The organism is Winogradskyella ouciana (assembly GCF_009709615.1).
In the GTDB taxonomy this organism is placed as follows: Bacteria; Bacteroidota; Bacteroidia; order Flavobacteriales; family Flavobacteriaceae; genus Winogradskyella; species Winogradskyella ouciana.
The window spans coordinates 230,685-288,355 of sequence record NZ_WJYA01000006.1; the positions used below are offsets into that span (position 1 = coordinate 230,685).

The 57,671-nt window shown below is 34.6% G+C and carries 59 protein-coding genes and 1 riboswitch (1 of these 60 only partly in view); of the genes, 29 read left to right on the forward strand and 30 right to left on the reverse strand.

Annotated features, from left to right (window positions below):
* The 5 genes from F1003_RS11020 to F1003_RS11040 form a co-directional block, all read right to left on the reverse strand.
* Positions 1 to 1,247, reverse strand: the 5' portion of a protein-coding gene (locus tag F1003_RS11020) for an AMP-dependent synthetase/ligase (protein WP_155089476.1). 529 nt of this gene lie to the left of the window's left edge; the window shows 1,247 of its 1,776 coding nt (coding positions 1–1,247); it begins with the start codon at positions 1,245 to 1,247; its stop codon lies off the left edge, out of view.
* Positions 1,248 to 1,547: 300 nt separating this feature from the next.
* Complete coding sequence (locus tag F1003_RS11025; RefSeq protein WP_155089477.1) at positions 1,548 to 2,354, reverse strand: helix-turn-helix domain-containing protein; 807 nt, start codon at positions 2,352 to 2,354, stop codon at positions 1,548 to 1,550.
* A gap of 62 nt (positions 2,355 to 2,416) precedes the next feature.
* Positions 2,417 to 6,193, reverse strand: coding sequence for a phosphoribosylformylglycinamidine synthase (gene purL / locus F1003_RS11030; protein ID WP_155089478.1), 3,777 nt, complete (start codon positions 6,191 to 6,193; stop codon positions 2,417 to 2,419).
* A 142-nt stretch (positions 6,194 to 6,335) separates the two neighbouring features.
* Positions 6,336 to 7,412 (reverse strand): endonuclease, encoded by a 1,077-nt coding sequence (locus F1003_RS11035; RefSeq protein ID WP_155089479.1) that lies wholly within the window; start codon positions 7,410 to 7,412, stop codon positions 6,336 to 6,338.
* A gap of 9 nt (positions 7,413 to 7,421) precedes the next feature.
* Positions 7,422 to 8,633, reverse strand: coding sequence for an RsmB/NOP family class I SAM-dependent RNA methyltransferase (locus tag F1003_RS11040; RefSeq protein WP_155089480.1), 1,212 nt, complete (start codon positions 8,631 to 8,633; stop codon positions 7,422 to 7,424).
* 254 nt (positions 8,634 to 8,887) lie between these two features.
* Between F1003_RS11040 and F1003_RS11045 the strand changes: the two genes are divergently transcribed.
* The 4 genes from F1003_RS11045 (at position 8,888) to F1003_RS11060 (ending at position 11,640) form a co-directional block, all read left to right on the forward strand.
* Positions 8,888 to 9,466 (forward strand): RNA polymerase sigma factor, encoded by a 579-nt coding sequence (locus tag F1003_RS11045; RefSeq protein ID WP_155089481.1) that lies wholly within the window; start codon positions 8,888 to 8,890, stop codon positions 9,464 to 9,466.
* 40 nt (positions 9,467 to 9,506) lie between these two features.
* Positions 9,507 to 9,827, forward strand: coding sequence for a hypothetical protein (locus F1003_RS11050; protein WP_155089482.1), 321 nt, complete (start codon positions 9,507 to 9,509; stop codon positions 9,825 to 9,827).
* The gene (locus tag F1003_RS11055) at positions 9,824 to 10,318 is read left to right on the forward strand and encodes a hypothetical protein (protein ID WP_155089483.1); all 495 of its coding nucleotides are present in this window, start codon (positions 9,824 to 9,826) and stop codon (positions 10,316 to 10,318) included. The genes F1003_RS11050 and F1003_RS11055 overlap by 4 nt, the downstream gene beginning before the upstream one ends.
* 248 nt (positions 10,319 to 10,566) lie before the next feature.
* Complete coding sequence (locus F1003_RS11060; RefSeq protein ID WP_155089484.1) at positions 10,567 to 11,640, forward strand: WD40/YVTN/BNR-like repeat-containing protein; 1,074 nt, start codon at positions 10,567 to 10,569, stop codon at positions 11,638 to 11,640.
* Between the two features lie 115 nt (positions 11,641 to 11,755).
* Here F1003_RS11060 and F1003_RS11065 read toward each other — a convergent pair whose 3' ends face one another.
* From F1003_RS11065 to F1003_RS11095, 7 genes are all read right to left on the reverse strand, one after another.
* Positions 11,756 to 12,205, reverse strand: a complete 450-nt coding sequence (locus F1003_RS11065) for a sensor of ECF-type sigma factor (protein ID WP_155089485.1) — start codon at positions 12,203 to 12,205, stop codon at positions 11,756 to 11,758.
* Positions 12,206 to 12,220: 15 nt separating this feature from the next.
* Positions 12,221 to 12,724, reverse strand: coding sequence for a hypothetical protein (locus F1003_RS11070; protein WP_155089486.1), 504 nt, complete (start codon positions 12,722 to 12,724; stop codon positions 12,221 to 12,223).
* Between the two features lie 102 nt (positions 12,725 to 12,826).
* A complete protein-coding gene (locus F1003_RS11075) occupies positions 12,827 to 13,369 on the reverse strand; it encodes an RNA polymerase sigma factor (protein ID WP_155089487.1) in 543 nt (180 codons plus the stop codon).
* Between the two features lie 296 nt (positions 13,370 to 13,665).
* Complete coding sequence (locus F1003_RS11080) at positions 13,666 to 15,492, reverse strand: ABC transporter ATP-binding protein (protein ID WP_155089488.1); 1,827 nt, start codon at positions 15,490 to 15,492, stop codon at positions 13,666 to 13,668.
* 3 nt (positions 15,493 to 15,495) lie between these two features.
* A complete protein-coding gene (locus F1003_RS11085) occupies positions 15,496 to 17,223 on the reverse strand; it encodes a phospho-sugar mutase (protein ID WP_155089489.1) in 1,728 nt (575 codons plus the stop codon).
* Between the two features lie 77 nt (positions 17,224 to 17,300).
* A complete protein-coding gene (locus F1003_RS11090) occupies positions 17,301 to 18,251 on the reverse strand; it encodes a glycosyltransferase family 2 protein (RefSeq protein WP_155089490.1) in 951 nt (316 codons plus the stop codon).
* Between the two features lie 53 nt (positions 18,252 to 18,304).
* Complete coding sequence (locus F1003_RS11095) at positions 18,305 to 18,820, reverse strand: DUF4199 domain-containing protein (RefSeq protein WP_155089491.1); 516 nt, start codon at positions 18,818 to 18,820, stop codon at positions 18,305 to 18,307.
* Between the two features lie 160 nt (positions 18,821 to 18,980).
* Between F1003_RS11095 and F1003_RS11100 the strand changes: the two genes are divergently transcribed.
* From F1003_RS11100 to F1003_RS11115, 4 genes are all read left to right on the forward strand, one after another.
* Complete coding sequence (locus F1003_RS11100; protein WP_155089492.1) at positions 18,981 to 19,232, forward strand: type B 50S ribosomal protein L31; 252 nt, start codon at positions 18,981 to 18,983, stop codon at positions 19,230 to 19,232.
* A gap of 145 nt (positions 19,233 to 19,377) precedes the next feature.
* Positions 19,378 to 20,553, forward strand: a complete 1,176-nt coding sequence (locus tag F1003_RS11105; protein ID WP_155089494.1) for a GlmU family protein — start codon at positions 19,378 to 19,380, stop codon at positions 20,551 to 20,553.
* A gap of 5 nt (positions 20,554 to 20,558) precedes the next feature.
* Positions 20,559 to 21,464, forward strand: a complete 906-nt coding sequence (locus tag F1003_RS11110; RefSeq protein ID WP_155089495.1) for a TolB family protein — start codon at positions 20,559 to 20,561, stop codon at positions 21,462 to 21,464.
* A 49-nt stretch (positions 21,465 to 21,513) separates the two neighbouring features.
* Complete coding sequence (locus F1003_RS11115) at positions 21,514 to 22,227, forward strand: lysoplasmalogenase family protein (RefSeq protein ID WP_155089496.1); 714 nt, start codon at positions 21,514 to 21,516, stop codon at positions 22,225 to 22,227.
* A 12-nt stretch (positions 22,228 to 22,239) separates the two neighbouring features.
* Here the strand turns inward: F1003_RS11115 and F1003_RS11120 are convergent, their stop codons facing one another.
* Entirely contained in the window at positions 22,240 to 23,838 is a 1,599-nt protein-coding gene (locus F1003_RS11120; RefSeq protein WP_155089497.1) for an ABC transporter substrate-binding protein, read from the reverse strand.
* A gap of 117 nt (positions 23,839 to 23,955) precedes the next feature.
* Between F1003_RS11120 and mtaB the strand changes: the two genes are divergently transcribed.
* Positions 23,956 to 25,284: a tRNA (N(6)-L-threonylcarbamoyladenosine(37)-C(2))-methylthiotransferase MtaB gene (gene mtaB / locus F1003_RS11125; protein ID WP_155089498.1), complete on the forward strand. Its 1,329-nt coding sequence runs from the start codon at positions 23,956 to 23,958 to the stop codon at positions 25,282 to 25,284.
* Between the two features lie 56 nt (positions 25,285 to 25,340).
* Here the strand turns inward: mtaB and F1003_RS11130 are convergent, their stop codons facing one another.
* Positions 25,341 to 25,637, reverse strand: a complete 297-nt coding sequence (locus F1003_RS11130) for an N-acetyltransferase (protein ID WP_155089499.1) — start codon at positions 25,635 to 25,637, stop codon at positions 25,341 to 25,343.
* A 210-nt stretch (positions 25,638 to 25,847) separates the two neighbouring features.
* Here F1003_RS11130 and F1003_RS11135 point away from each other — a divergent pair, with 210 nt between their 5' ends.
* Genes F1003_RS11135 through cls form a run of 3 tightly spaced genes read left to right on the forward strand, consistent with a single transcriptional unit; the run spans position 25,848 to position 28,916 of the window.
* The gene (locus F1003_RS11135; RefSeq protein WP_155089633.1) at positions 25,848 to 26,480 is read left to right on the forward strand and encodes an alpha/beta fold hydrolase; all 633 of its coding nucleotides are present in this window, start codon (positions 25,848 to 25,850) and stop codon (positions 26,478 to 26,480) included.
* A gap of 48 nt (positions 26,481 to 26,528) precedes the next feature.
* Positions 26,529 to 27,464, forward strand: a complete 936-nt coding sequence (locus F1003_RS11140) for a lytic transglycosylase domain-containing protein (RefSeq protein WP_155089500.1) — start codon at positions 26,529 to 26,531, stop codon at positions 27,462 to 27,464.
* A gap of 3 nt (positions 27,465 to 27,467) precedes the next feature.
* Complete coding sequence (gene cls, locus F1003_RS11145; RefSeq protein WP_155089501.1) at positions 27,468 to 28,916, forward strand: cardiolipin synthase; 1,449 nt, start codon at positions 27,468 to 27,470, stop codon at positions 28,914 to 28,916.
* Between the two features lie 2 nt (positions 28,917 to 28,918).
* Here cls and F1003_RS11150 read toward each other — a convergent pair whose 3' ends face one another.
* A complete protein-coding gene (locus tag F1003_RS11150) occupies positions 28,919 to 29,497 on the reverse strand; it encodes a tetratricopeptide repeat protein (protein ID WP_155089502.1) in 579 nt (192 codons plus the stop codon).
* Positions 29,498 to 29,655: 158 nt separating this feature from the next.
* Here F1003_RS11150 and rpmH point away from each other — a divergent pair, with 158 nt between their 5' ends.
* The 3 genes from rpmH (at position 29,656) to F1003_RS11165 (ending at position 33,704) form a co-directional block, all read left to right on the forward strand.
* Positions 29,656 to 29,817, forward strand: coding sequence for a 50S ribosomal protein L34 (rpmH, locus tag F1003_RS11155; protein ID WP_155089503.1), 162 nt, complete (start codon positions 29,656 to 29,658; stop codon positions 29,815 to 29,817).
* Positions 29,818 to 29,915: 98 nt separating this feature from the next.
* On the forward strand, positions 29,916 to 32,768 hold the full coding sequence (gene carB, locus F1003_RS11160; RefSeq protein ID WP_155089504.1) for a carbamoyl-phosphate synthase large subunit: 2,853 nt from the start codon (positions 29,916 to 29,918) through the stop codon (positions 32,766 to 32,768).
* Between the two features lie 72 nt (positions 32,769 to 32,840).
* A complete protein-coding gene (locus tag F1003_RS11165) occupies positions 32,841 to 33,704 on the forward strand; it encodes a T9SS type A sorting domain-containing protein (RefSeq protein WP_155089505.1) in 864 nt (287 codons plus the stop codon).
* Between the two features lie 53 nt (positions 33,705 to 33,757).
* On the opposite strand, the gene F1003_RS11170 is transcribed toward F1003_RS11165, so the two are convergent.
* The 8 genes from F1003_RS11170 to F1003_RS11205 form a co-directional block, all read right to left on the reverse strand.
* Positions 33,758 to 34,306 (reverse strand): acyl-CoA thioesterase, encoded by a 549-nt coding sequence (locus F1003_RS11170; protein WP_155089506.1) that lies wholly within the window; start codon positions 34,304 to 34,306, stop codon positions 33,758 to 33,760.
* A complete protein-coding gene (locus F1003_RS11175; protein ID WP_155089507.1) occupies positions 34,299 to 35,015 on the reverse strand; it encodes a DUF3307 domain-containing protein in 717 nt (238 codons plus the stop codon). The genes F1003_RS11170 and F1003_RS11175 overlap by 8 nt, the downstream gene beginning before the upstream one ends.
* Positions 35,012 to 35,623, reverse strand: coding sequence for a SatD family protein (locus F1003_RS11180; protein ID WP_155089509.1), 612 nt, complete (start codon positions 35,621 to 35,623; stop codon positions 35,012 to 35,014). Before F1003_RS11180 ends, F1003_RS11175 begins: the two co-directional genes overlap by 4 nt.
* A 372-nt stretch (positions 35,624 to 35,995) precedes the next feature.
* Complete coding sequence (locus F1003_RS11185) at positions 35,996 to 37,318, reverse strand: DNA recombination protein RmuC (RefSeq protein ID WP_155089511.1); 1,323 nt, start codon at positions 37,316 to 37,318, stop codon at positions 35,996 to 35,998.
* A 73-nt stretch (positions 37,319 to 37,391) separates the two neighbouring features.
* The gene (locus F1003_RS11190) at positions 37,392 to 38,186 is read right to left on the reverse strand and encodes an ABC transporter ATP-binding protein (protein WP_162306962.1); all 795 of its coding nucleotides are present in this window, start codon (positions 38,184 to 38,186) and stop codon (positions 37,392 to 37,394) included.
* 10 nt (positions 38,187 to 38,196) lie between these two features.
* The gene (locus F1003_RS11195; RefSeq protein ID WP_155089514.1) at positions 38,197 to 38,814 is read right to left on the reverse strand and encodes a hypothetical protein; all 618 of its coding nucleotides are present in this window, start codon (positions 38,812 to 38,814) and stop codon (positions 38,197 to 38,199) included.
* Entirely contained in the window at positions 38,815 to 39,837 is a 1,023-nt protein-coding gene (locus F1003_RS11200; protein ID WP_155089515.1) for a FecCD family ABC transporter permease, read from the reverse strand.
* Positions 39,838 to 39,883: 46 nt separating this feature from the next.
* Positions 39,884 to 41,041, reverse strand: a complete 1,158-nt coding sequence (locus F1003_RS11205; protein ID WP_155089516.1) for an ABC transporter substrate-binding protein — start codon at positions 41,039 to 41,041, stop codon at positions 39,884 to 39,886.
* Positions 41,042 to 41,100: 59 nt separating this feature from the next.
* A riboswitch (cobalamin riboswitch) is annotated at positions 41,101 to 41,310 on the forward strand.
* Positions 41,311 to 41,374: 64 nt separating this feature from the next.
* On the opposite strand from F1003_RS11205, the gene F1003_RS11210 reads away from it, so the two are divergent.
* Complete coding sequence (locus F1003_RS11210; protein ID WP_155089517.1) at positions 41,375 to 43,306, forward strand: TonB-dependent receptor plug domain-containing protein; 1,932 nt, start codon at positions 41,375 to 41,377, stop codon at positions 43,304 to 43,306.
* A 34-nt stretch (positions 43,307 to 43,340) separates the two neighbouring features.
* Here the strand turns inward: F1003_RS11210 and F1003_RS11215 are convergent, their stop codons facing one another.
* Entirely contained in the window at positions 43,341 to 44,792 is a 1,452-nt protein-coding gene (locus F1003_RS11215) for a GFO_1087 family putative carboxy terminal peptidase (RefSeq protein ID WP_235898328.1), read from the reverse strand.
* A 153-nt stretch (positions 44,793 to 44,945) separates the two neighbouring features.
* On the opposite strand from F1003_RS11215, the gene F1003_RS11220 reads away from it, so the two are divergent.
* Genes F1003_RS11220 through F1003_RS11235 form a run of 4 tightly spaced genes read left to right on the forward strand, consistent with a single transcriptional unit; the run spans position 44,946 to position 47,086 of the window.
* Positions 44,946 to 45,455, forward strand: coding sequence for a GFO_1088 family ECF-type sigma factor (locus F1003_RS11220; protein ID WP_155089518.1), 510 nt, complete (start codon positions 44,946 to 44,948; stop codon positions 45,453 to 45,455).
* Positions 45,442 to 45,936, forward strand: coding sequence for a PG0215 family putative anti-sigma factor (locus F1003_RS11225; protein ID WP_155089519.1), 495 nt, complete (start codon positions 45,442 to 45,444; stop codon positions 45,934 to 45,936). Before F1003_RS11220 ends, F1003_RS11225 begins: the two co-directional genes overlap by 14 nt.
* A gap of 24 nt (positions 45,937 to 45,960) precedes the next feature.
* Positions 45,961 to 46,533 (forward strand): GFO_1090 family protein, encoded by a 573-nt coding sequence (locus tag F1003_RS11230; RefSeq protein ID WP_155089520.1) that lies wholly within the window; start codon positions 45,961 to 45,963, stop codon positions 46,531 to 46,533.
* A 7-nt stretch (positions 46,534 to 46,540) separates the two neighbouring features.
* Positions 46,541 to 47,086: a GFO_1091 family lipoprotein gene (locus F1003_RS11235; protein ID WP_162306963.1), complete on the forward strand. Its 546-nt coding sequence runs from the start codon at positions 46,541 to 46,543 to the stop codon at positions 47,084 to 47,086.
* 51 nt (positions 47,087 to 47,137) lie between these two features.
* Here the strand turns inward: F1003_RS11235 and F1003_RS11240 are convergent, their stop codons facing one another.
* The 3 genes from F1003_RS11240 to F1003_RS11250 form a co-directional block, all read right to left on the reverse strand.
* On the reverse strand, positions 47,138 to 47,338 hold the full coding sequence (locus tag F1003_RS11240) for a hypothetical protein (protein WP_155089522.1): 201 nt from the start codon (positions 47,336 to 47,338) through the stop codon (positions 47,138 to 47,140).
* The gene (gene purB / locus F1003_RS11245; RefSeq protein ID WP_155089523.1) at positions 47,335 to 48,678 is read right to left on the reverse strand and encodes an adenylosuccinate lyase; all 1,344 of its coding nucleotides are present in this window, start codon (positions 48,676 to 48,678) and stop codon (positions 47,335 to 47,337) included. Before purB ends, F1003_RS11240 begins: the two co-directional genes overlap by 4 nt.
* Positions 48,679 to 48,763: 85 nt before the next feature.
* Complete coding sequence (locus F1003_RS11250) at positions 48,764 to 49,333, reverse strand: HEAT-like fold family protein (RefSeq protein ID WP_155089524.1); 570 nt, start codon at positions 49,331 to 49,333, stop codon at positions 48,764 to 48,766.
* Between the two features lie 190 nt (positions 49,334 to 49,523).
* Here F1003_RS11250 and F1003_RS11255 point away from each other — a divergent pair, with 190 nt between their 5' ends.
* The 5 genes from F1003_RS11255 (at position 49,524) to F1003_RS11275 (ending at position 52,749) form a co-directional block, all read left to right on the forward strand.
* Complete coding sequence (locus F1003_RS11255; protein WP_155089525.1) at positions 49,524 to 49,931, forward strand: hypothetical protein; 408 nt, start codon at positions 49,524 to 49,526, stop codon at positions 49,929 to 49,931.
* Entirely contained in the window at positions 49,928 to 50,617 is a 690-nt protein-coding gene (locus F1003_RS11260) for a helix-hairpin-helix domain-containing protein (RefSeq protein WP_155089526.1), read from the forward strand. The genes F1003_RS11255 and F1003_RS11260 overlap by 4 nt, the downstream gene beginning before the upstream one ends.
* 65 nt (positions 50,618 to 50,682) lie before the next feature.
* Positions 50,683 to 51,918: a glycosyltransferase family 4 protein gene (locus tag F1003_RS11265; protein ID WP_155089527.1), complete on the forward strand. Its 1,236-nt coding sequence runs from the start codon at positions 50,683 to 50,685 to the stop codon at positions 51,916 to 51,918.
* A gap of 187 nt (positions 51,919 to 52,105) precedes the next feature.
* Positions 52,106 to 52,549 carry a hypothetical protein gene (locus F1003_RS11270; protein WP_155089528.1) on the forward strand — a complete coding sequence of 148 codons (444 nt, stop codon included), beginning with the start codon at positions 52,106 to 52,108 and terminating at the stop codon, positions 52,547 to 52,549.
* Entirely contained in the window at positions 52,549 to 52,749 is a 201-nt protein-coding gene (locus F1003_RS11275) for a helix-turn-helix transcriptional regulator (protein WP_155089529.1), read from the forward strand. The genes F1003_RS11270 and F1003_RS11275 overlap by 1 nt, the downstream gene beginning before the upstream one ends.
* A 47-nt stretch (positions 52,750 to 52,796) precedes the next feature.
* Here F1003_RS11275 and F1003_RS11280 read toward each other — a convergent pair whose 3' ends face one another.
* Together F1003_RS11280 and F1003_RS11285 are read right to left on the reverse strand one after the other, a co-directional pair.
* The gene (locus tag F1003_RS11280; protein WP_155089530.1) at positions 52,797 to 53,237 is read right to left on the reverse strand and encodes a hypothetical protein; all 441 of its coding nucleotides are present in this window, start codon (positions 53,235 to 53,237) and stop codon (positions 52,797 to 52,799) included.
* Positions 53,234 to 53,935, reverse strand: a complete 702-nt coding sequence (locus F1003_RS11285; protein WP_155089531.1) for an SIR2 family NAD-dependent protein deacylase — start codon at positions 53,933 to 53,935, stop codon at positions 53,234 to 53,236. The genes F1003_RS11280 and F1003_RS11285 overlap by 4 nt, the downstream gene beginning before the upstream one ends.
* 96 nt (positions 53,936 to 54,031) lie before the next feature.
* Here F1003_RS11285 and F1003_RS11290 point away from each other — a divergent pair, with 96 nt between their 5' ends.
* From F1003_RS11290 to F1003_RS11305, 4 genes are read left to right on the forward strand one after another with little or no spacing between them, the layout of a single operon-like run.
* Complete coding sequence (locus F1003_RS11290; protein ID WP_155089532.1) at positions 54,032 to 55,216, forward strand: hypothetical protein; 1,185 nt, start codon at positions 54,032 to 54,034, stop codon at positions 55,214 to 55,216.
* A 60-nt stretch (positions 55,217 to 55,276) separates the two neighbouring features.
* The gene (locus F1003_RS11295; RefSeq protein WP_155089533.1) at positions 55,277 to 55,933 is read left to right on the forward strand and encodes a TrmH family RNA methyltransferase; all 657 of its coding nucleotides are present in this window, start codon (positions 55,277 to 55,279) and stop codon (positions 55,931 to 55,933) included.
* A gap of 37 nt (positions 55,934 to 55,970) precedes the next feature.
* Positions 55,971 to 56,375 carry a VOC family protein gene (locus F1003_RS11300; protein WP_155089534.1) on the forward strand — a complete coding sequence of 135 codons (405 nt, stop codon included), beginning with the start codon at positions 55,971 to 55,973 and terminating at the stop codon, positions 56,373 to 56,375.
* A gap of 15 nt (positions 56,376 to 56,390) precedes the next feature.
* A complete protein-coding gene (locus F1003_RS11305; RefSeq protein WP_155089535.1) occupies positions 56,391 to 56,753 on the forward strand; it encodes a VOC family protein in 363 nt (120 codons plus the stop codon).
* A gap of 3 nt (positions 56,754 to 56,756) precedes the next feature.
* Here F1003_RS11305 and F1003_RS11310 read toward each other — a convergent pair whose 3' ends face one another.
* Positions 56,757 to 57,560, reverse strand: coding sequence for a carboxypeptidase-like regulatory domain-containing protein (locus F1003_RS11310; RefSeq protein WP_155089536.1), 804 nt, complete (start codon positions 57,558 to 57,560; stop codon positions 56,757 to 56,759).
* Between the last annotated feature and the right edge of the window lie 111 nt (positions 57,561 to 57,671).

Sequence of the window (57,671 nt, forward strand, 5' to 3'; positions counted from 1 at the left end):
CCCATCATAACATTTGGTCCTTTAATTAAGATTTCACCATCCTCAGCAATCTTTACCTCTACATTATCTATTGGTTTACCTACGGTACCTATTTTGTAATGTTTGTCCTTGTACATACCAACGGAAACTACAGGAGAGGTTTCCGTTAAACCGTAGCCTTCCATTACTTGCATGCCAGCTGCGCCAAAAACTCTCGCCAATCTTGGTTGAAGCGCTGCACTGCCAGATACCATTGTGCCTAACTCGCCACCAAGAGCTTCTCGCCATTTACTAAAGATTAATTTATTGGCTATTTTTAGTTTAAACTCATACCAAGCACCATTTTTTCCATAGGGCTCCCATTGCTCACCTAAGCCGACGGCCCAAAAGAACAAACCTTTTTTAATGCCAGAGAGTTCTTCGCCTTTAAGCATTATTTTGTCAAAAACTTTTTCCAATAGTCGTGGGACAACACTCATAAGATTAGGCTTTATCTCTTTAGCATTATCACCAATTTTGTCTAGTGCTTCTGCAAAATAGATTGAAGTTCCTGCATATTGATATACATATATGAGTACGCGCTCAAAAATATGACAGATTGGTAAAAAACTTAAAACTCTGGTTTCACCTGTAGGTGGAAGAGGTACTCTTGGAGTACTATCCAATACGTTACTTGTGATATTCCAGTGAGAAAGCATGACTCCTTTTGGTCGTCCTGTTGTACCAGATGTATAGATAATCGTTGCCAGATCTTCGGGCTTAACGGCATCTTTTCTTGCTTCAACTTCTGGTTGATTAATTTCATCTTTTCCTAATTCAAACAGTTCAGAATAGTGTTTACACCCATTAATGGTATTGAATGAATACACTTCCTTTAACTTAGTTTTGTCTTGGATTTTTCTAACTTTTTCAAGCACTTCTTCGTCTGAAACAAAACAATAAATAGACTCGCTATGATTGAGTACATATTCGTAATCTTCAGCACAAATAGTCGGATAAATAGGAATGTTCTGCGCACCAGTTTGAAGAATCCCTATATCCATAATATTCCATTCTGTTCTGTTAGTTGAGGATATAACAGCTATTTTGTCATTTTTCTGCACACCCATTTTTAAAAGGGCACGACTCACAGCATTTGCTTTTTCTAGGTATTCTTTGGTAGACATCGGTGTCCATTTACCATCATATTTGGTAACCAATGCACTTTTATTGGGTTTATGCTCTAATTGGTAATAGGGAAAATCAAAAAGACGAGTTACTTCTGTCATATATAAAGATACTAGTTAAGGGATATTGCGAAAATATGAAATTTACAGTTATTATTTTAAAGAGTCAAAATTTATAAATAAAGTAGAGCTCTTTTGTTGACAGTGCTTTAAATACTCAATGCAGAAAAATCAAAGGGCCTTAACGAAAGTTAAAGCCCTTTAATATAAATGATACTTTTAACCCTAATTACTAATAAATTGTAAGCATTTCCCTAAGTAATTAACCCTTTATTAGCAAAAAAAAGTATCTCATCAAATGTAAATACAATAAATGACGATTTGATGTAAATTATCGAAATGCTACTTGTTTAAATATTTATTTAAGAATGGATGTTCGGTTTTAAAATAGTCCTTTGGTGACTGCTTCATAAAATGTTTAAAGTCTCTGGTAAAATGAGAACGATCGTAATAATTATACATATAGATTAAATCTTTTAACTTTATAGTATTGCTCTCGTATTTACGCATTAACTTCACAAAACGATATAAGCGTATATATCTGCCAGGAGTTAACCCAACGATGTTCTTAAAATGGGTTTCAAGAGTCTTTTGGCTAAAATCTACGTAAGCTAACAAGTCATAGGTGTTTAGCATACCTTCTTTAGAATGGATATGAGCTATTAACCCGTCAATTATATCTACAACAGAATCATTTTCATTGGGTAGTTTTAAAATGGCTTGCTTTAAATTTTGAACTAATTTGGGTATGTCACTTTCATGTTCTATAAAAATAGTATTGAGCAAATTATGTAGCTCTTTGGAAAAAGAATCTAGAAGCACATGTTTGTTCTTAATTTTTGAAACATCTAATTTTGTTAACTTATATAATGTAGTTGGATGCAACATCATTCCAAAAGAATGCCCTTTTTCTTCAACTAAAAACTGAAATGATTCATAGAATTGACCAGTCACAATTAGTCCACTGAGCTCGGTCTCTTTTTTTTTATAAATAAATCTATGTTGATTTTTAAAAATAAAGGTAATTGCTGTAGAACACACCGGCAAAACGGTAGATTCAAATGGCAGATCGCTATCATCAAAAGTGAGATGGAAAAATTCTTCCACTAAAGAACTTACCCTATCAGTCTTATAATACTTTAGTGTCATACCTACATTGCTTATGTAAGTAAATTACGACAAAAATATTAATAACTAAAATTTAAATGTCCTTATTTATTTTCAATCCATTTCCTAGCATTCACAAAAGCCTCAAGCCAAGGTGAAACTTCATCTTTTCTGTCTTTTGGATAATACGCCCAGTTCCATTGAAAGATGGAGCGTTCTATATGTGGCATTGTGACCAAATGACGACCTGTAGCATCACACATCATTGCAGTGTTAAAATCTGAATGATTAGGATTTGCGGGATAAGCATCATAACCATATTTAGCAACGATATCATACTTGTCTTCTGAGTAAGGCAATTTGAATTTACCTTCACCGTGGGAAATCCACACACCTAAAGTTGAGCCTTCCAGGCTAGAAAGCATTACAGAATTGTTTTTTTGAATTTTCACCGATGTAAATACGCTTTCGTGCTTACCAGAATCGTTGTAGGTTAATTTTCCATGTTCGTCATGATCTGGATTCACAAGATCCAATTCCATCCACAATTGTGCTCCGTTACAAATACCAACAGAAAGTGTGTCCTCTCTTTCGAAGAAATCTTTAATGACTTTGTTTGCCTTTTCATTGTATTTAATCGCTCCAGCCCAACCTTTGGCAGAACCCAATACATCCGAATTACTAAAACCACCAACGGCTCCTAAAAACTGAATGTCTTCAAGCGTTTCCCTTCCCGAAATTAAATCGGTCATATGCACATCCTTAACATCAAAACCAGCTAAGTACATGGCGTTTGCCATTTCGCGTTCTGAATTGCTTCCTTTTTCTCTTAGGATTGCAGCTTTTGGTCGCGTACTGTCATTGCGAGCCTGCCTGTCGGCAGACAGGGAACTTTTTTGTGACGTGGCAATCTCATCACTAAAAACAGATTGCTTCACTTCGTTCGCAATGACGTCTTGAAGTTGCCCTGTAAAATGATCTGGAAAAGTATATTCTAGGGGCTGTTTTTTATAATTGTTGAAACGCTCTTTTGCCAATCCATTAGCCGTTTGCTTTTGGTCGAGTAGGTAAGAGGTCTTGTACCACATATCTCTTAATTTCGAGACGGTCATGTTAAACGATTCATTACCATTAATAATGCCCAAAGCATCACTATTCATTACTTTTCCAATGTTGTGGAACTCAATGTTGGCATCTTTTAAAATGCTTTCTACTGAATTATCCTCAGCTTGAAAAACAATACCTGCATTTTCGGCAAAAAGAACTTTAAATGAATCTTCTTCCTGTAGGCCTGTGAGATTTAGTTCTGCTCCTAAGTTATTATCTGAAAAACAGAGTTCTAACAAGGTTGTGATTAAACCACCTGAAGCTACATCGTGTCCAGCAACAATTTTATCATTCTTAATTAATTTTTGAATCGTATTAAAAACGGTTTTGACGTACTCTGCACTCTTAATATTTGGTGTAGCGGAACCAATCTTATTATTGATTTGAGCGAAAGAACTTCCTCCCAACTTATACGAATCTTGTGATAAATTGATATAGTAAATTGAACCTTTTCCTTTTTGAAAAACGGGTTCTACAACTTTAGTAATATCGTTACAATTAGCAGCGGCAGAAATGATTACTGTACCAGGAGAGATAACATCACCATCAGGATATTTTTGTTTCATCGAAAGTGAATCTTTTCCTGTTGGGACATTGATGCCCAAATCTATTGCAAAATCCGACACAGCTTTTACAGCTTGATACAAACGTGCGTCTTCACCTTCGTTTTTACAAGGCCACATCCAGTTGGCAGATAACGACACACTTTTCAATCCATCCTTTAATGGTGCCCAAATAATGTTAGTCAACGCTTCAGCAATTGAATTTCTGCTACCAGCTTCAGGATTAATTAATCCCGAAATAGGCGAGTGCCCAATTGAAGTCGCAATACCCTCTTTTCCCTTAAAATCCAATGCCATAACTCCGACATTGTTCAAAGGTAATTGTAAAGGGCCAGCACATTGTTGTTTGGCAACTTTACCACCAACACAGCGGTCAACCTTGTTTGTTAACCAATCTTTACAAGCGACAGCTTCGAGTTGCAAAACCTGGTCTAAATAATCGTAAAACTTATCTCTACTGTAAGCAACGTCGGTATATTCTTTTTTTACGGTAGTATCCTTCATTATAGTTTTAGGTGAACTACCAAACATATCCTCTAAATCCAAATCCATAGGTTTGTCTCCTTTGGTTTTAGATTCAAAACAAAAGTGCTTATCGTCGGTAACATCACCAACTGTGTAAAGTGGTGATCTTTCTCGCTCGGCAATTTTGCTTATATGGTCTAAGTTTTTCTCAGCAATCAATAAACCCATACGTTCTTGGGACTCATTACCGATAATTTCTTTGTTAGATAAGGTTGGGTCACCAACAGGGAGTTGATCTAAATCTATGCAACCACCTGTGTCTTCAATAAGTTCAGAAAGACAATTGAGGTGTCCACCAGCTCCGTGATCGTGAATGGAAATGATATCGTTTTTTTCGTTTTCTACCATACCACGCACAACGTTAGCGGCACGTTTTTGCATTTCAGGGTTAGAACGTTGTACAGCATTCAATTCAATACCAGAGGCAAATTCACCAGTATCAGCCGATGATACTGCTGCACCTCCCATACCAATTCGGTAATTATCACCGCCTAAAACAACGATTTTGTCACCTGCTACAGGTGTTTCTTTAATAGCTTGGTCGCGTTTGCCGTAACCAACACCACCAGCCAGCATAATGACTTTGTCATAACCTAGTTTTCTAGCTATTCCGTTGCTTGCCGTCGAAACGTCATTTGATTCATCATGCTCAAAAGTAAGAACTGATCCACAAATCAATGGCTGACCAAACTTGTTACCAAAATCTGAAGCTCCGTTACTGGCTTTAATTAAGATGTCCATTGGAGTTTGGTATAGCCATTTACGCTCAGGAAATGCTTTTTCCCATGGACGCTCTTCATTTAATCTTGAATATGAGGTCATGTAAACCGCTGTTCCTGCTAATGGTAAAGATCCTTTTCCACCAGCCAATCTATCTCTAATTTCTCCACCAGAACCTGTGGCAGCACCATTAAAAGGCTCAACGGTTGTTGGGAAATTATGTGTTTCTGCTTTCAGAGAAATAACAGATTCAAAATCTTTAGTTGCGTAGTAATCTGGTACGTCTGCACGTTGTGGTGCAAATTGCTCAACAACTGGGCCTTTTATAAAAGCGACATTGTCTTTGTATGCCGAAACAATGTCGTTAGGGTTTTGTTTAGAGGTTTCTTTTATAAGTTTGAAAAGAGAGGTTTCTTTTTCTTCTCCATCAATAACAAATGTGCCATTGAATATTTTATGACGACAGTGCTCTGAGTTTACTTGAGAAAACCCAAACACTTCAGAATCCGTTAACGGTCTGCCAATACGTTTTGAAACACCTTCGAGATACGCAACTTCTTCATCACTAAGCGCCAAACCTTCAGCTTCATTATATGCTGAAATATCTTCAATTTGTTTAATATCTTCAGGTTGAATGTCAATCGTGAAGATTTCTTGATTCAATCCTGAAAATTTTTCAGAAATCATAGGGTCGTAACCTTTGAAGTCTTCTGCACAGTTTGTGAACTCTTCAATTCTTAAGATACCATCAATTCCCATATTTTGGGTAATTTCTACAGCATTTGTACTCCACGGAGTAATCATTGCTGCTCTGGGACCAACAAAAAAAGCATCTATTGATGCTTGTTCTATTTTAGGCTGGTCGCCAAATAACCATGTCAGTTTAGAAATGGTTTCCGTTGATAATTCTTTTGTTGCTTGAACAGCAAAAACTTTGCTATTTTGGTTTCCGAAGAAATGAATCATTATGTGCTCTGTTGATTAGAAAATTAAAAGCACAAAGTTAATTCATTTTAAGATAATGTAGGCTATTAATTGATTGACAATACTAAGACTTATTCAACAGGTTTTAAACAAAAAAAAGCAGCTTTAAAAGCTGCTTTTTAATTTATGATTTTATCAACTTTTTACTGACCGTCCTATTTTTTTGAATAAACTTAACAATATACAATCCACTTTTAAGATTACTAATGTTAATATCCATTGATTCATTCACTTTTCTAATGAAAACTCGCTTTCCTAACACATCGTAAATTTCAATTCTGGTTTCAATACTATTTGGTAACTTAATACTAACAGTATGTGAAGCCGGATTAGGAGACAAGCTAAACAATGTGTCTTGCTCGACGTCTTCAACAGAAAGTGTTCCCCAAGTATCTTCTGGTTCTTCATCTCCGCCCCAAATGACTTTAGCTAAATATGGGTTGTCTATAAATGGATTACGATTACCATATGTCGATTCCAAAAGATTGTTACGATTGTTTTCAATTTCAGAAACCGGATCGGTCGCATTCCACTCCAATAATACCTGAAGCATATCTGTAGTGCCTTCTTTAGGACCTGCAGCGTTATACTCAGGTAAACAACGATCTCCATACCTAACGTACATATACATCATAATACGAGCTACATCACCTATCCATTCATCTCCAGGGTACCAATTACCACTGCCTACATCACCAGAGCTGATGCCAGATCCAGTTGCGAATAATTTACTACCTCTATTGCCATTGCGCTGCACATCACTCGCTCTTAAATTGTGTGGATCTGCAACGATACCAACTGAAGAATTATTGGCACTACCCATTGATGGATCTGCATTAGATCTTGCAAACACATGTTCTCTATTATAATCGCAATTATTTCCTCCAAAGTCATCTTTGTTCCTTATGCGTCTATCATTAGAACTTAGACAAAGCTCATTATCTACATAACCATAAACTAAGAGAACATTGGTGTTAGTTGCATCATTTGGATCTAAATCCATAATCTGAATATCATCTCTTGCATCACCATAATTATATGTTCCGACTGTATTGTTACTAATTTTTAGCTGTAAGGCATCATACATTTCTTGTCCAGTAAGCGTGAAGTCCACATTGTTCTGTCCGTTAGAATAGTAGGGTTGTTGTGAAAACACTATCCCACTTAAAAATAATAATGCTATAAAGTAAATTTGTTTCATAGGTGTATTTTATTTTTTTTCTAATAATGCCATATAAAATCCGTCAAAACCAGATTTGTGGGCTAATATTTTTTTATCCTTTATTAAATTAAATTCTTTTCCAGCCTCCGAAGTTAAGAATTTTTCTACTTGTTCTTGGTTTTCAGAAGGTAAAACAGAACAGGTCGCATAGACCATTTTGCCACCAGATTTTACCATTTTAGAGTATTGCTCTAAAACTTCAGACTGTGTTTTTTTGATATTTTCAATAAACTCTGGCTCTAATTTCCATTTAGCGTCAGGATTTCGTCTTAAAACACCTAAACCAGAACATGGTGCGTCAATCAATAAACGATCCGCTTTTCCATACAGTTTTTTTATAGGTTTGGTAGAGTCAATCACCTTCATCTCAATATTATGAACACCATTACGACGTGCTCTAATCTTTAACTTTTTCAACTTACTTTCGTAAATATCCATAGCTATGACCTGACCTTTATTCTCCATCAATGCTGCTAAATGCAAAGTTTTGCCTCCTGCACCTGCACAAACATCTACAACTTTCATGCCTGGTTTTACATCAAGAAAATCTGCAACTAATTGAGATGATGCATCTTGTACCTCGAACCAGCCATTTTTAAAGGCTTCGGTTTTGAAAACATTGGCACGTTCCTTTAGTTTTAGTGCTGAAGGATGGTCTGGTAGAAATTCAGTTTCAATATCTTCAGACTGTAACTTTAGTTGAAGATCTTTTTTATTGGTCTTTAAGGTGTTCACTCTTAAAATGACATCCGCTTGCTCGTTTTGCTTCTCTATTTCTTTAGTCCATTCGGCTTCACCTAATTCGTTCAGGCCTAATTCATCTATCCAATCTGGAATAGATTCGCGATACTTTCTAATTTTTGATAATTCGTCAAATCGTCCTTTTATTTTGCGTGATGGAGTATCGGTGAAGTATTTCCAGTCTGGGAGCTTAATTCCTTTTAATGTTGCCCAAACAGCAAAGATTCTCCATAAATTATCTCTATCAAAGGGCTCTTTTACGTCTGCAATTTCTGAATAGAGTCGCTTATAACGCACAATTTCGTAAACGGTTTCTGCGATAAAACCTCTATCTCGACTTCCCCAACGCTTATCGCGTCTCAACAATTGCTGAACCACCTTGTCGGCATATTCGTTTTCATTGAAGATTTTGTGTAAACCATCAATGACTGCAAAGCATAAATTTCGGTGTAGTCGCATTTTTTTTTAAGTTATCAGTCTCAGTTATCAGTCTTCAGAATACTATTGCTATTGTTTTGGTTGAATCTATAAGACAACTGTATACTGAGACTGCAAACTGCGAACTTTTTAAGAGCATGCAAAGGTAATAGAAAAGTTGGGATGTATGGTAGTTTATTATAAAGTCTTTATCTTTTGATAATTAATAGAAATAGACGCAAGTTTTTCGCTAAAATTGCATCTATATATAATAACCTTCATAGCAAGATATTTTTTTGACTGAAACAGAATTTATAAAAGAATTACAACTAAAAAGTACTGCTGCTTACAGCAAACTTGTTGACGATTTTCAGCAAAAAGTCTTTGGCACTTGTATGTCCTTTGTGCCTAACGTAGAAGATGCGGAGGATATAGCGCAAGATGTGTTTGTTGAGGTTTTTAATTCTATTTCAAAATTTAAAGGAGAATCTAAATTATCGACATGGATTTATAGAATCACCACTAATAAATGTCTGGAGTTTATTAGAAAAAAGAACACAAAAAAGCGTTTTGCTTTTATGCAGTCCATAACTGGTAACGCGATTCCGATTGATAAGACAAATTATTTTACGGAAATCAATCATCCGGGAATTTTGTTAGAAAACAAAGAGCTTAACGCAACGTTATTTAAGGCCATAAGTAGTTTGCCAGAAAGTCAGGGCGTGATTTTTACCTTGCATAAAGTGGATGGAAAGAGTTATCAGGAAATAGCCGAAATAACAAATAGAACATTATCTTCTGTGGAGTCGGTAATGTTTAGAGCGAAGAAGAATTTACAAAAGTTATTGGAAGATTATTATAAAAATGAATATTAGCACAAGTTTTTAATGACTTTTGCATCTAAATACAACGAGTATGAGAACGAACCCTGAAATAAAAAAGAAAGTTGAACAGACTTTGTCTTCTATTGAGCAAATGGAAGAAGTGAAGGTGTCTCCTTTTTTTAAGGAAAAAGTAATGCATCAAATTAGAAATGCATCAGAAGATAAGAACGAGACTATTTTGTCCTGGTTTACTCCAAAACTACAATTGGCAACCTTGGTCTGTATTGTGATACTTAATGTTATCGCGTTTTCAAACTTAGAGGACAATAATTATGATGAAAACATTAACGAATTTGCTGAGTCCTATGGTTTGTCAACAAATACTGATCTTGCAATATTAAATGACTTATGAAAAAGAACACCATTCTATACTTATTGATTATCATTCTTATAATTGCCAACGGATTTTTTCTGTACAATTATTTAGGGCATGATGATAAAAAGCGAGATAGACAAAAAGACAGAACAAGTTTTATTATAAAAAAGCTTGGTTTTGAGGGAGAGCAGATAGATAGCTTTAAAAACTTTAAAGACTTACACCGTGAAAGAATGCGTCTAATATCTGATGATATAAAAGTGTTGAAAGACAGTTTGTTTGATAAACTTCCTGAAGATGAGGTTTCGGAGTATTACATAGATTCGCTAACAAGTTTGATTGCGGAAAAAGAAAAAGCCAAGGATAAAGAAGTGTTTGCTTATTTTAAGAGGGTAAGGGATTTGTGCCAAGGTGATCAAAAGGAAAAGTTTGATAAAATTCTTAAAGATGCTCTAAATAAAGGAAATAGAAACCGCAGTGGAAAATCAAAGAGGGATAAGGGTCATCGACCGCCTCCTAAAGATTAGCAACGATATAAGTTTGACTTAAAGACCTTCAATTTTATTTGAAGGTTTTTTTTATGCTTTGTTTAACATTCTAAGCAACAAGTTTTTAGAGTGGATTGCATCTAAAGACTTAAAGAAGAAAAAACATAAGTCAACCTGTATTAAAACAAGAATTTGAGTTAGTCCAAAAATTTTTGATTTATTGTTAATTTGAAAGGCTTTGCGATAATCTCGCAAAGCTTTTCTATTTTTAGAGAAAATTGAAATGTATGAGATTTACAATTATTTGTTTTGTCTTGATTGTTTTGTGTTCGTGCCATTCTGAAAAACCGACAAAACAGAGAAATTTTTCTAAAGTTGAGATTAATGCATTGCATGAGGATACCTTATTTAATATTAGGGCTTTGGAATTATTAAAGAAGGATAGAGGATGTATATTTTTAAATTCGGATGGGCGAGGAGGATTGGTCATGGAAGAATTGAGGGCTAATAAGCCAGACACAACTGTCGTTTATGATTATTTCCATAAGATAAACACGAATATTATACTGAATTATCGTTCGGTTGCGACTACTAATAAAGATCACTACGGATTGACTATTGGAAGTCCGGCCTATCTTCTAAGAGCTGCGCACGAATCACTAGATACAGTTTACAAAGAAACCCACCCAAAAACCTTCTACGATTCCATGGACTTCTGGAACGACCAAGAAGGCATTGCCATTGGTGATCCTACAGACGATTGTATGAGTGTTATCATTACCAGAGACGGAGGAGAAACATGGGCAAAACTATCTTGCGATGATTTACCAAAAGCTAAAGAAGGGGAGGCCGCATTTGCTGCGAGTGATACTAACATCGCTATTGTCGGCTACCATACTTGGGTAGCCACAGGAGGTAAAGCGAGTAGAATTTTATATTCACCAGATAAAGGCAAAACATGGGAATTATACGACACTCCAATTATACAAGGCAAGGAAACTACTGGTATGTATTCCATAGATTTTTATGATGAAAATAACGGTTTTGCTATTGGTGGTGATTACACCAAACCTAACGATACACTAAACAATAAAATAAGAACCCAAGATGGCGGAAAAACCTGGCAAGTGGTAGCCAATGGCAAAGGTCCAGGTTATAGAAGTTGTGTGCAATATGTACCTAATAGCAATGCAAAGGAATTGGTTGCTATTGGTTTTAAAGGTATAGATTACAGCAATGATGCTGGTGAAACCTGGAAACATTTAAGCGATGAAGGGTTCTACACCATTCGGTTTTTAAATGATTCCGTGGCTTATGCTGCTGGCAAAGGACGGATAAGTAAGTTGACGTTTAGGGAGTAGATTTAGTGTTTAAAGAATAAAAACGAATTATTGTCATGCTGAACGTGTTTCAGCATCTTCAATAAGAATTACAACTAGATTCTGAAACGAGTTCAGAATGACAAATGAGCTAGGTTTAATTTTTTCTGTTGCGTTTGTCTCGCATTTGCTTTAGTCGTTCTAATAGTATTTTATTAAACTGATCTTCAGCAGCTTTTAGAAGTATGATTTTTTTTGAGGAGATCACTTCCTTTAAATCTTGTACAAGTTGTAATTTGGCTTCATGCATATCGGTTTCAGCCTTCATTAATTTTTCTAAGAGTTCTTTGGCTCTTTTGTCGGAGATATCACCACGTCGCATTTCTTGTTTTAAAGGCTGTAAGTCCTTAGACCTAATATCTTCCACTTTAGCTTCATAGGCATTATAGATAGGCCAGAACTGTTGTGCTTCTTCGGAGGTTAAGCTCAACTTTTCGGTAATGAATGCTATTTTTTGGGCTTTTATACGTTCTTGCATTTTGCCTCCATTTTGGGCAAAACTTGAAAAGCTTATTAACAACACTAGTATTGGGATTAATTTTTTCATAATTATGTTTAATATTTATTCTAACATAGCTTCTATATCTACATTGTCTAGTAAATATGATTCTAAGTTTTCTTCATTATAATTTGTCTGTGTTATTGTGAAGTCTTCTTCCAATATTTCTGCGTCAGAAAGTAATTGCGCTAACTCATAACTATCTAAATCTTGACTTTCGAGATAGGTTTCTACCATTTCCACTGAAAGTTCTTCAGTAGAACCACCTTTTCCTATAAATATGGCAAAAAGCAACACTAAAGATGCTGCAATACCAGCGATGTAATATAATCTTTTCCTAGAACTCAACTTCACTACCCGAGTTTCATCTTCATTCAATTTACGCATTACGTTGTCTTCAACGGAATCAAAATAATCCTTTGGGACTTTAAAACCTGTTGATTGCACATCACTTATCGATTGGCTTTCAGACATACGCTCAAAGAGTTTGTCCTCAAAGGATTCAAAGTAGTGGTCAGGTGTTTTAAAACCTGTTTTTTTAACGTTATGTAGCTTATTTTTTTTCATTTTTAGTTCCCTATAAGAGGAATCTTAATTAAACACTTCGACTGCGCTCAGTGTGACATTCTGGTTATTTCCACTTCTTTGACTTCAAATTACTAAAATGGTTTAATCCGAAGTTAAAAAGCTTTCTATTTTTTTTACTGCGATATGATATGATGCTTTTAAAGCTCCCTCGCTTGTTTCCAATATTTCTGATATTTCCTTGTATTTTAAATCGTCAAAGTATTTCATATTAAACACCAATTGTTGTTTTTGAGGTAAAGTAGCAATGGCTTTCTGCAATTTTAATTGAATGTCGTCACCTTCAAAATAAACATCTGCCGTTAAATTGTTTATGGCATAGGTTTGGTGTTCTTCGTTAGAAATCTGTAAGCGTTTAGCATTCTTGTTGATATGGGTTATGGATTCATTGGTTGCAATACGATACATCCAAGAAAATAATTTACTATCGCCCTTAAACTTGTCTATGCTTCTATGCACTTTAATAAAAGTATTCTGAAGTACATCATCAGCGTCATCATGGCTAATCACAATCTTTCGGATATGCCAATACAAACGTTCTTTATAGAGATTTAGAAGTTCTCTAAAAGCCGCTTCTTTAGATTTGGGATTCTGAAGACGTAATATGAAATCTGATTCGTCGGTCAAGCCAATTACTTTACTGTTTAGACCATTGAAATTACTAAAAGTTTAATGGATAAAAATATTAATTTTCTCTTCTGTTATTTAATCATTGAAAATCAGATAATTAGAATTTTAAACTTCGATAAAATGCAAAAAAATACGATAAAAAGCACTTTTTTCTTGTTTTGTAGAATTATTTATTATATGTTTGGCTCAGCTTAACCTATTAACTGTTATCAGTTTCCCCAAATCTGGTAACAAAAGAAAAGGATGCATGTAACAGTGCATCCTTTTTCCTTTTAAAATTTTGATAAAATAAGTTACTCAAAACTCTGCATTTCCACCAGTTTTTTATAGACCCCGTTTTTAGCAAGAAGCTCGTTATGTGTGCCTTTTTCAGCGATTTCACCTTTTTGCATTACCACAATTAAATCAGCATTTTGAATAGTGGAAAGTCTATGCGCAATAACAATTGACGTTCGATTTTTCATCATTTTTTCCAAAGCATCTTGAACAAGGCGTTCGCTTTCGGTATCTAATGCAGAAGTCGCTTCATCCAGAATCATTATTGGTGGATTTTTCAATACAGCTCTGGCGATGCTTAAACGTTGTTTTTGGCCACCTGAAAGTTTACCACCCGAATCTCCGATATTGGTATCAATGCCATTTGGTAAGTCTTTTACAAATTCCCAGGCATTGGCAATTTTAAGGGCCTCTATGATCTCTTCTTCTGTGGCATCTTCCTTTCCGATTCTAAGATTATTGGCAACTGTATCATTGAATAGAATGGAATCTTGGGTTACCAATCCCATTAGGCCACGCAATGAATTTTTGGTAAGGTTTTTAATATCTATGCCATCGATTGAAATACTGCCGTCATTGACATCGTAAAAACGTGTAACCAAATTGGCAATAGTACTTTTTCCACTACCAGATTGCCCAACCAAGGCAACACTCTTGCCTTTTGGGACTTTAACCGAAAAGTTTTTTAGTACATAATCGTCTTCATATTTAAAGAATACATTGTTTAGGCTAATATCTGATGTAAATTCGTCTTTTGTAAGGGCATCGCTTTTATCATCTAACGCACTGGTAGTTTCAATGATTTCCAAAATTCGTTCTGCCGCTGCATTTCCTGTTTTAACTTGGTAGCTCGCTTTGCTAATGGCTTTTGCTGGTGTAAGAATTTGATACGCAAGTGCCATATAACCAATAAAAGCACCTCCTGAAAGCGTTTGATCTACCATGACCATTTTACCGCCATACCATAGTAGGGCTGCAATGGTAGCAATACCCAAAAACTCACTTGTAGGTGAGGCAAGATTTTGACGATTCATCAATGTATTAGAAAAATTATAGAATCTGTTCGTTGAAGTTTGAAAATTTTTATAAAATCGGTTTTCTGCATTAAATCCCTTGATAACTTTTAAACCACTTAAGGTTTCTTCTAAAGTCGAAAGAAAAACTCCTTGTTCTCTTTGAACTTTATCGGATTTACGTTTTAGGCTTTTACCAATTCGAGATATAATGAATCCTGCAATTGGAATAAATATAAACACAAAAATGGTCAACTTCACCGATATCATAAACATGGCTACTATAGCAAAAATTATGGTCAAAGGTTCTTTTACGATAAGCTCTAAAACCGAAAGCATAGAATTTTTCACCATACTGACATCACCAGAAATCCTAGCTATGATATCACCTTTTTTCTTTTCAGAATAATAAGAAATAGGAAGCGTAACCACTTTGTGGTAAATTTCGTCCCTAATGTCTCTTAGTACACCATTTCTTAAAAACGTAATGAAAAATAATGCTAAATAGTTAAATAGGTTTTTTAACAGAAAAAGTCCAATAATCAGAATTATCATATACAATAATGCACGTTCAGGACCATCGGTTTCCGTGGTTGAGGTTACAACGTAATTGATATAATTCTCTGCGTAGTCTTTAATGTCTTTTACGCCATTGTAAGCAGGTTTTGCGTAAACTTTTTCACTTTCGCCAAAAAGAACATTAATCATAGGCATCAATGACACCATAGCCAATGTGCTAAAAAGTGCATAGAAAACATTACAGATAATATTTAATATGGCATAGCGCTTATAAGGAACTATAAAACGCGAAAGTTTTTTAATGTAATTCATTTACTATAGATTCATATCCTTGAGGATAGTGTCAATTCTATTTTCCAACAATTGCTCCGTTTCCTTAAAAGCAGACATATTGTCTAATTTGGTGTTTACGCTGATATAGAATTTTATTTTAGGCTCCGTGCCACTAGGTCTTAATGCAATTTTACTACCGTCTTCCGTATAGTAAATCAACACGTTGGATTTTGGGATATTAATTGTTGATTCAGAATTGTTTATAAGGTCTTTTGCTACAGATAATTGATAATCCTCAATGCGTACAACTTTAGAGCCATTGACTTCCTTTAGTGGATTTTCTCTGGCATCAATCATCATTTGTTTTATTTCTTGGGCACCTTCAATGCCTTTTTTGGTCAATGAAATTAAACGCTCTTTGTAGAAGCCATGTTTAACATATAAATCAATTAATTTTTCGTAAAGTGATTTGCCTTCAGCTTTAGCCTGTGCCGCAATTTCGCAGGCCAAAAGGGTAGAGGTAACGGCATCCTTATCACGGACAAAATCACCAACCATAAACCCAAAACTTTCTTCACCACCACCAATAAAATCGAGTTCAGGAAAATCCTTTATCATTTTGGCAATCCACTTAAATCCTGTTAAGCCAATTTTATACTCAACATCATAAGCATCAGCCAAAACGGACATCATAGGTGTAGATACAATAGTACTGGCAATAAATTGATTGCCATTTATTTTTCCTGAATTTTTCCATTGTTCTAAAAGGAAATCCGTCATTAATAACATGGTTTGGTTTCCATTTAGAATAACGAGCTCATTTTCCAAATTGCGAGTTACTACACCCAAACGATCACAATCTGGATCTGTGCCTATTACAATATCTCCATCTACTTTTTCGGCTAGTGCCATTGCCATTCTAAGTGCCTCTGGTTCTTCAGGGTTTGGTGATACAACTGTTGGGAAATCACCATTGGGATCAGCTTGTTCTTCAACAATGTTCACATTGGTGTAACCAGCACGCTTTAAAGTCTCTGGAATGGACATTATTGATGTTCCGTGTAAAGAGGTGAAAACCACATTCAAATTTTCTCTCGCTTCTTTGGATGTGTCAAAACTTCCATTTTTTATTGAATCGTCTATAAATACATCGTCAACAGCTTTACCTATGTATTCAATTAAACGAGAATTTGCTTCAAATTTAATTTCAGAATACTCCAGTTGGTTGATTTCAGTAATAATTTCACCGTCCTGTGGTGGTACTAATTGTCCGCCATCTTGCCAATAGACTTTATAACCGTTATATTCTGGTGGATTGTGTGAAGCCGTTAATACGATACCACAATGGCAACCTAAATGTTTTAAGGCAAAAGACAACTCTGGTGTTGGTCTTAAATCTGCGAATAAAAAAACCTGAATGCCATTGGCTGAAAATACATCAGCTACTACTTTTCCAAAAGTCTTGCTATTATGCCTGCAATCGTACGCAATAGCAACTTTTACATTTTCACCTGGAAATGACGCATTGAGGTAATTACTCAATCCTTGCGTATTCTTGCCTAACGTATATTTGTTAATACGATTGGTTCCTAGTCCCATAACACCTCGCATTCCGCCAGTACCAAACTCTAAATCCTTATAAAAACTTTCTTCCAGCCCTTTGGGATCAGAAGCTATCATGTGTTTTATTTGGTCTTGGGTATCCTTATCAAATGTTGGAGTAAGCCAACTGTTGACGCGCTCTAAAACTTCAGGTTTAATGTAAATCATGGATAAACGGTGTTTATACTACAAATGTAAACATTTCGACTTTTTATGTTTACAAAGTACCCAGTAAAATGAGGATGTTAGGATAAATTAATGTGATCTTTAATGTAATAGCGTTGCTCTTGGCGTTTGGTGCGCAAAATAAGTTCTCCTAAAAAGCCAGCAATAAAAAACTGGGAGCCAATAATCATGGTAGAAAGCGCTATATAAAACTGAGGTCTGTCAGTGATTAATCGACCAGTTGGGTCAAAGAACAATTTGTCCAGTCCTAGATAAAGTGCAAACCCAAAACCGATGATAAACATTATAACTCCAAGTGCGCCAAAGAGATGCATTGGACGTTTACCAAAGCGTGAAATAAACCAGATGGTAATGAGGTCTAAAAAGCCATTAATAAAACGATTCATGCCAAATTTGGTCTTACCATATTTTCTGGCTTGATGTTTCACCACCTTTTCGCCAATATTGGTAAACCCTGCATTTTTTGCCAAAACAGGAATATAACGATGCATTTCGCCATACACATCAATATGTTTAACCACTTGATTTGAATAGGCTTTTAAGCCACAATTAAAATCGTGTAGTTTTACTTTAGAAGTTCGTCTTGCTGCCCAATTGAATAATTTTGAAGGTAAATTTTTTGAGATAACAGAATCGTAGCGTTTCTTTTTCCAGCCTGAGACAAGATCATAACCTTCTGAAGTGATCATATTGTATAACTCAGGAATTTCTTCTGGATTATCCTGTAGATCAGCATCCATTGTAATGACCACATCGCCTTCTGCTTGTGCAAAACCTGCATGTAGCGCTTGTGACTTCCCAAAATTCTTTAAAAAACGAATCCCTTTAACATTTGGGTTGTTTTCCGATAGTTCAGAAATCACTTGCCAAGACTTATCAGTACTGCCATCATCGATGAACAGTATTTCGTAAGAAAACGAATTGGATTGCATCACAGACACAATCCAATTATGTAGTTCTTTTAAAGATTCTTCCTCGTTTAGTAGTGGTATTACTACTGATATGTTCATATAATGTTGTCTAAAGTCTAGACTTCAAAAATAAGAAATTATTTAAGGCTTACTTAAGAATTATTTTTCATTACTAATCCGGCAATCAATGACCAGATTAAACCAAAAAGTGCACTCATAGCAACCCAGAATGCAGAACCAATTAATGGATTGGTAAACATTTCAATCATTTTTAAGCTTTGCTCCACTTGTTCTTCTGTCATGTTTGGATTCTCAAGCATTTTATCTTTAGCAACCTCCAATGCTTGTGCCATAAATTCTGGATCAATTACGTAGTTAAAAATAAATCCATAGATTACATAAACAAGTGCACTTACCACAGCTATGGCTAAACCTACTTTAATAGCATCTCCTAAGCTCAAAACATTAGCATTAGCTTTTTTGTATTGCCCAATCGCATAAAAAATAACTACAGGGAATATAATGTAGTATAAATAATTTGGCCATTGCACTCCTTCTAGTGCCAAACCAGTAACATACATAATTACTGCAATAGATATCATTACTAGCCCTAAGATTAGGCCATAGTTAAGCGCAAATTTACCAGCCTTTGGTTTTTGATGTTCCATAATTAAAATGAGTTTTAGTGGTTAATTGTTTAGTTAGTACTCAAATATAGTTATTTGTTACAGTAAATTGTAAAATAAAAATTATTAAAAAGATTGTACATTTATAAAAAATACTTAAATTTGCACCTCGAAAAAATCGAAAATTTTAAAGCATTTAGTGATGAAAGCAGGAATACATCCAGAAAATTATAGAGTAGTAGCGTTTAAAGATATGTCTAACGAAGATGTATTTTTAACTAAATCTACTGCAGAGACAAATGAAACTATTGAGGTTGAAGGTGTTGAATATCCATTAGTGAAATTGGAAATTTCTAGAACTTCTCATCCTTACTACACTGGTAAGTCTAAATTGGTAGATACAGCTGGTCGTATTGATAAATTCAAAAACAAATACGCTAAGTTTAAGAAATAAACCTAGTTTACAGATAAACGTTAAAAGCCTTTCTATGTCAGAAGGGCTTTTTTGTTTTCTACAATTAAATTACTTTTGATACTGAAACAAGTATGATTTTCTAGAAAAGTTATTTCTGGCTTCGTGCTTCTAACTTCAAACTCTCATGAACTATATACTTTTCGATGGTCCATATCGCAACAATCTTTTGCCATTTACATATACCAGGCCAGTCGCTGATATTAGAGTGGGTATTTTAACCATTCGCCAAAAGTGGGAATCATATTTAGAATATACCACAACAACAGTAACCGAGGATTATCTTTCGGATAAATTCCCAATGGTGGAAATGGAGGAGAATATAATGATAAATGCGTCTTTTTTACCGAATCTTGAAGTTGTTGAGATGGTGAAAAACCTTAGTCATAACCAAGCGGTTTTTAAAGGAGAAAATGTGATTGCTTTTTTCGCAAAAGAAGGAGAGGAGGTCACTGATTTTTCAACATTTGAAGCTGTGGAGTTTGCAGGAGACATTATAAAAATTGAACATACTTGGGATATATTCTCAAAAAATGGTGAAGCTATCGAGGAAGATTTTAGATTGATTACAAAGGATAGAAAATCAAAGCCTATTCCAGCAACGGTAAATACTATAAAGCCAGAAAATATTTTTATTGAGAAAGGTGCAAAGCTCAATTTTGTGACACTGAATGCAAGCTCAGGACCCATTTATATTGGTCGTGACGCTGAGGTAATGGAAGGCTCAGTAGTTAGAGGACCTTTTGCCCTTTGTAACAATGCCACATTAAAACTGGCAACAAAAATTTATGGACCAACTACAGTTGGACCACACAGTAAGGTTGGAGGCGAAGTGAATAACTGTGTCCTTTTTGGCTATTCTAACAAAGGACATGATGGCTTTTTGGGAAATTCCGTTTTGGGCGAATGGTGCAATCTTGGTGCAGATACCAATAATTCTAACTTAAAGAATAATTATGCAGAAGTGCGCCTTTGGGATTACCAAACTGGTGGTTTTGCCAGAACCGGATTGCAATTTTGTGGACTCATGATGGGAGACCATAGTAAATGTGGTATCAACACTATGTTTAATACTGGTACGGTTGTTGGTGTAAGTGCTAATATCTTCGGAAGTGGTTTTCCACGCAATTTTGTCCCAAGTTTTTCTTGGGGAGGAAGCAAAGGTTTTGTAACCTATAAAACGAATAAAGCTTTTGAGGTTGCCGAAGTAGTGATGGCAAGACGTAAGGAAGAATTTACCGATAAGGATAAAGCCATTTTAGATTACGTTTTTGAAGAAACCAAACAATATAGAAGAGAATAGCTATTATGAAAACCAAATTTACAATACTGCTTTTACTAACCTTAGCCTATGGCTTTGCTCAAAGCGAAGACATTGAAGTAAAAAAACTAGAGATTAACACCAAACTCGATCATTTTGCAGCTCGAGTGGTAGGCGATAAAATCTTTTTTAGCTATAATCTTACAACTAAACGAGGTCGCGCGATTAAGGATAAGTACGATGGATTTATTTATATTATGTACGAAGCTCCGTTAAGCGAAGATGGTGAAATTAAGGACGAAAAACCTGTCGTTAAGACAGAGCTCGGCCGATTTAATATGTCTTCAGCTACATTTTCTAAGGATGGTAAGTATATGTATTTTACAACAAACCATATAGATAAGGGGGAGAACAAGTTAAAAGGTGTTGAAACCTATAATTTACAAATAAGACGTGCAGAATATGTAGAAGGTAAAGGTTGGACCAATTTTGAAACTTTACCATTCTGTGACCCTAATCATAATTTTGCTCATCCTGCTTTAAGTCCAGATGGATCCACACTCTATTTCATTGCTGATGTAAAAGGAACAAAAGGCAAATCTGATTTATACAAGGTTTCAGTCTCTAATCATAAAACCTATGGTGAAATTACACCATTGGGAGAAACCATCAATTCCTCACGTACCGAAATTTTTCCTTTTGTAAGTGCGGATAACAAATTGTATTTTACTTCAGATCGACGTGGCGGCAAAGGAGGTTTGGATATTTATGTTTATGATTTAGAATCTGGAGACGAGGAGCAGGTTCCAGTATCTTTAGACGAACCTATTAACAGTAGAGGTGATGATTTTTCTTTCTTTTTGAATGACGATTTAACTACGGGTTATTTGTCTTCAAGGCGCTATAGAGGCGAAGGTGGCGATGATTTGTATTATTTTTCAGAATTTAAATAATTGAATTGGTTATCAATCCGAAGTTGAAATTTAGGTAGAATTATATACTATGCGTAAAGTTTTTTCTTTTCATTTTGTTGGCTATCTAACTCTAATCATTGTTGTAGTAATTATTAATATTGCTCTAAAATATGGAGACGACTCGAGCTACTACCGTTATTTTGTAAAACCTATCGCCCCAGCACTAATATTACTTTATTTTATCAAGAATATTCAAAACTTTAAAAGAGAAAAAGCTTTACTTGTAATATCAGGGATACTTTTATTTTTTCTAGGTGATTTATTTTTTTTAGACCGCTATTCTGTATTCAGTTTTAATATTGCAATTGTGTTGTTGGTTTTAGCTAGAATTTGTTTTATAGTACGTTTTTTAAACCACGAAGATTTTAAAATAAAACGTATAATTCCATTCTTAATTTTCTGCAGTTTTTACATACTCTTTATTTTTACTGCAATTTCTAACAACTTAAAAGATATTTATTTTATTCAGGTGTTGGTTTATTTCTTCGTTTCACTTTTATTTGGTTTGTTTACCTATCTCAGATACAGGGCAGTAAATAACACTAGTTTTATCCTAGTTCTTATTGGTTACTTATTAATGTTAATTGTAGATGGTTTAACTGCATTAAACATGTTTTCGTCTGGCTTTCAATATAATTTTTTTAGTAGTTCAGTAATTGCGTTAGCATTTAACCTATCTCAGTTTTTTATTGTCGTGGGCCTATTAAAAGAACATCCACAACCGTCACAGATTAAACCATAATCCTCTATCTTTTTAGTGTTTTTTTACGTATTTTAAGTCCAATAAATTTGTCGCATTAATTCCCAATCCTTTAACCTCTTTTCTGGTAAATCGTACCACTTCATCATAAAACATCGGTACAATTGGTGCTGAGGCCATCACTAGAGAATCCATCTTGGTGTAAAGCTGTGCTCGTAGTTCTGGGTTGGTTTCGAGATAGGCAGCTTCGTACATCGCATCAAATGCTTCGTTCTTAAAATGCGTGTAATTGGGACCGTTTGGTGCAAAGTTTTTGCTATAATAAAGCGATAGATAATTTTCAGCATCGGGATAATCGGCAATCCAACTGGCTCTAAAAAAGTCGAGTTGACCATTAGCTTTCGCATCTTTTAAGCTTGATGCCGGGATGACATCAACATTAACATTAATGCCAATTTTCTGAATTTCGCGCTGAATAAATTCACAAAAGCTGAGATAGTTGCTTGTTGTCGTTAAGGTGACTTCAGGATTTTGGATTCCAGTTTCCGATTTAAACTCTGCAATAAGTTGCTTTGCTTTTTCAGGTTGATATGTAAAACCAATGGAATCATCGTAACCTGGAAGCCCTTTCGGGATAAACCCTCCCGAAGCAGGAATCCCAATTCCATTTCTCAAATAGGTCATCATTTTAGCCCTATCAAAACCCATGTTAATGGCTCTTCTTAATTTTTCGTATTGTAAAGCTTCGACGTCAGTTTCCATAAAGAATGCCAAATATTCAGTATTTAGATATGGTCCACGAATCATATTGACGTCATTGGCATATAGTTCCCGCAATTTCCCGTCGGCTGTTAGCACTTCATCTTTATAGGATGCATCCAGTCCAGACACAAAATCAATATTGCCTTGGGCAAATTGTAAAAATTCACTTTGCTTGTCTGGTAAAAAGGTAATGGCTATGGCTTCGAGATAGGGTAATTGTTCACCATTATCATCGGTTTCAAAATAGTTATTGTTACGTCTAAATACTAATTTTAAATTTTCTTCCCAACGCTTAAATTCAAAAGGGCCAGTTCCAATAGGATGCGACCTAAAGTCATTGCCATAATGTTCTACTATTTCTTTGGGTACAACAGAACAATACTTCATAGTCAACAGTCCCAAAAATGCTGGAAAAGGTTGTTTCAATTTTATTTGAAATGTAGAATCATTTACTGCTGAAAAACTTTCAACCTTCTGTAACACCCAACTTCCTGGTGAAGCCAGTTTGTCATCTTTCAATCTAGTGAGGCTATATTCAAAATCTGATGCTTTTACGGTTCTTGTAGAATCTTGTTTGAAGAGCTCATGTTTATGAAAATAGACGTCTTTTCTTATGTTAAACGTGTAAGTTGTAGCACTATCAGTAATCGTCCAACTTTTGGCAATACAAGGTTTTACGTTCAATTGATTATCCATTTGCACCAACCCATTAAAGAGTTGGTGTGTAGCCCAAATATCTGCTAAATCCTTTGAGAATGCAGGATCTAAAGAGCCAATATTTTTGTGTTCGTTGTATCTAAAAACAAGGTGATCTTTATCGGTATCTTTTTTTTGGTTGCAAGAAAACAGCACAACAATGCAAAAAAATGATAATCTCGTGAGTTTTAGCATATAACTAATATGTTGTAAATTTGCAGCCACAAAATTTGTAAGCGATGCTTTAGCTTTTAAAATTTGTGATAAAGGTAAATTTAAAAAGATCCTGAAACAAATTCAGGATAACAAAAGATGGTATCAAAAAAAGTCGCTTTTTATACTTTAGGCTGCAAGCTTAACTTCTCTGAAACTTCTACAATTGCTAGAAGTTTTAAGGATGAAGGGTTTGAGCGTGTGGATTTTAAAGACGAAGCAGACATTTATGTGATTAATACTTGCTCTGTTACCGAGAATGCAGATAAACGCTTTAAGACCATAGTAAAACAAGCGCAAAAGGTGAATCCTGATGCATTTGTCGCTGCTATTGGTTGCTATGCACAGTTGAAACCAGAAGAGTTGGCGGATGTCAATGGAGTGGATTTGGTTTTGGGCGCTACAGAAAAGTTTAAGATTACAGACTACCTTAATGACCTTACCAAAAATGACTTTGGTGAAGTGTATAGTTGCGAAATTGAAGATGCAGATTTCTATGTTGGGAGTTACTCTATTGGAGATAGAACGAGGGCATTTTTAAAAGTACAAGATGGTTGTGATTATAAATGCACATATTGTACCATTCCTTTGGCCAGAGGAATTTCGCGAAGCGACACCATGGAAAATGTGCTTAAAAATGCCAAGGAAATTTCTGAGCAAGGGATTAAGGAAATAGTGTTGACAGGTGTAAATATTGGTGACTACGGTAAAGGGGAATTTGGGAATAAAAAACACGAACACACCTTTTTGGATTTAGTCACTGACCTTGATAAAGTGGAAGGTATTGAACGTTTACGGATTTCATCCATCGAGCCAAATCTTCTAAAAAATGAAACTATCGAATTGGTTTCAAAGTCCAGAGCTTTTGTACCACATTTTCATGTACCCTTACAAAGTGGAAGTAACGACATCCTTAAAAAAATGAAGCGTCGTTATATGAAAGAGTTATACGTGGATCGGGTTTCAAAAATAAAAGAAGTGATGCCACATGCTTGTGTTGGAGTGGATGTTATTGTTGGTTTTCCTGGTGAAACGGACGAACATTACTTAGAAACGTATAATTTCTTAAACGAACTCGACATTTCCTATTTACACGTCTTTACTTACTCAGAGCGCGATAATACGGAAGCTGCAGAAATGGATGGAGTAGTGCCTAAAAATATAAGGTCTAAACGAAGTAAGATGTTACGAGGGCTTTCTGCTAAAAAACGAAGATCATTTTACGAAAAACAGATCGGCACAACAAGAACCGTTTTATTTGAAGGTGAAAACAAAGAAGGCTATATTCACGGATTTACAGAAAATTATGTAAAAGTGAAAACACCTTGGAATCCTGAATTGGTGAATACTTTGCATAAAGTAGAATTAACTAAAATAGATGAAGACGGCTTGGTGCGGTTTGAATTTATAGAAAGCTTAGTTGTATAAAAACAAAAACCCGAAACTTTTTCAATTTCGGGTTTTTGTTTTAGTTTCTTTCTCAATTATATACGGATGCCAACTGGTAACATACGTTTGTATTTTCTGTTGCTTCTTACAAATTTTGCAATTTCAGGACTTGTAGGAACTACACTTATGTTTCGTTCTTTAATGTCTTCAAATACCATTGCCAAAAACTCTTTTTCAAAATCTGAAGTTCTAATCGCTTCGGGAATAATCATTTTTGTTAAGAATATCTTACGCTCTTGCAAAGAGTACTCTATAACAGCCATCTCATTTTCAACCTTTAATTCATATTGACGCAGAAAGTCATTATCAATCAATTCAGCAGTGTCAGTCATATTTTTCTTTGTTTTAAGTTAGCGGTTGGCAAGTAGATACTATAAATTTACATAGTTTTGCTGTGCAAAGGTACAAAAAATCGATGAGACTTTTAGATTGTTGTTGTTAAAACCTTAAATTTTAAGCAATTATATTGGCGCTTCTAAAATTTTAACCAAAAAAAAGTATATAACAAGTTGGCAAACACTAACCTTACACATGTATATTTAATGCCAGGTATGGCGGCAAATCCATCAATCTTTGAACATATTAGATTGCCTGAGGACTCCTATAAAATACACTGGTTAGAATGGCAAATACCAGATAAGAACGAAACTTTTGAAGCTTATGCCAAGCGTATGTGTGATTTTATTGAGCATGATAACTCTGTGCTATTGGGAGTTTCTTTTGGTGGTATGCTAGTGCAAGAGATGAGTAAGTTTTTAAATTTAAAAAAGCTATTTGTAGTTTCTAGCGTAAAGTGCCACCATGAGTTACCAAAACGATTAAAATTTCTTAAAATCACAAAAGCTTATAAAATATTACCAACAAGCTTGGCTAGTAATATCGATTTGTTGGCAAAATACGCATTTGGCGAGACCATAAAAAAACGAGTAGATTTATATAAAAAATACTTGTCTGTAAGCGATAAAGTCTATCTAGATTGGGCTATTAAACAAGTAGTGTGTTGGGACCAAGAAGAACCTCACCCAGACGCTATTTATATTCACGGAGATAAGGATATTGTTTTTCCGCACTCATGTGGTGGCAACTGCATAGTGCTAAAAGGGGGAACCCACATTATGGTGATTAATAAATACAAATGGTTTAACGAAAATCTACCAAAACTTATTGAGTCTTAGACTTGTATTATTCAATAGTTTTGTTACATTGTATAAAAAAATAATGCCATGCAAATCTTAAAGAATATATTAGCTATTATAGGATTAGTCTGTGTTTCGGGTCTTTTTATCTTTTCAGTACAAAAGGCGCCTTCAGACGAAACTATAGGAAAAGAATCACCACTTGTTAATGATTATAATGTCTATGCCTTAGAAATGCCAGAAGGGTTGAATTTTGCGGGTGAACTGGTGCCTGTTGAAAACCCAGATATTCATGAGCGTATGGACAGAGAACTTTTGGTAAACACATATTGGCAATCCAATGGTTTGCTGATGTTTAAGCGTGCACAGAAGTATTTCCCAATTATAGAGCCTATTTTAGAAAAGAATGGTGTACCAGATGATTTTAAATACCTAGCCGTAATTGAAAGTGGATTGACCAACGCTGTGTCGCCTGCTGGTGCAAGAGGGTTTTGGCAAATTATGAAAGCTACAGGTCGTGAAAACGGTTTAGAAGTTAACTCTAACGTAGACGAACGTTACCATTTAGAAATGGCAACTGAAGTTGCTTGTAAATATTTAAAGAAAGCAAAAGAACAGTTAGGCTCATGGACTTTGGCTGCGGCTGCCTATAATGCAGGTAATGCAGGAATATCTAGACGATTGGAAGAACAAGGCGTTAACGACTATTACGATTTACTCTTAGGTGAAGAAACAGGTCGCTATATGTTTAGAATAGTTGCACTAAAAGAGATTTTAAGTAATCCTTCTAAATATGGATTTAACTTTAACAAAAGTGATTTATATACTTATATCCCAACCTATAAAGTCGAAGTTGATACTGCAGTAACCGATTTTGCAAGTTTTGCTAAACGTTTTGGGATTAATTACAAAATATTAAAGATTCACAATCCTTGGCTAAGAGAACCGCATCTAAATAATAAGTCAAGAAAATTATACACTATTGAGATTCCGAAGGATGGCTATTATAAAACCAATCCTTAAGCTTTGGATTTTATAAAAGATCATATCTGGCAGATTTTAATAGGGCTAAACTACATTTTAGCCCTTTCTGCTGTTGTAACCATTTTGTTTAAAAGACTTAATCCTACAAAGACTTTAAGTTATATTATCGGGCTATTGGTTTTTCCATTTGTGGGTTTGATTTTCTATTACCTTTTTGGTCAAGAATATCGTAAAACAAAGATGTTTAGTAGAAAAAACGTACTAAACCAATCTGTTGTTAAAAAGATTCAAGAAGAACTTGAGTTAGATACAAAAGATATAGACAAAGTTGATGAAGTTTTAGACGAAAAATCCAAATTAATTCCACTTTTGTATAATAGTGAAAAATCTAAGTTAACCATAAACAATGAGGTTACCCTTATAAAAAACGGTGATGAAAAATTTAAAATTTTAATTGAAGATCTTAAAAATGCTGAGTATCACATTCACATGGAATACTTCATTATTAAAGACGATAAAATAGGAACTGAAGTATTAGATATTCTATGCGATAAGGCTATAAATGGAATTGAGGTAAGAATTGTAATCGATGATGTCGGGAGTTCCATTTCTTCAAAAATGAAAAATAAACTCAAGGATGCTGGCGTGGAAATGCATTCATTTATGCCTGTATTGTTTTCAGGATCTACAGGGCGTATGAACTACCGCGACCACAGAAAAATAATTGTTATCGACGGAAAAATTGGTTATGTCGGAGGTATTAATATTTCAGACAATTATGTTAATGCAAACAATGACCGCTATTGGAGAGATACACACATCAAAATTATTGGAGAAGCTGTAAAACCACTTCAGATATTGTTTTTTACAACATGGGATTTTGCTAGTGGAACAGAGCTAAAAATTTCCAAAACTTATTTTCCAGATCATAATTGCAAAGAGAATGTCCCATTACAAATTGCCGCTAGCGGACCAGATACCGATTGGTCTAATATTATGGAGGCAATTTTCGTGGCCATTACCAATGCAGAGGAGCATATTTATATAACCACACCTTATTTAATTCCTAATGACGAAATTATTACAGCACTTCAAGTAGCTGCGCGTAGCAATTTAGATGTAAAGATCATTATACCTAAAAAGTCTGATTCTTGGGTTGCAGAACATGCCACCAATTCATACATAGAGCTATTAATTGAAGCTGGAGTAGAAATTTATCAGTATACCAAAGGCTTTGTACATGCAAAGACCATGATAGTTGATGGTGTTTTTAGCACTGTTGGTACTGCCAATCTAGATTATAGGAGTTTCAATATTAATTTTGAAGTAAACGCACTGATATATGATGAAGCTTTTAGCAAACAGCTTACAGAACTTTTTAATGAAGATCTAAAAGACTGTGATAAAATTTACTACCAAAACTGGAAAAACAGATCTAAGTTTATAAAGTTTAAAGAGTCAATGGCTAGGTTAGCAGCTCCGCTACTATAAATTTATCTTCTACTTCTACGATTTTGTCTTGAAGAAGTTGGTTGGCCATAATGTTGTCTTGGTATTGAAGCTTTTTTCATTTGTTGTTTCATCATTTTTATCTGTTCAGCTAACATATTACGTTTATCCAAGTTTTCTGCTTCAGTTAATAACTTCTGAGCTTCTTGCTTACGACGTTTAGAAAATGCAATACCTGCTAAATTCAACTTTGCCATTGCCAAATCATGGTCCATAGACAAACCTAAGTTTATGGCTTTCTTAAAATATTTTTCGGCTTCGTTCATATTGGTTTGCGAAACCATAATACCATTTAAGTAATTTAAGTAGCCCTGTTGCTTTTTTACTAAAGCCGCTTCAGGATTTTTTATTTTATCTAACCATTTTTTAGCACCTTCAAAATCTTGCTTTCGCAATCTAAAAAATGCCATTAGAATCATTTCATTCTTAAAGTAAAGGAAAATGAATATGGTTGAAAGAAGTATAAACATAATACCATTACCTATATAGCCTTCGGTAAATTGGAATATGGCATAACCAATTATTAATGCAGCAATGACTAATTTTATATTTTTATTGAACATATATCGTGTGTTTTTTAAGGTTGGCAAAGTTAATAAAATTCTATCGAAATAATTTTATTTATAGACTTGCGAAAGTAAAAACTTGTTGTATATTTGCACCCAGTTTTGAGATAGCTCTCAACAATTAAAAAAGATTATAAGATTTAAAAAGATAAGACATGCCAAAAAGAACGTTTCAACCGTCTAAAAGAAAGAGAAGAAACAAGCACGGTTTCAGAGAAAGAATGGCTTCTGTTAACGGAAGAAAAGTTTTAGCACGTAGAAGAGCTAAAGGAAGAAAGAGATTGTCTGTATCTTCAGAATTAAGACATAAAAAATAATGATTAACAATTGTTAATATTTTAAAGGTGTTACTTAGGTGTAACGCCTTTTTTTATACCCTATTGATATTTATTTTTGCAAACCAAAAGATATTCACATGCCAAAAAACAAAAACATCAAGTCTATTTTACTTATCGGTTCGGGTCCAATAATTATTGGTCAAGCCTGCGAATTTGACTATTCAGGATCTCAAGCTCTACGGTCGTTACGTGAAGACGGAATAGAAACAATTCTTATCAATTCTAATCCGGCTACCATTATGACAGACCCAACAATGGCAGACCATGTTTACTTATTACCTCTTACGACAAAGTCTATTATTAAAATTTTAAAGGAGCATCCACATATTGATGCTGTATTACCAACTATGGGTGGACAGACCGCTTTAAATTTATGTATAGAGGCTGACGAAAAAGGCATTTGGGAAGATTTTAATGTTGATATTATAGGTGTTGATATTGATGCCATAAACATTACTGAGGATAGAGAAAAATTTAGAGAATTAATGTTGCAAATAGGTGTTGGTATGGCACCACAAGCAACAGCGACGTCATTCTTAAAGGGAAAAGAAATAGCGCAAGAATTTGGTTTTCCTTTATGTATTAGAGCCTCTTTCACTTTAGGAGGTGCCGGAGCATCAATAGTATATGATGAGAAGGAATTTGATGAAGCTTTAACCAGAGGATTAGAAATTTCGCCTATTCATGAGGTAATGATTGACAAAGCCTTATTGGGATGGAAAGAATATGAGCTAGAGTTATTACGCGATAAAAACGATAATGTTGTTATCATCTGTACCATTGAGAATATGGATCCAATGGGCATCCATACAGGTGATTCCATTACGGTGGCTCCAGCTATGACCTTATCGGATAAAACATTTCAAAAAATGCGTGATATGGCCATTCATATGATGCGTAGCATTGGGGATTTTGCTGGTGGTTGTAATGTGCAATTTGCTGTAAGTCCTGATGAAGAGGAAGATATTATTGCTATAGAAATTAATCCTAGAGTATCACGCTCTTCAGCTCTGGCGAGTAAAGCAACAGGATATCCTATTGCAAAGATTGCAGCAAAATTAGCTTTAGGGTACACGTTAGATGAGTTGGATAATCAGATTACTAAATCTACATCTGCATTATTTGAACCAACCTTAGATTATGTTATCGTAAAGATTCCACGTTGGAATTTCGACAAGTTCGAAGGTTCTGACAGAACGTTAGGTCTACAGATGAAAGCCGTTGGAGAAGTAATGGCTATTGGTCGTTCGTTTCAAGAAGCACTTCATAAAGCCACACAATCTTTAGAAATAAAGCGTAACGGTTTAGGTGCAGATGGAAAAGGTTATAAGAATTACGATCAAATAATTGAAAAACTAACTCGCGCAAGTTGGGACAGGGTTTTTGTGATTTATGATGCCATACAAATGGGAATTCCTTTGAGTCGTATTCACGAAATCACAAAAATTGATATGTGGTTCTTAAAGCAATATGAAGAGCTATATCATTTGGAGAAAGAGATTTCAACCTATACGATTGATAACATAGATAGAGAATTGTTGCTTGAGGCGAAACAAAAAGGCTATGGTGACAGACAAATTGCACATATGCTTAAGTGTCTTGAAAGTGAAGTTTACAACAAGCGTAGAGAGTTAAATATTAACCGAGTGTACAAACTGGTTGATACTTGTGCGGCTGAGTTTAAAGCTCAGACACCATATTATTATTCAACTTTTGAAAGTGAGGTTGAAACTGCAGATGGTGTTGTGTCTGTAGCTAATGAAAGTGTTGTCACAGACAAGAAGAAAATCATTGTTTTAGGTTCTGGTCCAAATCGTATTGGTCAAGGTATAGAGTTTGATTACTGTTGTGTGCATGGTGTCTTAGCAGCCGCAGAATGTGGTTACGAAACCATAATGATAAACTGTAATCCTGAAACGGTTTCTACAGATTTTGATATAGCGGACAAGTTATATTTTGAACCTGTGTTCTGGGAACATATCTACGATATTATTCAACATGAAAAACCAGAAGGTGTTATTGTGCAGCTTGGTGGTCAGACTGCATTGAAATTGGCGGAAAAACTAGATCGCTATGGTATAAAGATCATGGGAACTAGTTATGAGTCATTGGATTTGGCTGAAGACAGAGGAAGCTTTTCAAAGCTGCTAAAAGAAAATAATATTCCTTACCCAGAATTTGATGTTGCAACTTCGGCAGATGAAGCATTGGCGATTGCAGATGTTCTTGACTTCCCGATATTGGTGAGACCGTCTTATGTTCTTGGAGGACAAGGCATGAAGATTGTTATCAACAAACAAGAATTAGAAGAGCATGTCATTGATTTATTAAAATCTATTCCGGGTAATAAATTATTGTTAGATCATTATTTAGATGGAGCTATAGAAGCTGAAGCTGATGCCATTTGTGATGGCGAGAATGTTTACATTATAGGTATAATGGAACACATCGAACCTTGTGGTATACATTCAGGAGATAGTAACGCTACCTTGCCACCATTTAATTTAGGTGAGTTTGTAATGCAGCAGATTAAGGACCACACCAAAAAAATTGCTTTGGCTTTAAATACTGTTGGGTTAATCAATATTCAATTCGCCATAAAAGATGATACGGTTTATATCATTGAAGCCAATCCAAGAGCATCTCGTACAGTACCTTTTATTGCAAAAGCTTACAAAGAACCTTATGTAAATTATGCGACTAAAGTTATGTTGGGTGAGAAAAAGGTAACAGACTTTAATTTTAATCCTCAATTAGATGGTTACGCCATTAAACAGCCTGTATTCTCATTTAATAAATTCCCAAATGTGAATAAGAAACTTGGGCCAGAAATGAAGAGTACAGGTGAAAGTATCTTGTTTATAGATAGTTTAAAGGATGATGAGTTTTATGACTTATATTCTCGACGTAAGATGTACTTAAGTAAGTAAATTTTCACGCTTTTCGATTAAGTGCAAAGTTATGTCACTAATAATTATTAACTTAGCTTAAAATTATATTAGATGAAAAGAACATTACTTTTATTTTCTTTATTGTTTACTGTATGTACACTTTATGGTCAGGTAACTTTAAATCAAGTTGATGATTTTCAAGATGGTACAACACAAGAATGGAGAATAGGTGGTGCAGGTAATGCAACTAATGGACCTGTTAACGTACCAGATGAGGGACCAGCTGGTGCTGGTGATAATTGCTTGCAGTATACTTCTCTTGGAGGTGGTGGTGTTGCTAGCAAAATGATTTTTTATTCCCAAAATCAGCAGTGGAGTGGAGACTATTCTTCTGAAGGGGTAGATCAAATCACTATGGATGTAAAAGTACAAACCAATGATCTTAATCTAAGAATTGCTATGCAAGGTACCAATGGTACTAGAATTTGTTCTACAAGTGCCATTAATGTTGCAGCAGGTGGTGCATGGATGTCAATTACTTTTCCAATAGATCCTTCTAACTTTACCGTAGTAAGTGGCGGTGGCGATGCTGCTTCAGTATTGTCAGATGTTTTTACCGTTCGTATTTTAAGTAGTTCATCTCCAACTTGGGATGCACCTGATGTTATTTCAGCTGTGATTCAAGTGGATAATATTACGGCATCATCATCTTTGAGTACAACAGAATTTGAAAGTCAGAATAGGGAATTGATGATTTCTCCTAATCCTGCTAAGGACAAATTGAATATTACTTTACCATCTGGCAGTAATGATATGAAACTTGAAGTATTTGATGTGTTGGGTAAACGTGTTTATAACGGATTATTGACTCAATTAGAATCTTCTGTAAATGTTTCTAGATGGAAAAGTGGAGTGTATTTGGTAAGAATTTCAAATAATTCAATTACACAGACTAAACGTTTTATAAAGCAATAGAGATAGAATTTATTAAATAGAGAAGCGATCAATTTTGGTCGCTTTTTTTATTTTTAATAATCAGTAGGAAGCTCAATTTTAACTCTATAATTTTTTAGCTGTTCAAGGTAATTTTCAAGAGTAAAACTGGCATGATTAAACTCTTGTTGACGAGATTTTTTTGTTGATGCTCGTTTAATGGCTTTTAAAAACCGTAAAACTTCTGTTTTATCGTTTAGTATTAAGCCAGGCACTTCAATAGATTTTCCATTTTCACCTTTGGCTACCATGGTAAAATATGAAGAGTTACAGTGTTTCTTGTTTCCGGATTGTATGTGTTCAGATTCTACCCTTATACCAACAACCATTGATGTTCTACCTACATAATTAACGGAAGCTTTCATGGTGACTAAATCACCAACTTCAATTGGGTTTATAAAATCTACGGTATCTACTGATGCAGTTACGCAGTATGCGCCAGAGTGTTTAGAAGCACAGGCAAAGGCAATCTGGTCCATAAGGTTTAATATATAGCCACCATGGATTTTCCCACTAAAATTAGAATGGGACGGTTGCATAAGCTGCGAAATGCTTACACGAGAAGAGTCAACTGTTTTATGCATAATGTTGAAGGTTGAGGTACACCAAACTAGTAATTATTGCAATACCAAAGCTAATGAGTGTACCTATGAGTATATACTCCGTTAGCTTTCGCTCTTTTGAAGCTGTTAAATCTCCAAACCTAAATACAGATTTAGCTGTGATTAAAAATCCGACAGCTTCCCAATGTCCAACGATAATAAATATAAAAACCAATAGTCGTTCTAAAATACCAATGTATTTTCCAGCATCTTTTAGAGATTCATTGCCCTTGGTCAATTTTGAAATATCCCATTTAGAGAATATGGTTTTCATTATTATTGAGGTAGGCATGGTTAGAAAAATAGCGCAGATAATTAGTAGCAATAATTTTGGACTAAACGTTAACGTGAATGCAAAATCACCCTCAAATAAAAGAATAGTCAAAGTAAAGATTGAAGCCAAATGAAATAGTTGGTCTGCAAAAAAGAAGAATCGCTTTGTTTTCTTCTTTTGCAACAAGAGTTTTAAGGCATCAATAACTAAATGTGAGGCACCAATCAAAAGGATTAAATTTGTATAAGATAAATCCCAAACAATGAGGAACATTAAAGCTACATGGATGATTACATGAACATACAGCCAAACCGATTTTAATTTTTTCTTCTCTTTATCCTTTACCCATTTTTGTGGCTGCAAAAAGAAATCACCAATAAGATGAGCCAATATTAGTTTGAGGATTAATATCGTCATAACTGAGCTATTTTTTGTCTATATAAATTATCCAATGCCATAATTTCGTCTAAATGAGCGCGTTTTTGTCGTTTACTCACGGCGTCTTGACTTATATCAATTAATTTGGCGAGTTCAGATTGAATCAAATTTGGGTTTTCTAAGCTTAGCTTCACAATTTCCGCTGAATTAACGGTCCAATTATCCATACTTATTAACGCTAGTCTAAAATATAAATTTAGTTCTTCGTTGAGTTCTGTATTTTTGGTTTTAATTTTTAGATTTTGTTTCTCCTTTTTCAAAGTTTCGAATGTTTCCCCTGAAAAAACAAATGCTTCTCCATTAGATTCGCTAACGGAATTTCCTTCGTAATCTTTTGTCCCAATGCCTATGGACATTCTTACGTCTAAACCTTTTATGGTTTTGATACATGCTTTAATATAAACCGCATATTCAAAACTGTTATAAGGATCTCTGCATTCATATTGAAAACTGTCGCCACGATATATTTCGTAATAGGATTTGTCTGAAGACACCATATTTAGGGCATATTTGAGTTGCTCTATCCAAATACTTTGGTCTGATATATTCCTAGATTTTATAATATCTCCCGTAATAACACTAGTCATACCACATATTATTTATTCAAATATATGCCTTTAAAACGGAATAAACAAATTTATTCCTTAAAAACGGAATATTTTTAATTATTCCTTGTTTGTGGAATATAAATTTAAAGCTTTTATTCAAAATCTTTCTCATGCCGTCTATTACGGATGCCATATTCGGTCTCTATTTTTTCGAACAAACCAATTAAAAGAAGTATTATTCCCAAAAAGCCAAAGATTAAGCACAAAAACAAGTTGAGGTCGTTGTTTTCTGAAAACATATAATCTGTAAATAAACCCACTATACAAAGGCAGATTAAGCTAATTCCAATGATTAAAATTCTAGCGTAATAGAACCGAAGTGTCCATTTGTAAATAGTGTCGATAGTTTTTTTATTCAAAATCTTCAGAAGCTCTTTTTATAATCTTCTCGGGTAATGCTTTTTTGGCTTTAGCGCCCATTTTTTTAATCTTTTCAACGCGCGAAATAAGATTGCCCTTACCTTCAACTAACTTATTCATAGCAGAAGAATAATCGTTTTTGGCAGCATCTATCTTTTTACCAACACCTGTTAAATCGGTTACCAAGCCTTCAAACTTATCATAGAGCGCACCAGCTTGTCTAGCAATTTCAATGGCATTCTGCTGTTGCTTTTCATTGTTCCACATGGTATCGATAGTACGCAACGTGGCCAAAAGGGTAGAAGGTGTTACAATGACAATGTTTTGCTCAAACGCTTTGTTGTAAAGTGTATTGTCTTCATTAATGGCTACAGCAAAAGCAGGCTCAATAGGAATAAACATTAACACAAAGTCTGGAGATTCTATATCGTATAAATCGTGATAATTCTTAGCAGAAAGATCGTCAACATGTTTTTTAATGGAATTTACATGCGCTTTTAGATACATAGCTCTCTCCTCATCCTCGGCATTTACCAACCGCTCATAAGCCGTTAATGACACTTTAGAGTCAATAATCATTTTCTTCGAATCGGGAAGATGCAATACCACATCTGGCATTACGCGACTTCCATCTTCGCGAGTAAAGTTCTGCTGAACAAAATACTCTCTATCCTTTTCCAGTCCAGATTTCTCTAAAACACGCTCTAACACCAATTCGCCCCAATTCCCTTGCGTTTTGCTATCACCTTTTAGGGCTTTGGTTAAATTGGTAGCTTCAAGTGCCATTTGTTGGTTAAGGTCCTTTAAACCAAGTAGTTGTTCTTTTAAAGCCGAATGCATACTTATGCTCTCCTTTTGGGTGTCTTCAACTTTCTTTTCAAACGTTTTTATTTTCTCTTCAAGGGGATTGAGGATGTTTTTGATGTTCTCTTTGTTCTGAAGCGTGAATTTTTCTGATTTTTCATCCAAGATTTTTGAAGCCATCAATTCAAAATCCTTTCTTAGTTGTTCTTGTTGCTTGGCTAACTCTTCATCTCGCTTTAAATTTTGTTGTTGAAGGTTCTCATATTCGGTATTTCGTCTAGATAATTCGGTATTTAAAAAGTCTTTTTCTTTTCTAATAGCTTCGCGATCCGTTTCAATTTTCTCTATAGTCTGCTTGAGTTCTCCAATGGTATTATTAAGTTGTAGTTGGCGTTCTTCAAGGGCACTTTTGTCTCCTTTGCTTTTGAGTTGTGCAAACTTAAGCCCAATAAATGCGCCAATTCCTGCTGAAAAAATGATAGCTATAAATAGAATGAGTGTGTCGTTCATGTTGAAAAAGAGAATTTATCAAAGATACATTTTTAGGTCGAAATTTGAAGTATGAAGCCCGAAGATGAATACGCTATTTCTTAATTCGAAAACTTCCGGATTTATCATCAAATAAAATTAAATCTTCAGGAAAAAGAGATTCAAATACACCTTTTGAAATTAATTGACATGGCTGGCCGCAAACTACATCATCTTTTCGCATAACAATCATAGTGTCACATAGCTGAATGGCTAAATCAATTTCATGTGAAGAAAATAAAATTGTTTTCCCGGTTTCTTTGGTGAGCTTTTGTAAGAGCTTTAAAATATAGGCTTTGTGATACATGTCGAGATGCGTGGTGGGCTCATCCAAAACAATCACATCGGTATCTTGAGCCAAAGCACGAGCAATCATCACCTTTTGTAACTGACCATCACTGAGTTCGTAGCATCTTTTGTCTTTTAAATCAAAAATATTGACCTGCTTTAAAGACGAATTGATAATAGAGATATCTTTATCTGTTAAGTTGCCTATCCAATTGGTATAAGGATGCCTTCCTAGAGCTACTAACTCATATACTGAAAGATTTTTTGAGGTTAATTGTTCAGTGAGCACAATGCTAAGCTGCTTTGCCAAATCTGTAGTAGAAGTGGATTTTAAATCTTTGTCATCTAAAAGAATAGTCCCTGATAACGCAGGCTGTACTTTAATCAAGGTTCTTAAAAGTGTTGACTTACCAATTCCGTTTGCTCCAACCAAACCAATGAGTTGACCTTGTTGTAATTCAAAATTAATATTTGACGCCACAACAGTTTCAGCTTTCTTGGTTTTGTAACCTATGGAAAGTTGTTCTGCTTTAAGGATGATATTTTGGCTTTTTTTTGACACGAATACAACTCTATAAACGGTTTTCAATGTTTAAATAAACATATATAACGGAAAAATAATGGATTGCCAAAATGATTTGAATTTGTTCACTGCCGTAATCTATTTTTTTATAACTATTTATTAAAGACTCATCAAAAAGTCCAGGATTATAATCACCAGTAGCTATCATTCTATCAGAATACTTTTTAACGATTTCATTTTCTTTACCAATGTCTTTTAAAAATCTTTGATACTTACCATTATACTTTGGTGCTAATCGATTAAACTTGGTTCGGTTTTCTTTGATAACTCCTGAACTTACCACCCAAATTTCATCCATAGTAGATTTTGATATTGAATTTAAAACTTTATCAAAATCTTCAAGTTTCATAGTGCTATAAATAGCATCAATGCCTTTTGTTCGACATTCATTGAAAAAGTTATCAAATGCTATTAAAAAGTTTTGATTTTCACTTTTCAATATTTCAGAAATAAAAAAATCATTGATTTTATTTAAATCTTTAATTTGAGCCTCAGTAAAGTGTTTCTCTAATTCTGGTGAGCTATAATCTTTATTACAGCTAACTAGTGTAAGCATTAAGCAAACAAAAATACTTCTAACTTCAAACTTCATACTTCTAACTTTCATCTAAAACATCATTTTTCGTTGTCTTACCAATAACCATATTACAACAGGCGCACCAACCAAAGCTGTTATGGCATTAATTGGTAAAGTGTAATCGCTTCCAGGAATTTGAGCAATACTGTCACAAATTAATATAACTATCGCTCCATATAGAAATACAGCTGGCAATAGCACTTTGTGATTCGAGGTTTTAAATATTTGACGTGTTAAATGCGGAATCGCCAAACCAATAAAAGCAATTGGACCAGCAAAGGCTGTAATTGTTCCTGCAATAAGGCTAGTTGCTAAAATAATAATTAGTCTGCTTTGTTTTAAATTAAGACCTAAACTCTTGGCATAATTATCTCCAAGTAATAAACTATTTAGACCTTTGATGGAGGCAATACTCAAAATAAGACCAATAAGATAAATCCCGAAGAAAATTAGTAACTCATCCCAGGATAAATTGCTTAAGCTACCGAAACCCCAAAAAATGTATTGTTGTAATTGCTCGGCTGAACTAAAGTAGGAGAGTACACTAACCACAGCAGCCGTAATACTGCCAAACATTAAACCGATGATAAGAATAGCCATAGTATCTCGGACTTTGTTTGAAACCGCCAAAACAGCCAATAGTACCAAGAAACTGCCTAAACTAGCAGCAATAACAATACTCCATTTAGAAATAAGTGCTGTGGCGAATAGACTTCCAAATAGCCCAGAACCTAAAATCACCAAAGCAACACCAAGACTTGCACCAGAGCTGATACCCAAGACAAATGGACCTGCTAAGGGATTTCTAAATAAGGTTTGCATTAACAATCCTGAAATGCCTAAACCAGAGCCAACCAAAATGGCTGTTATGGCTTTTGGCAATCTAAAATCGGTTACAATTACCTCCCAAGTGCTATTCTCTATAGTTCCGAAAAGACTACCAAAAATACTATCCATCGGAATACTAATAGAGCCTAAACTTATATTCACAAAAAAACATAGCAATAAAATTACTGAGAGCGCTATGAATTGGTATTTGTAGTTGATTTTCATTATTTATAAGACCTCACAGGTTTTAAAACCTGTGAGGTCTCTTGTTTTATTTAAGTTTCTTAAAGAAATATGGAGTATAACCATCTAACAATTCCGGATGGCAAATTTTTATTAAATCCTTTAAGACCAAATCAGGTCTTGCTGTACCTAACTCGTAATATAATACTCCACCGGTTTCTCCCTTTGCATTGGTAAATGAGAAAACGTTGTTGGTTTTAAAAGCTTCAAAATTTGTATATAAAGAACTCGCTTTTTTCAACTGCTCTAAACTACTGTAATAGGATGGATTTAACCATATATCAGCATCTTTTGCTTTGTCTAGCACAGCTTCAAAGCTTAATGCTAAGCTTCCATTTCCAGAGGTGTCACTCCAAAGGTAGTTGACGTTAGCATCATTTAAAAATTGTGCTTCGGGACTAGAACCATTTGGTAAATACCAAACATCTTTATGCATGGCTCCACTTAAAACTGTTGGTTGCGTTTTGGCTTGCTTCGCAATAGATTTTGCTTTTAAATAATCTTTTTCGATGTTTTTAAAAATGGAATCCGCCTTTTGTTCTTGATTAAAAAGCACACCGAAGAATTTTATCCATTCTGCTTTTGCCAAAGCTGAGGATTCTACCCAATCGCCATTATAAATTACAGGAACACCAGCTTTTTTTATAGTTTCAAAAGTCTTGTTGACTCCATCTACACCAAAACCAATCACCACATCTGGATTAAGCTCTAAAAGCACTTCAGTATTGATGCCTTCATTTTTACCGAGTTCCCTTACTTTACCTTCATTGATTCGCTTTCTGGTTTTTTCTGAAGAAATATAGTCTGTTTCAGGAAAACCGATTAAAGTTTGTTCTACACCCAACAATTCTAAAGCTGGAATGTGAGTCGTGGATGTAACGACGAGCTTTGTAATATCATTTGTAATGACACCGTCATAAGCATCTCTAGGAAAAGTCATTTTTGATAGCTGTTCCTTAGAAGCAATAAGATATTTATAGTTTTTCTTAGCTTCAGGCCAAGGTGTTTCAATGGTTAAAATTTTATAATCTCTGTTGTCAGTTACTGAAAAGCCTTTGGCGTATTTTAAATTTATTGAACTTTTATCTAAGGGAGGAAGATCTCTTTTGATGCCTTTATCCTCTTTGCAACTGCTAAATAGAATTAAAATCGGTAAAAAAATATAGAGTGTTTTTTTCAAAATCATCAATTTCTTTCAAAAGTAATATTATTTAAAGTTTTGTGTCAATCATTAAACAAAATGTTTAGTTTTGCGCCGAAATTAGGTTCCAATCCTTAACCGATTGGATTAAAAGGGAATTTGGTGCGAATAAAATTTTCAATTCCAAAACTGTTCCCGCAACTGTAAGCTATAAAGCTTGTTATAACCTTCAATGTCACTGTACCGAAACCTAGGTATGGGAAGACGAATAGCAAGACGCAAGTCAGGAGACCTGCCAATTTCAACATAGAAGTCAAACTTTCGGGATAAAAGTTTACATACTAATTTCAGTGTGTTCTCGAGTAATTAAATTTTAAAATGAACAAAACAAAAGTGTTTTGTAGCATACTTGGTTTAGGTATGCTATCTGTTGGATTTGCACAAAAAGAGCAAGATTCAGTAAAAGTTGAGAAGTTAGAGGAAGTGGTAGTTACAGACTCAAAGTTTCAACTAAGACGAGAAAATTCGAGTAAGGTCATTACTAAGATTACCTCAGAAGATTTAGAAAAACTACAAGGACAGTCCATTGCCGAAATTATCGGTAGAACGGTTGGTGTAGAAATTAACGGTGTTCGCAGCAACGCTGGTCAGAACCTAAGTTATTTTATTCGTGGTGGACGTAATCGCCAGGTTTTAATACTTATTGATGGAGTACAGGTTACTGACCCATCTCAAATTGCCAATGATTACGATTTACGTTTGTTAAATGCGGACCAAGTAGAATCTATTGAGATTTTAAAGGGTGCATCGAGCACACTGTACGGAACAGGTGCTGCAACTGCTGTTATTAATATTAAACTCAAGGAAGCCTCAAAAAAAGCTATTAACTTGAATTTGAGAAGCACATTAGGTACCAATCAATCTTCAGATGAAAATAATTATGCTATTGAGGATTTTAGAAATAGTGTTTCTGTAAATGGACAATTAGGTAAATTTAATTATTTGGCCAGCTTCGGACATCAATTTACAGACGGATTATCAGCAATAGAGGGTGTTACAGAGTCTGATGCTTTTAACAGTCACAACGGAAATGTAAAGTTGGGATATAAGTTCAGTAATGCATTTAAATTGAGCACTTATGCAAGTTTTGATAACTATAAGGCCGATTTTGATGATAGTTTTGGTCTGATGGATGCAGACAATGTATCAATCTCCCAACAATATAGAATAGGTGCGTCACCAGAATTTAATTATAAACGAGGAAGCATCACCGTGAATGCTGCTTATAATGATGTTGAGCGCGAGATTGAATCTGGTTTCCCTTCACAATTTAATGCACAGAGTATAGTCGTAGATGCTTTTAATCGCTATAATTTTAGCGATACATTCTACACTGTTTTGGGAATTAACTATCAAGATAACCAAATGGAAACTTTTACTATTCCTTTTGGTGAAACGGATTTTAGTCAAGCAATAGACCCAGAAACTGCACAATTTACAATTACAGATCCATATGTAAACGTGGTTTATGTTTCAGATTTTGGATTGAATGTCAATGCTGGTGCGCGATTAAACAATCATAGCGAATATGGGAGTCACTTTGTTTATAGTGTAAATCCTTCTTATAAAATTGATTTGGAATTTGGTTATGTAAAGGGTTTGGCGAGTTATAGTACAGCTTTTATCACATCATCTTTATATCAATTGTTTGAGCCTAGTTTTGGAAACCCTGATTTAGAACCCGAAGAGAATCAAACCATTGAAGTAGGAGCAGAGTTTAATATTAAGGATAGAGCCACTTTAAGTTTGGTTTACTTCACAAGAAATGAAGATAATTTTATTGATTTTGTAGATACTGGTGGTTTTGTGTTTCAATATCAAAATATCGATGAATCTTTTACTGCTAGTGGTTTGGAACTGGTTGCACAAATAAAAGTGATTAAGGACATGAACCTTAATCTAAATGGAACTTACACAACTTTAGATGAAGACTTAAGTCTTAGGATTCCTGAAATAAAGATCAATACGAGATTGGACTATGCGCTTTCAGAACTAATGCAAATAAGCTTGTCTTTTCAATATAATGATGAGAGAGAAGATCTGGTATTTAACAATGAAACTTTTGAAAATGATTCAGTGACGCTCGATTCTTATGGGTTGCTGGATTTTTACATCAGCCATAAAATCATCAACAATAAAATGACAGTGTTTGCAAACCTTACAAACATTTTTAATGAAGACTATCAAGAACTTTTTGGTTTTACAACTAAGGGAAGGGGATTTAATTTAGGGTTTAACCTCATGTTGTAGTCAATGAAAAAAGCCGCTTTAAAGCGGCTTTTTTTTAGTCTTCAAACATTAGATTTTCAATTGGAGACTTTAGTTCTTTAGCACTAATTTCTTCAAGAATAGGAAAATCTATATTTCTATTAAAAGATCGATCTCCATTTGTAATGTCAGCTATAGCTGCAGCCAATAATGGTTCAGAAATCATACCTAAAGTTCCAAAAGTGCTTGGTGTTTCAACTATGTTAACATCTGGAGTTAACCCGTTTGTAGGTACTAAACCATCATTAACATTTGTAGAATTAGCAATAAGCGGAATTAGAGCGTAATTATGATTTCCATTAACATTGTTGCCATCAAACTCTTGTGAGTCAAATACAAGACGATTGGCTTGTGTTTTTCCTGCTGTCATATCACCAATATGCACAACTTCTATATAAGGTCTTAAACTGTTGATGATGAGTTCGCTTGCTGAGGCAGAACTTGATGATGTCAATACATATACTTTATTCAGATTTAAACTATTAATCGACGTGTTGTCTGACAATGCGTTTGTAAATTCGTAATTTCTATTCTGACTTTGCTGATTGTTATTATAGAATAGTTTTGAAAATACCTGTCCATTAAACTGACCAGTTACCATACTTGCCAAATGAACGGCTGTTTGTATGTTTCCGCCTCCATTGTACCTTAAATCAATAACCAATTCTTGCACTCCAGCAGCCTGAAACTGACCAAAAGCATCATTTAATTCATTATCAAAATTGCTACTAAACCCATTATACATCAAATAACCAACATTAACATTTGTGAGGTTTAAGACTTGAGCAATATGGACAGGGTTTTCTGTATAGGCAGCTTTTGTTAAGTCTGTGCTTTCACCATTTAAAGTTATAGTGTCATCATCTGCTTGCGGAGTTCCGTTATTATCATAGTCAGCAAAATTCAATGTATAAGAGTCCTGCCCTAATAGTGTATTAATATTTGATGTCGTAAGATCTGTTCCATCCACAGCTCTAAAAACCTGACCTCTTACCAGGCCTAAATTATCAGCAACACTATTGTTTAAAACTAATGTTATCGCACCAAACACTTCAGTCTGACTTCCAGGGACCAAATACAATCTAAATTCTATCCCATTACTAAGCGTTGTGCCTTGTTGGGCATTTATAATATCTAAATAATTTGGTACAATAACAGAGAAAGGATCTAGAGGTTCAAATATTAAAGTCTCAAAGAGATCTTCTGGAGTGGCAAAACCATTAAGATATTCTGAGTATTCTTCGGTTTTCTCGTATCTATCATCAATACCGTTAATGCCAAATCTATCGTTGGATAAGTCGGGTACCTGATCGGGTGAATTATACAGATAATAAGCATTCATCCCTTTCCAGACAAAATCATTGATGTCTGAATTTGCAATGGCGTTATCATCTAAATCTTCAAAACAGCCTGTTAAAACAAAGGTAAAGGCGCACAGTAGTGCAATAAGACTAAACTTTTTCATCATTTTCTTTTTTTATAGCGTTTTTTACATCTGTCTGTAAAACTCTAAATTTACTTACATTATTATAAATAAAAAAACTTTGTAACAAATTGTAATGTGTATCGTCGTAGTTATGAAGGCAAGTAAAATTGTATTCAACCACCAATCAAAAAAGTAATGAAGCAGGCAGATTTTGTAAGCTTAGTGATGCCATTTAAGGATAAGGTATTCCGTTTGGCAAAACGTTTACTGGTTTCTCGTGAAGAAGCCGAGGATGCTACGCAAGAAATATTGCTGAAATTATGGAGAAATAAAGAGAAGATAAGTGAATACAAAAATGTAGAAGCTTTCTCAATGACAATGACAAAGAATTTTTGTTTGGATCGGTTAAAATCCAAACAGGCACAAAATTTAAAAATCGTTCACAGTAATTATACCAATAATGACTTGTCATTACAAAAACAAGTAGAAGCTAGAGATAGCGTGGATTGGGTTTCTAAGATTATGGAAGACCTTCCAGAACAACAAAAAATAATAGTGCAGTTAAGAGATATAGAACAGTATGACTATGCTGAAATAGCGGAAATGCTAGAAATGAACGAAACAGCAGTACGAGTAAATTTATCTAGGGCACGTAAAACAATAAGAGAAAAATTGACTAATACACATCAATATGGTATTAAATAATATAGAAAAACTATTAGAAAAGTATAACAATGCTGAGACATCGTTAGCCGAAGAAGCACAACTGAGAGCTTATTTTGAGAGTGATGATGTAGCACCACATTTAGAACATTACAAACCAATGTTCCTATACTTTTCGCAATCGCAACAAGAGCAGTACACAAAAGACGTTCCATTAAAACCTAAGAGAACAAAATTGTATCAATGGATTTCTGTCGCAGCAGTTGCCGTTCTTTTGCTTGGTTTTATTGTTCCGCGAGTTTGGGATAACGAACCAAAAACTTTGGCAGATTATCCGCCAGAGGAACAACAAATGTATTTAGAGGCTAAAGCGGCTTTGGCGATGCTCTCGGATAATTTCAGTGATGGAACCTCGAGTATCAATGCACTAGACTTAGCTTCTGAAAACTTTAATGTAGGCTTAAATAAAGCAAGCCACATTACAGAATTTAGTGAAACAACAAACAAATTATTAAAGAATTAAAACAAAAATTAAAAACAGGAAATCATGAAAAAATTAGTAATTATAGCAGCGGTAATGCTTACATCAATGACCTCATTCAGTCAGAGTGTTTTTGACAGATTTGAAGATTTAGAAGGTGTAACTTCGGTTATCTTAAATCAGAAAATGTTCAAAATGTTAGCGACTATGGGTATAGATATGGATGACCCAGAAATGAAGGAATATGCTGAGATGGCAGCAAGCATTACAGGATTTAAAGTGTTTACTACAGGAGACGAAAGTATCTCGGCAGATATGAAGGCTACCGTAGATAAGTATTTAAAATCGTCTGACTTAGAAGAGTTAATGCGTATTAAGGATGGTGAACAAACCGTTAAGTTTTACGTAAAAGAAGGTAAGGATGAAAACCATGTAAAGGAATTATTGATGTTTATTTCTGGTCTTAAGGAAATGACTAAAGGTGAGAATATAGAAATCAATGGCGAAAAGCGTGAGTTTGAAACTGTAATTATGACCTTAACTGGTGATATAGATTTGAGACAGATTTCAAAAATCACAAATCAAATGGATTTTCCAGGTGGAGAGCAGTTAAAGAAAGCTGGCGAAAAGAATGACTAATAAAATTATGATACAATCAATCAAAAAATCAATGGTATTGTTGCTTTTGGCTGTGGCTTTTACAAGCTGCAACCAAGGGCCAACATTGCAAACCTATTTTGTGGATAATGAGCTAAAACCAGGTTTTATATCTGGTGACATACCTGCAAGTTTTATCGATGTTGAAAAAGTAGAACTCACAGATGAGCAAAAAGAAGCTTATGAGTCTGTTGACAAACTTAATATTTTAGCTTTTACCCTTGGGGAAGATAATAAGGAGGAGTATAAAGTAGAGCTAGAAAAAGTTAAAGCTATTTTAAAGGACTCAAAATATCAGGAACTGATGCGAGGTGGCAACACTAAGGATGGTAAGTTTATGGTGAAGTTTATAGGTGATGTAGAGAATATAGATGAGCTTATTGTCTTTGGAAATGCTAACGATAAAGGTTTTGTCGTAGCAAGAGTTTTAGGTGATGATATGAATGCTGGTAAGTTAATGTCCTTGCAATCCGTATTGAAAGACATGAACTTTGATGACAGTAACTTAAATGGAATAAAACACTTTTTTAAATAAACTGACAATATTTATTTAAAATGTTAATGCGAATCGTCTTGGGGAATTTCTTCAGGACGATTTTTTTTTATCATTATTCTTAAGGGCATGGATGAGTGCAATAACTAGCAAAACCGCAAAACCTGTAAATAATAAGGCTTTCATTATAAAATAATCTAGAACATCAAATAAGCCAGCTACAAAAAAACCAATACTAACAAAAGCAACGACGCTAAGTGCTATGGAATTTCTATTTATTGGAAATAACTTCATATACCCGTATAATTACTTGGTGTAATTCTTTTGAGTTCAGATTTAATGGCATCCGAAACCTCTAATGTATCAATAAAATTTGAAATGGATTTTTGTGTAATGGCTTCATTGGTTCTCGTCAACCCTTTTAACGCTTCATAAGGATTTGGATAACCTTCACGCCTTAATATTGTTTGAATCGCTTCAGCCACTACAGCCCAATTGTTTTCAAGATCTTGTACAAATTTAGCCTCGTTCAACAATAACTTGCCCAAACCTTTTAAAGTGGATTTAAAACCAATAAGGGTATGGCCAAAAGGTACACCAACGTTTCTTAACACTGTACTGTCAGTAAGGTCGCGCTGTAATCTCGATATCGGTAATTTTGCTGATAAATGCTCAAAAATAGCATTGGCAATACCTAAGTTGCCTTCGCTGTTTTCAAAATCTATTGGGTTTACTTTATGAGGCATAGCAGAACTGCCCACTTCACCTTTTTTGATTTTTTGCTTAAAGTAATCCATGGATACGTAGGTCCAAATGTCTCTATCTAAATCTATGATAATGGTGTTGATGCGCTTTAAGGCATCAAACAAAGCTGCAGCATGGTCATAATGTTCAATTTGAGTTGTTGGGAACGAATGCTGTAAACCTAATTTCTCCTGAACGAATTTTGTTCCGAAGGCTTTCCAGTCAATATTTGGATAAGCTACTTTATGCGCATTAAAGTTTCCGGTGGCACCACCAAATTTTGCAGCACTTGGTACATCATTCAATAAATTAAATTGTTCCTTTAGTCTTACTGCAAAAACCTCAATTTCTTTACCCAATCGTGTTGGTGACGCTGGTTGTCCATGTGTTCTTGCCAACATTGGTATATCTGACCATTCTTTGGCTAAAGCTTCAATTTTCTCTAATAATGTATGGTATTCCGGAACATAGACATCATTCATAGCTTCCTTAATACTTAGAGGAATAGCTGTGTTATTAATGTCTTGAGATGTCAATCCGAAGTGGATAAATTCTTTATAATCCGCTAAATCCAAGGCGTCAAATTTCTCTTTTATAAAGTATTCAACCGCCTTTACATCATGATTGGTAACCTTTTCAATTTCTTTAATCGCTGAAGCATCAACAGGTGTAAAATTCTTATAAATAGCCCTTAAGTCATCAAAAACAGAATGCGAAACAGACTCTAGTTGAGGTAGTGGCAATTCGCACAAAGCGATAAAATATTCAATCTCTACTAAAACACGATATTTAATCAATGCTTCTTCAGAAAAATAGTTGCCTAAAGCTTCTACTTTAGATCTATATCTGCCATCTATTGGTGAAATTGCGCTAAGTGCCGTAAGTGCCATTTGAGTTGGTTTTTTGAAGCGTCAAAGATAGCAAAGTTAGCTAGAAGCACGAAGCGTGGAGTCATAAGTTTTTGTAATTTGGTATTTAGTTTTTGGGTTTTATTTTTTTTAGGATATGTCTTGCTCTTGCTTTAAATCCTGAACTTTGCATCTGAAAGTCACGCTCTAAGATCATTGCTAATTCTGGATGAATCCAATCATATTCATTACCGAGTAGATACAAAGAGTTCATGGAATAGGCTTTGGGTGCAATTTTTTCGTCGTTAATCATCCAATCAAAACAGGCTTCAACAATTTTCTCTTTGTGTTGTTCAGTTAGTGCAGATTTAATTTTATTGTCATGCTTTGAGTAGTAATCTTTAATAAGATATTCACAAACTTTGGCTACTGGTCTAACGGCAGGATCTAAATGTACTTTCGCAATATTTTCCGTAAATAAATTGAGATGTGGAATAATGGCTTCTAGTTTTTCGCCACACATAAATTCAAAAACCCAGGCGGCTCTGCACGAAATTTTATCATCAACTTCAAAAAGAATTTCTAAGAGTGGTTTTACTAGTTGTGGATTGGCAATAACTAGATTTGCATAGTGCAAGCGCTTTTCGCGCGAATGATTCACGTAGTTAAGTTCATTATATAGTTGGTCTTTCGTCAAAAAAGAAAAAGCTTTTTAGTTTAATTTTGATTAGCTTCGAAGTATAAATTTATCAATTTTACCGCTAAAAAATAGTTTCGGATAAAAATGAATTAATTTTATTTAGAATTTATCTAAATAATTTTTATTTCCAGTCATTCGTGTGTAATTTTGTAACATCATACTAATAAAAATAGATACTAAACATCAATTGAGCTTAAAGAAAGTTATTTTATCTGCTTTTATTTTAATGGTAATAGGTACCGTATTAGAATTGTATCTTTTGGATCATTATGAAAGTCTTTCACAACTTATTCCAATACTTTGCACTGGCTTAATTAGTTTAACTGTAATTCTTCTAATTTTTTATAGAACTAGATGGATAAAGAACTTTTTTAAATGGCTTCTTTTAATTACTGCACTTAGTGGTATTTATGGTTTTTATTTGCACCTGGATGCCAATTTTGAGTTTGAGCGTGATATGAAGCCGACAGCAAATAATTGGGATCTGTTTATAGAGAGTTTGTCTGGTGCATTACCAGCATTGGCACCTTTTAGTATGGTAGTTTTAGCATTAATTGGATATTCATATTTAATACTTATAAATCAAAAACAATGAAAAATATAACAAAGTTACTCGTAGTATGCGTTTTAATAGGCCTAAGCCTAACATCTTGTAAAAATTCGAATGAAGAAAAACAAGAAATAAACAACTCAGCAGAAACGACTGAAAAAGAAATGACAAAAGAGACAGAAGCTGAAACTAGTACAGTTTTAAATGCAAATCTTGCTACCGAAGCCGATTTGCAGGGATTAGGACTATCTTCAGAAATCGTTTCTCAAATTTTAGAAAAAAGACCTTTTGTTGATATGAAAGATTTGGATGCGATGCTAGAAGGTGAAAATAAAGAAGAACTTTATAAAAAAATGTTCGTTCCCTTTAATCTAAATACAACTGCTGAGGCTGATTTTAAGATGATTCCTGGTGTTGGAGATAAAATGGCGCATGAGTTTGAAGAGTACAGACCATACATTAGCATAAAGCAGTTTAAGAGAGAAATTGGTAAGTACGTAGATGATGAGGAAGTAGAACGCTATTTAAACTATGTGTTCGTTCCTGTAGAATTAAACACGGCTTCAGAAGAAGATATTAAGGCACTGCCAGGTGTTGGCAATCGTATGGCGCACGAATTTGAGGAATACAGACCTTACAAAAACCTGGACCAATTTAGAAAAGAAATCGGGAAATACGTAGATGATAAAGAGCTTAAGCGTCTCGAGCGTTTTGTTTATTTAAAGGATTAGAAAACACATAATGTATTCTACATCTAAATATTTATACACTATTCACTTTAATTTAAAAGGTTGTTATGTCAAATAGCAACCTTTTAATTATTGGTTTTGTATGGCCAGAGCCCAACAGTTCTGCTGCAGGAAGTCGGATGTTGCAGCTTATAGAGCAGTTTCAAAAGCAAGGTTTTGACATTACATTTGCTTCTGCGGCAAAACCATCTCAAAACACGTTTAATCTTTCTGGTATTGGTGTTAAAACTCGAGTTATCGTATTAAATGATTCGTCTTTTGATATATTTATTACAGAGTTGAATCCAGAGGTTGTAATGTTCGACCGCTTTATGACTGAAGAACAATATGGCTGGCGCGTGGCAGAGCATTGCCCAAATGCACTACGAATTTTAGATACCGAAGATTTCCACGGCTTAAGAAAAGCTAGGGAATTGGCTTTAAAGGATGGAGTGGAAGTGACGGTTGAACATTTGCAAAACGATACTACCAAACGTGAAATTGCCAGTATCTACCGATGTGACTTAAGTTTAATGATTTCTGAGGCTGAAATCGAAATTCTGACTGAGCAGTTCAATATTGATACAAACTTAGTACACTATTTGCCGTTTTTACTAGACCCAATTTCTAAAGACACTAATACGCAGTTACCAACTTTTGAAGATCGACAACACTACATCACAATCGGTAATTTTTTGCATCCACCCAATTACGATGCGGTTTTGCATCTAAAGCAAACTATCTGGCCATTGATAAGACGAGAACTACCAAAAGCAGAATTGCATATTTATGGCGCTTACGAATCTCAAAAGGTTACACAATTAAATAATGAACAAGAAGGCTTTTTAATTAAAGGCTTTGCCCAAGATGTCAATGAAGTGATGCAAAAATCTACAGTATGTTTAGCACCATTGCGTTTTGGAGCAGGACTCAAAGGTAAACTCGTTGATGCTATGCAAAATGGTACACCATGTGTTATGTCTAGTATTGCAGCAGAAGGTATGTTTGGCGAATTGGAAGCAAATGGATTTATAGAAAATGATGCTAAAGCATTTGCTGAAAAAGCTATTACGTTATACAATGAATCTGAAGTTTGGCAAAACAAGCAACAAAATGGTTTTAAAGTAATTAACGAGCGTTTTAATAAAACAGATTTTGAATCTGGTTTTGAAAATAGAATAGATGAGCTTATAAAAAATCTAAAAAGCCATCGTCAAAATAACTTTATTGGTAATTTGTTGCAACATCAAACTCTGCAAAGTTCTAAGTATATGAGCAAGTGGATTGAGGCTAAGAATAAGTGATTTTGAGTTTCGTTAATGTCTCTGATAAAAAATCGTTTCAATGTTTTTTATCAAGCGTTAACGAAGTTAGCTGAAAATTTTTACAAAGCCAAGTTTCAATAAAACCATTTGCAAAACCCAATAATGTAAAGTATATTTGTCATATAGTAAAAATAATTTTACTTAATAGAAAATATATTTGTCAATTATGAATGCAAAAAAACTAATGGATTGTGAGCGTACCAAAATCGAAAAATGGTCTGAATTTCAGTTACCAAATGTTTGGAAATTAAGAGGTACAATTATTTGTCTTCTGATTTTTGGAATTATGATAGCTTTAAAATTTATAGATAATGAGCCCTTATGGCTCAAGGATGTTTTGCGAAAAGGGTTGCTGGTGGGACTTTTAATCGTAACCTTATCTAAAGAGAAAATAGAAGATGAAATGGTTACAACATTGCGATTTAAGGCTTACACCTTAGCATTTATTATGGCTGTTATGTACAGTTTAATTCAACCTGTTGCAGACTATATCGTAAACAATTTTATTTATGAGGCGTCTAAGCACAATGATTTTAGTTACTTTCAGGTCTTGTCTTTTATGCTAATTATCCAAATTATGTTTTTTGAAATATTAAAACGTAACAGATAATGGAAAATACAATTAAAGTAGAACGTGCCATTTTAGATTTAACCCAAGATGATTTGGCAAAGAAAATTGGAGTGTCTCGCCAAACCATTAATTCCATTGAAGCTAATCGATATGTGCCTTCTACGGTTTTGGCTTTAAAGTTATCAGAGGTTTTTGGAAAGCCAGTGAACGACTTTTTTAAACTGAGCAAAGATGATTAATTTAATGGGCTTTTTGGTTTCAATATTAATTAATTGCTTAATAATTCTTATTTAGAATTAGGTTGTGCCGCTTCAACTTCTGCCCAAGTTCCCCAAATGTTTTTTAGTAACGCTTTAAACTGGGTACTATCCTTAGTTTTTTCAATACTATCAAACAATACGTGCATTTCCCCTCTTAAATCAGAATATGCTTTTGTAAATTCACCCATACGGTCCCAAGCAGAAATGTGGCCTTCAAAAGCCGTACTGAATGCCTCTGGACAACCTTCAAAATTAAGATTTTGCATGGCTTTAGTGTAATTTTCAATGGTCTGATGCAACGTTATTGTTTCGCACTCATGGTTTCTGGTTTTACCAAGTTCACTATCCTTTGCTAAAACAGATTCAATACAATCCGTTTCATTTATTGTATTATTTGCTTTTTTACTGTTTTGACAACAGTACAAAGACAACAAAAAGAGAATTGTATAAAGTTGATTCGTTTTCATATCATATCGGTTTTTAAAATGGTTAATAAATCTTTCATGCCTTCTGTGGCAGATTTAGCTATAACATTCACATTACCATCATTGCTTATAGCTGGTCTAGGATCTATATAATAAATGACAGTGTCTGGTTGTACATAATTAATTAAACTAGCAGCAGGATACATTTGCATACTTGTACCTATAATAATAAGAATATCAGAAGCGTAGCAAATTTTAACGGCAGTTTCGATCATAGGTACATCTTCGCCAAACCAAACAATATGAGGGCGTAATTGATAACCTTCATTACACAGATCACCAAGATTAATATCTTCAGTCCAAGTTTTAATGTCGTTAGGGTTGCCAGTACTTCTTATTTTCAGTAATTCACCATGTAAATGCACCACATCAGTACTTCCAGCACGTTCGTGCAGATCATCTACATTTTGCGTAATAATGGTCACCTTGTAATCCTTTTCTAGCGCAGCTAAATCTCTATGTGCTTGGTTGGGTTCTACTTCTTTTAGCTGTCGTCTTCTTTGGTTATAAAAATCTAAAACCAATTCAGGGTTTTTTCTAAACCCTTCAGGTGAAGCCACTTGCATAACATCATGTCCTTCCCAAAGACCATCATGGTCCCTAAAGGTTTTAACACCACTTTCGGCACTCATACCAGCTCCTGTCAATACAACGATGTGTTTTTTTTCGTGTTGGCTCATAATGTCATTAAATGAGTTAAAATAGATTGCTTTATAGCAAAGTTAATCTTTGATTTTAATATAAGTTTAGACTAAATCTCAAAAACTATTATACTTATGAAAAACATTTTAAAATTTACAATAATATTTTTTATCACATTAGGCTTTACAAGTTGTAGTCTAGATGATGACGGAAATGTTATTGGTCCGACAGGCAATTCCAAAACTTACGCATTAGTGTCCGTAGATGACCCTAATATTTTTGGAACAGCCAGATTTATAGAAAATAGTAATAATTCTACGACCGTTGAGTTAGAGCTTGTAGGAACACCAAGTGGTGGAATGCATCCTGCTCATATTCATTTTAATTCTGCTGCAGAAGGTGGTGATATCGCCGTAACCTTAGGTACTGTTGATGGTTCTACTGGATTTAGTACGGTTATTGTTAGCGAATTAGATGATGGTAATCCGATTACCTATGATCAATTAATAACATTTGATGGCTACATTAATGTACACTTAAGTGCCAGTGATTTAGGAACACTAGTGGCTCAAGGTGATATTGGTGAGAATGAATTGACAGGAGAATCCAAAGTTTATGCATTAGACTCGGTAGATGATCCTGCGATTTCTGGTACGGCTACGTTTCAAGAACGTGTTAATGGTGAAGCTTTAGCTATCATCGATTTAGAAAATACTACAGATGGAGCTATGCATCCAGCGCATATACATGCTAATACAGCTGCTGAAGGTGGTGATATAGTATTTACGTTTAATTCTGTTGATGGAACCACTGGTGTGAGCAAAACCAATGTAGATGCTATTGCTTACGTGGATATTTTAGACTACGATGGTTACATTAACGTTCATTTAAGTTCAAGTGACTTAGGAACGCTAGTTGCCCAAGGTGATATTGGACAGAATGAATTGACAGGAGAATCTAAGGTCTACGTACTAAATTCAGTGGATGTACCTACAGCTTCTGGTACAGCAACCTTCGAACAGCGTGTTAATGGTGAAGCACTAGCAACCCTGGATATAATTAATAGCGTGGATGGTGAAATGCACCCAGCACATATACATGCTGGTAGTGTTGCTACTGCACCTGGTGCAATTTTATTTACTTTTAATTCTGTAGATGGTACAACTGGTGTTAGTAAAACCAATGTGTCTGCCTTAGATGATGAAACTGCATTTGGCTACGATGATGTTTTAACAGTTGATGGCTATATCAATGTACATTTAAGCGCAGCTAATTTAGCCACCTTAGTTGCTCAAGGAGATATTGGTATTAATGAATAATACATTTCAATATTTTATATTAAACCTAGCTTTACGGCTAGGTTTTTTTATTTTTATCCTATGTCAGATTTAAAACTTCTCAATCACTTAGAGTCCTATCTCACTGAGCACAGAAAACAACGGTTTCAAAAGGTTTTAGCACAGCGCACTAAACATTTTACTGTAGCAACAGAAGATGTCTATCAATTGCATAATACAAGTGCTGTGATTCGTTCTTGTGACGTGTTTGGCATACAGGAGGTTAATGTTATAGAGGAGGTCAACTCAAAACGTATAGATAGGGAGATTGCCATGGGAGCCCAAAAATGGGTGGATCTAAATCGATATCACTCCACAAAATCCTGTATAGAAGATTTAAAATCCAAAGGTTATCAAATTGTAGCGACAAGTCCACATGCTGAAGATTGTGATCTTATTGATTTTGACATTTCCCAAAAAGCTTGTTTTTTCTTCGGAAGGGAAACCGAAGGGCTTTCGCAACACGTTTTGGACGAGGCAGACTGCTTCCTGAAGATTCCCATGGTTGGTTTTACAGAGAGTCTTAATATTTCTGTATCTGCTGCAATTATTCTACAGCATGTGACTTCAAAATTGCGTAAATCTGAAATCGATTGGAAATTGACTGAAAAGGAATGGATTGAAAAACGATTCGACTGGATTAAAAAGACCATTAAAAATTACGACTCCATCGTAGAACGATACCATTCACAACGCTAATTTTCGTAACTTTAAGAACTAACTAAATTCAATAATTATGAAATGTGATGTCTATCTTTCTTTTGATGGTAATTGTGAGGAGGCAATAGACTTCTATAAAGATGTTTTTGACGGAGAATACCAAGTCATGATGCGGTATAAGGATGGCCCACCTGAATATAGCAAGCCCGAGATAGAAAATAAAATTATGCATGCTACTTTATCCTTTGGAAATGGTTGTGAGTTAAAAGCGTCAGATAATTTTTTTAAGCCTATAAATAAAGGTAATAACTACCATGTTAGTATCGCTGCTGATGATGAAGAGCAAGGCTATGCCATTTTTTCTAGTTTAATGGAAGATGGTGAAGTAACTATGCCTTATAATGATGTATTTTGGGGAGGGAAATTTGGAAGTGGAGTTGATAAGTTTGGTATTCAATGGATGATTAGTAGTCCACATTAACAAAAACATATAATTATGATAGGATGGTTCGAAATTCCGGTTAGCGACATGAGTCGTGCAAAAAAGTTTTACGAAACCGTATTTAAGGTAGAAATTCAGGAAGTGGATTTTGGCGGTATGTTAATGGGTTGGTTCCCCAATCACAATGATGGTCATGGTGCCACAGGCACATTAATTAAGCAAGAGTCTTATATTCCAAGTCAAGAAGGAACATTAGTCTATTTTATGTGTGAGGATGTACAGAATGAATTGGATAGGATAGAAGATGCAGGAGGAAAAATCTATCAGCCAAAAACTAAAATCTCAGATGAACACGGTTTTATGGGAGCTTTTATAGATACTGAAGGCAATAGAGTTGCCCTTCATTCCAGTAAATAGGAATTATGCCTTATCTTTTTTCTTTTTACGGTCTTTACTACGCTGAATCACTTTGTATTCTTCGTAGCATTCACTTATGGCATCTAAAATTTGAAGATCGTTGGCCGTATTTATAAAGTCTTTTGAGTAGTTACATTGGTTAACGATTTCATCTAAATCATATTTAGTCACCTGAAGCAATACCATCAACATTTCCCTATCAAAACGTTTTGCTAACTGATTCCTAATCTCGTCATCTTCCTTAATCTTTTTAAGCTTGTGCATCTCGTTTGGTTTTTTTCCAAACATATTATAGAGGAAGTCTGCTGGATTAAAAATAGCGCCCAAGACTTTGGTGGCAATATTAGGTTTACCACCTTCATAAGCTTTACCGTATAAACCAGAAATTCTATATTGATTATTGTTGCGAATAGGAACCTGTTTCATATCCACTTCTAAATAACCCGTAAGTTCAAGGGATTTCACCGTAACTTCTTCTAGCGCCAATGCCAATTCGGTCATAACTATTTCAGTATTTCCAAATTTTAACCAGTCATTGGTTACACGGACTTTGATGGATTTATAGCCTAGATACGATAAGTGCAAGGTATCATTGGCTTTAGCCTTAATCTCAAATTCACCGTTTTCATCCGTAGCCACACCTACAACTTGGTTAATATTCACAATATTAACATCACTTAAAGGCTCTTCTGATGTAGAACTTACAATAGTTCCTTTAACCGTCTCGGGAGTTTTTGTGGCTGTGCTGTCTTGGCTATAGCTGTAAACTGTAGTAAAACAAAATAATATAATTAGTAAATACCGCATTTGTGTCGATTACGTTGTAAAGGTACTAAACAAAACGGATTTTAACATATCGCTATTGCGATTTGACTTAATATTAACAAAATAGGGCTATGCCTAAATCTCAAAAAACAT

Coding starts and splice junctions, on each gene's coding strand:
- F1003_RS11270 (WP_155089528.1), top strand. CDS start 52,106: ATGAATGCAAAAAAACTAATGGATTGTGAGCGTACCAAAATCGAAAAA.
- F1003_RS11310 (WP_155089536.1), bottom strand. CDS start 57,560: ATGCGGTATTTACTAATTATATTATTTTGTTTTACTACAGTTTACAGC.
- F1003_RS11215 (WP_235898328.1), bottom strand. CDS start 44,792: ATGATGAAAAAGTTTAGTCTTATTGCACTACTGTGCGCCTTTACCTTT.
- F1003_RS11230 (WP_155089520.1), top strand. CDS start 45,961: ATGAAAAAATTAGTAATTATAGCAGCGGTAATGCTTACATCAATGACC.
- F1003_RS11275 (WP_155089529.1), top strand. CDS start 52,549: ATGGAAAATACAATTAAAGTAGAACGTGCCATTTTAGATTTAACCCAA.
- F1003_RS11225 (WP_155089519.1), top strand. CDS start 45,442: ATGGTATTAAATAATATAGAAAAACTATTAGAAAAGTATAACAATGCT.
- F1003_RS11025 (WP_155089477.1), bottom strand. CDS start 2,354: ATGACACTAAAGTATTATAAGACTGATAGGGTAAGTTCTTTAGTGGAA.
- F1003_RS11120 (WP_155089497.1), bottom strand. CDS start 23,838: ATGCTAAAACTCACGAGATTATCATTTTTTTGCATTGTTGTGCTGTTT.
- F1003_RS11240 (WP_155089522.1), bottom strand. CDS start 47,338: ATGAAGTTATTTCCAATAAATAGAAATTCCATAGCACTTAGCGTCGTT.
- F1003_RS11185 (WP_155089511.1), bottom strand. CDS start 37,318: ATGAACGACACACTCATTCTATTTATAGCTATCATTTTTTCAGCAGGA.
- F1003_RS11115 (WP_155089496.1), top strand. CDS start 21,514: ATGCGTAAAGTTTTTTCTTTTCATTTTGTTGGCTATCTAACTCTAATC.
- F1003_RS11180 (WP_155089509.1), bottom strand. CDS start 35,623: ATGACTAGTGTTATTACGGGAGATATTATAAAATCTAGGAATATATCA.
- F1003_RS11090 (WP_155089490.1), bottom strand. CDS start 18,251: ATGAACATATCAGTAGTAATACCACTACTAAACGAGGAAGAATCTTTA.
- F1003_RS11080 (WP_155089488.1), bottom strand. CDS start 15,492: ATGAATTACATTAAAAAACTTTCGCGTTTTATAGTTCCTTATAAGCGC.
- F1003_RS11110 (WP_155089495.1), top strand. CDS start 20,559: ATGAAAACCAAATTTACAATACTGCTTTTACTAACCTTAGCCTATGGC.
- F1003_RS11220 (WP_155089518.1), top strand. CDS start 44,946: ATGAAGCAGGCAGATTTTGTAAGCTTAGTGATGCCATTTAAGGATAAG.
- F1003_RS11130 (WP_155089499.1), bottom strand. CDS start 25,637: ATGACTGACACTGCTGAATTGATTGATAATGACTTTCTGCGTCAATAT.
- F1003_RS11170 (WP_155089506.1), bottom strand. CDS start 34,306: ATGCATAAAACAGTTGACTCTTCTCGTGTAAGCATTTCGCAGCTTATG.
- F1003_RS11100 (WP_155089492.1), top strand. CDS start 18,981: ATGAAAGCAGGAATACATCCAGAAAATTATAGAGTAGTAGCGTTTAAA.
- mtaB (WP_155089498.1), top strand. CDS start 23,956: ATGGTATCAAAAAAAGTCGCTTTTTATACTTTAGGCTGCAAGCTTAAC.
- F1003_RS11085 (WP_155089489.1), bottom strand. CDS start 17,223: ATGATTTACATTAAACCTGAAGTTTTAGAGCGCGTCAACAGTTGGCTT.
- purB (WP_155089523.1), bottom strand. CDS start 48,678: ATGGCACTTACGGCACTTAGCGCAATTTCACCAATAGATGGCAGATAT.
- F1003_RS11290 (WP_155089532.1), top strand. CDS start 54,032: ATGAAAAACATTTTAAAATTTACAATAATATTTTTTATCACATTAGGC.
- F1003_RS11095 (WP_155089491.1), bottom strand. CDS start 18,820: ATGGAACATCAAAAACCAAAGGCTGGTAAATTTGCGCTTAACTATGGC.
- carB (WP_155089504.1), top strand. CDS start 29,916: ATGCCAAAAAACAAAAACATCAAGTCTATTTTACTTATCGGTTCGGGT.
- F1003_RS11260 (WP_155089526.1), top strand. CDS start 49,928: ATGAAAAATATAACAAAGTTACTCGTAGTATGCGTTTTAATAGGCCTA.
- purL (WP_155089478.1), bottom strand. CDS start 6,193: ATGATTCATTTCTTCGGAAACCAAAATAGCAAAGTTTTTGCTGTTCAA.
- F1003_RS11150 (WP_155089502.1), bottom strand. CDS start 29,497: ATGTTCAATAAAAATATAAAATTAGTCATTGCTGCATTAATAATTGGT.
- F1003_RS11265 (WP_155089527.1), top strand. CDS start 50,683: ATGTCAAATAGCAACCTTTTAATTATTGGTTTTGTATGGCCAGAGCCC.
- F1003_RS11295 (WP_155089533.1), top strand. CDS start 55,277: ATGTCAGATTTAAAACTTCTCAATCACTTAGAGTCCTATCTCACTGAG.
- F1003_RS11065 (WP_155089485.1), bottom strand. CDS start 12,205: ATGAAAAAATTAATCCCAATACTAGTGTTGTTAATAAGCTTTTCAAGT.
- F1003_RS11140 (WP_155089500.1), top strand. CDS start 26,529: ATGCAAATCTTAAAGAATATATTAGCTATTATAGGATTAGTCTGTGTT.
- F1003_RS11105 (WP_155089494.1), top strand. CDS start 19,378: ATGAACTATATACTTTTCGATGGTCCATATCGCAACAATCTTTTGCCA.
- rpmH (WP_155089503.1), top strand. CDS start 29,656: ATGCCAAAAAGAACGTTTCAACCGTCTAAAAGAAAGAGAAGAAACAAG.
- F1003_RS11210 (WP_155089517.1), top strand. CDS start 41,375: ATGAACAAAACAAAAGTGTTTTGTAGCATACTTGGTTTAGGTATGCTA.
- F1003_RS11200 (WP_155089515.1), bottom strand. CDS start 39,837: ATGAAAATCAACTACAAATACCAATTCATAGCGCTCTCAGTAATTTTA.
- F1003_RS11055 (WP_155089483.1), top strand. CDS start 9,824: ATGAAAAAGAACACCATTCTATACTTATTGATTATCATTCTTATAATT.
- F1003_RS11070 (WP_155089486.1), bottom strand. CDS start 12,724: ATGAAAAAAAATAAGCTACATAACGTTAAAAAAACAGGTTTTAAAACA.
- F1003_RS11050 (WP_155089482.1), top strand. CDS start 9,507: ATGAGAACGAACCCTGAAATAAAAAAGAAAGTTGAACAGACTTTGTCT.
- F1003_RS11040 (WP_155089480.1), bottom strand. CDS start 8,633: ATGCGACTACACCGAAATTTATGCTTTGCAGTCATTGATGGTTTACAC.
- F1003_RS11300 (WP_155089534.1), top strand. CDS start 55,971: ATGAAATGTGATGTCTATCTTTCTTTTGATGGTAATTGTGAGGAGGCA.
- F1003_RS11205 (WP_155089516.1), bottom strand. CDS start 41,041: ATGATTTTGAAAAAAACACTCTATATTTTTTTACCGATTTTAATTCTA.
- F1003_RS11235 (WP_162306963.1), top strand. CDS start 46,541: ATGATACAATCAATCAAAAAATCAATGGTATTGTTGCTTTTGGCTGTG.
- F1003_RS11285 (WP_155089531.1), bottom strand. CDS start 53,935: ATGAGCCAACACGAAAAAAAACACATCGTTGTATTGACAGGAGCTGGT.
- F1003_RS11135 (WP_155089633.1), top strand. CDS start 25,848: ATGCCAGGTATGGCGGCAAATCCATCAATCTTTGAACATATTAGATTG.
- F1003_RS11195 (WP_155089514.1), bottom strand. CDS start 38,814: ATGAAAGTTAGAAGTATGAAGTTTGAAGTTAGAAGTATTTTTGTTTGC.
- F1003_RS11035 (WP_155089479.1), bottom strand. CDS start 7,412: ATGAAACAAATTTACTTTATAGCATTATTATTTTTAAGTGGGATAGTG.
- F1003_RS11175 (WP_155089507.1), bottom strand. CDS start 35,015: ATGACGATATTAATCCTCAAACTAATATTGGCTCATCTTATTGGTGAT.
- F1003_RS11165 (WP_155089505.1), top strand. CDS start 32,841: ATGAAAAGAACATTACTTTTATTTTCTTTATTGTTTACTGTATGTACA.
- F1003_RS11060 (WP_155089484.1), top strand. CDS start 10,567: ATGAGATTTACAATTATTTGTTTTGTCTTGATTGTTTTGTGTTCGTGC.
- F1003_RS11305 (WP_155089535.1), top strand. CDS start 56,391: ATGATAGGATGGTTCGAAATTCCGGTTAGCGACATGAGTCGTGCAAAA.
- F1003_RS11280 (WP_155089530.1), bottom strand. CDS start 53,237: ATGAAAACGAATCAACTTTATACAATTCTCTTTTTGTTGTCTTTGTAC.